General features: G+C 58.2%; 56 protein-coding genes, 1 pseudogene and 2 riboswitches (1 of these 59 running past the window's edge). Of the genes and pseudogenes, 21 read left to right on the top strand and 36 right to left on the bottom strand.

Features of this window, described 5'->3' with window-relative positions; translation table 11 throughout:
* Positions 1-500, bottom strand: partial view of a glutamine-hydrolyzing GMP synthase gene (gene guaA, locus ACOYW1_RS13645; RefSeq protein ID WP_482416036.1) — the beginning only. 1,033 nt of this gene lie to the left of the window's left edge; 500 of the gene's 1,533 nt are visible here — the first part of the coding sequence; its start codon is at positions 498-500; its stop codon lies beyond the left edge, outside the window.
* Positions 501-997: 497 nt separating this feature from the next.
* On the opposite strand from guaA, the gene efp reads away from it, so the two are divergent.
* Entirely contained in the window at positions 998-1,561 is a 564-nt protein-coding gene (gene efp, locus ACOYW1_RS13640; protein WP_482416037.1) for an elongation factor P, read from the top strand.
* A 90-nt stretch (positions 1,562-1,651) separates the two neighbouring features.
* On the opposite strand, the gene topA is transcribed toward efp, so the two are convergent.
* The 10 genes from topA to ACOYW1_RS13590 form a co-directional block, all read right to left on the bottom strand.
* Positions 1,652-3,406, bottom strand: coding sequence for a type I DNA topoisomerase (topA, locus tag ACOYW1_RS13635; protein ID WP_482423720.1), 1,755 nt, complete (start codon positions 3,404-3,406; stop codon positions 1,652-1,654).
* The gene (locus ACOYW1_RS13630; RefSeq protein WP_482423222.1) at positions 3,322-3,948 is read right to left on the bottom strand and encodes a toprim domain-containing protein; all 627 of its coding nucleotides are present in this window, start codon (positions 3,946-3,948) and stop codon (positions 3,322-3,324) included. The genes topA and ACOYW1_RS13630 overlap by 85 nt, the downstream gene beginning before the upstream one ends.
* Positions 3,945-5,090: a DNA-processing protein DprA gene (gene dprA, locus ACOYW1_RS13625; protein WP_482423221.1), complete on the bottom strand. Its 1,146-nt coding sequence runs from the start codon at positions 5,088-5,090 to the stop codon at positions 3,945-3,947. The genes ACOYW1_RS13630 and dprA overlap by 4 nt, the downstream gene beginning before the upstream one ends.
* A 167-nt stretch (positions 5,091-5,257) precedes the next feature.
* Complete coding sequence (gene ybgF, locus ACOYW1_RS13620; RefSeq protein ID WP_482423220.1) at positions 5,258-6,031, bottom strand: tol-pal system protein YbgF; 774 nt, start codon at positions 6,029-6,031, stop codon at positions 5,258-5,260.
* 241 nt (positions 6,032-6,272) lie between these two features.
* Positions 6,273-7,322, bottom strand: a complete 1,050-nt coding sequence (gene secF / locus ACOYW1_RS13615; RefSeq protein WP_482416041.1) for a protein translocase subunit SecF — start codon at positions 7,320-7,322, stop codon at positions 6,273-6,275.
* Positions 7,323-7,362: 40 nt separating this feature from the next.
* Positions 7,363-8,127, bottom strand: a complete 765-nt coding sequence (gene secD, locus ACOYW1_RS13610; protein WP_482423219.1) for a protein translocase subunit SecD — start codon at positions 8,125-8,127, stop codon at positions 7,363-7,365.
* Positions 8,099-8,515, bottom strand: a complete 417-nt coding sequence (locus ACOYW1_RS13605; RefSeq protein ID WP_482423218.1) for a hypothetical protein — start codon at positions 8,513-8,515, stop codon at positions 8,099-8,101. Before ACOYW1_RS13605 ends, secD begins: the two co-directional genes overlap by 29 nt.
* Positions 8,502-8,939 carry a hypothetical protein gene (locus ACOYW1_RS13600; RefSeq protein ID WP_482423217.1) on the bottom strand — a complete coding sequence of 146 codons (438 nt, stop codon included), beginning with the start codon at positions 8,937-8,939 and terminating at the stop codon, positions 8,502-8,504. The genes ACOYW1_RS13605 and ACOYW1_RS13600 overlap by 14 nt, the downstream gene beginning before the upstream one ends.
* Before the next feature lie 228 nt (positions 8,940-9,167).
* The gene (yajC, locus tag ACOYW1_RS13595; protein ID WP_180141616.1) at positions 9,168-9,476 is read right to left on the bottom strand and encodes a preprotein translocase subunit YajC; all 309 of its coding nucleotides are present in this window, start codon (positions 9,474-9,476) and stop codon (positions 9,168-9,170) included.
* Positions 9,477-9,820: 344 nt separating this feature from the next.
* Positions 9,821-11,281, bottom strand: coding sequence for an Rne/Rng family ribonuclease (locus ACOYW1_RS13590; protein WP_482416043.1), 1,461 nt, complete (start codon positions 11,279-11,281; stop codon positions 9,821-9,823).
* A gap of 869 nt (positions 11,282-12,150) precedes the next feature.
* Here ACOYW1_RS13590 and leuS point away from each other — a divergent pair.
* Both leuS and lptE read left to right on the top strand, forming a co-directional pair.
* Positions 12,151-14,739 carry a leucine--tRNA ligase gene (gene leuS / locus ACOYW1_RS13585; RefSeq protein ID WP_482423216.1) on the top strand — a complete coding sequence of 863 codons (2,589 nt, stop codon included), beginning with the start codon at positions 12,151-12,153 and terminating at the stop codon, positions 14,737-14,739.
* A 64-nt stretch (positions 14,740-14,803) separates the two neighbouring features.
* Positions 14,804-15,322, top strand: coding sequence for an LPS assembly lipoprotein LptE (lptE, locus tag ACOYW1_RS13580; RefSeq protein WP_482416045.1), 519 nt, complete (start codon positions 14,804-14,806; stop codon positions 15,320-15,322).
* A gap of 236 nt (positions 15,323-15,558) precedes the next feature.
* On the opposite strand, the gene rpsT is transcribed toward lptE, so the two are convergent.
* Positions 15,559-15,822 carry a 30S ribosomal protein S20 gene (rpsT, locus tag ACOYW1_RS13575; protein WP_482416046.1) on the bottom strand — a complete coding sequence of 88 codons (264 nt, stop codon included), beginning with the start codon at positions 15,820-15,822 and terminating at the stop codon, positions 15,559-15,561.
* 494 nt (positions 15,823-16,316) lie between these two features.
* On the opposite strand from rpsT, the gene murJ reads away from it, so the two are divergent.
* From murJ to ACOYW1_RS13550, 5 genes are read left to right on the top strand one after another with little or no spacing between them, the layout of a single operon-like run.
* Complete coding sequence (gene murJ / locus ACOYW1_RS13570) at positions 16,317-17,894, top strand: murein biosynthesis integral membrane protein MurJ (protein ID WP_482423215.1); 1,578 nt, start codon at positions 16,317-16,319, stop codon at positions 17,892-17,894.
* Entirely contained in the window at positions 17,894-18,190 is a 297-nt protein-coding gene (locus tag ACOYW1_RS13565) for an FtsB family cell division protein (RefSeq protein WP_482423214.1), read from the top strand. The genes murJ and ACOYW1_RS13565 overlap by 1 nt, the downstream gene beginning before the upstream one ends.
* A complete protein-coding gene (locus ACOYW1_RS13560) occupies positions 18,187-18,426 on the top strand; it encodes a tetratricopeptide repeat protein (RefSeq protein ID WP_482416049.1) in 240 nt (79 codons plus the stop codon). Before ACOYW1_RS13565 ends, ACOYW1_RS13560 begins: the two co-directional genes overlap by 4 nt.
* Complete coding sequence (locus ACOYW1_RS13555; RefSeq protein ID WP_482423213.1) at positions 18,423-18,908, top strand: rhodanese-like domain-containing protein; 486 nt, start codon at positions 18,423-18,425, stop codon at positions 18,906-18,908. Before ACOYW1_RS13560 ends, ACOYW1_RS13555 begins: the two co-directional genes overlap by 4 nt.
* Entirely contained in the window at positions 18,905-19,381 is a 477-nt protein-coding gene (locus tag ACOYW1_RS13550; protein WP_482423212.1) for a MauE/DoxX family redox-associated membrane protein, read from the top strand. Before ACOYW1_RS13555 ends, ACOYW1_RS13550 begins: the two co-directional genes overlap by 4 nt.
* A gap of 65 nt (positions 19,382-19,446) precedes the next feature.
* Here ACOYW1_RS13550 and ACOYW1_RS13545 read toward each other — a convergent pair whose 3' ends face one another.
* On the bottom strand, positions 19,447-19,647 hold the full coding sequence (locus tag ACOYW1_RS13545) for a cold-shock protein (RefSeq protein WP_180141596.1): 201 nt from the start codon (positions 19,645-19,647) through the stop codon (positions 19,447-19,449).
* A gap of 315 nt (positions 19,648-19,962) precedes the next feature.
* Positions 19,963-20,472 (bottom strand): ribosome biogenesis factor YjgA, encoded by a 510-nt coding sequence (gene yjgA, locus ACOYW1_RS13540; RefSeq protein WP_482423211.1) that lies wholly within the window; start codon positions 20,470-20,472, stop codon positions 19,963-19,965.
* Between the two features lie 255 nt (positions 20,473-20,727).
* Here yjgA and ACOYW1_RS13535 point away from each other — a divergent pair, with 255 nt between their 5' ends.
* The 9 genes from ACOYW1_RS13535 to ACOYW1_RS13495 all read left to right on the top strand — a co-directional run bounded on the left by ACOYW1_RS13535 (position 20,728) and on the right by ACOYW1_RS13495 (position 29,582).
* A complete protein-coding gene (locus ACOYW1_RS13535; RefSeq protein WP_482423210.1) occupies positions 20,728-21,510 on the top strand; it encodes a PP2C family protein-serine/threonine phosphatase in 783 nt (260 codons plus the stop codon).
* A gap of 60 nt (positions 21,511-21,570) precedes the next feature.
* Positions 21,571-23,196, top strand: a complete 1,626-nt coding sequence (locus ACOYW1_RS13530) for an SUMF1/EgtB/PvdO family nonheme iron enzyme (protein WP_482423209.1) — start codon at positions 21,571-21,573, stop codon at positions 23,194-23,196.
* Positions 23,196-23,369, top strand: a complete 174-nt coding sequence (locus ACOYW1_RS13525) for a hypothetical protein (protein WP_482423208.1) — start codon at positions 23,196-23,198, stop codon at positions 23,367-23,369. The genes ACOYW1_RS13530 and ACOYW1_RS13525 overlap by 1 nt, the downstream gene beginning before the upstream one ends.
* Before the next feature lie 228 nt (positions 23,370-23,597).
* Positions 23,598-23,975 carry a hypothetical protein gene (locus ACOYW1_RS13520; RefSeq protein WP_482423207.1) on the top strand — a complete coding sequence of 126 codons (378 nt, stop codon included), beginning with the start codon at positions 23,598-23,600 and terminating at the stop codon, positions 23,973-23,975.
* A complete protein-coding gene (locus ACOYW1_RS13515) occupies positions 23,926-26,730 on the top strand; it encodes a PAS domain-containing hybrid sensor histidine kinase/response regulator (protein WP_482423206.1) in 2,805 nt (934 codons plus the stop codon). Before ACOYW1_RS13520 ends, ACOYW1_RS13515 begins: the two co-directional genes overlap by 50 nt.
* A complete protein-coding gene (locus ACOYW1_RS13510) occupies positions 26,723-27,517 on the top strand; it encodes a response regulator (protein WP_482423205.1) in 795 nt (264 codons plus the stop codon). Before ACOYW1_RS13515 ends, ACOYW1_RS13510 begins: the two co-directional genes overlap by 8 nt.
* Positions 27,486-27,809 carry an HD-GYP domain-containing protein gene (locus tag ACOYW1_RS13505; protein WP_482423204.1) on the top strand — a complete coding sequence of 108 codons (324 nt, stop codon included), beginning with the start codon at positions 27,486-27,488 and terminating at the stop codon, positions 27,807-27,809. The genes ACOYW1_RS13510 and ACOYW1_RS13505 overlap by 32 nt, the downstream gene beginning before the upstream one ends.
* A gap of 352 nt (positions 27,810-28,161) precedes the next feature.
* The gene (locus ACOYW1_RS13500) at positions 28,162-28,770 is read left to right on the top strand and encodes an exodeoxyribonuclease I (protein ID WP_482423203.1); all 609 of its coding nucleotides are present in this window, start codon (positions 28,162-28,164) and stop codon (positions 28,768-28,770) included.
* The gene (locus ACOYW1_RS13495; protein ID WP_482423202.1) at positions 28,767-29,582 is read left to right on the top strand and encodes a hypothetical protein; all 816 of its coding nucleotides are present in this window, start codon (positions 28,767-28,769) and stop codon (positions 29,580-29,582) included. The genes ACOYW1_RS13500 and ACOYW1_RS13495 overlap by 4 nt, the downstream gene beginning before the upstream one ends.
* 232 nt (positions 29,583-29,814) lie before the next feature.
* Here the strand turns inward: ACOYW1_RS13495 and ACOYW1_RS13490 are convergent, their stop codons facing one another.
* The 13 genes and pseudogenes from ACOYW1_RS13490 to ACOYW1_RS13430 form a co-directional block, all read right to left on the bottom strand.
* Positions 29,815-31,212, bottom strand: coding sequence for an efflux RND transporter permease subunit (locus tag ACOYW1_RS13490; protein ID WP_482423201.1), 1,398 nt, complete (start codon positions 31,210-31,212; stop codon positions 29,815-29,817).
* 173 nt (positions 31,213-31,385) lie between these two features.
* Positions 31,386-32,699 (bottom strand): annotated as a pseudogene (locus ACOYW1_RS13485) (efflux RND transporter permease subunit); the annotation flags it as partial.
* A 140-nt stretch (positions 32,700-32,839) separates the two neighbouring features.
* Complete coding sequence (locus ACOYW1_RS13480; protein WP_482423200.1) at positions 32,840-33,049, bottom strand: hypothetical protein; 210 nt, start codon at positions 33,047-33,049, stop codon at positions 32,840-32,842.
* A complete protein-coding gene (locus ACOYW1_RS13475) occupies positions 33,046-33,369 on the bottom strand; it encodes an efflux RND transporter periplasmic adaptor subunit (RefSeq protein WP_482423199.1) in 324 nt (107 codons plus the stop codon). Before ACOYW1_RS13475 ends, ACOYW1_RS13480 begins: the two co-directional genes overlap by 4 nt.
* Positions 33,342-34,190 (bottom strand): efflux RND transporter periplasmic adaptor subunit, encoded by an 849-nt coding sequence (locus ACOYW1_RS13470; RefSeq protein WP_482423198.1) that lies wholly within the window; start codon positions 34,188-34,190, stop codon positions 33,342-33,344. Before ACOYW1_RS13470 ends, ACOYW1_RS13475 begins: the two co-directional genes overlap by 28 nt.
* Before the next feature lie 188 nt (positions 34,191-34,378).
* A complete protein-coding gene (locus ACOYW1_RS13465) occupies positions 34,379-35,737 on the bottom strand; it encodes a TolC family protein (protein ID WP_482423197.1) in 1,359 nt (452 codons plus the stop codon).
* A gap of 105 nt (positions 35,738-35,842) precedes the next feature.
* On the bottom strand, positions 35,843-37,435 hold the full coding sequence (locus tag ACOYW1_RS13460; protein ID WP_482423196.1) for an LVIVD repeat-containing protein: 1,593 nt from the start codon (positions 37,433-37,435) through the stop codon (positions 35,843-35,845).
* On the bottom strand, positions 37,378-38,121 hold the full coding sequence (locus ACOYW1_RS13455; protein WP_482423195.1) for a hypothetical protein: 744 nt from the start codon (positions 38,119-38,121) through the stop codon (positions 37,378-37,380). The genes ACOYW1_RS13460 and ACOYW1_RS13455 overlap by 58 nt, the downstream gene beginning before the upstream one ends.
* Positions 38,122-38,394: 273 nt before the next feature.
* Positions 38,395-38,841 carry a hypothetical protein gene (locus ACOYW1_RS13450; RefSeq protein ID WP_482423194.1) on the bottom strand — a complete coding sequence of 149 codons (447 nt, stop codon included), beginning with the start codon at positions 38,839-38,841 and terminating at the stop codon, positions 38,395-38,397.
* A 25-nt stretch (positions 38,842-38,866) separates the two neighbouring features.
* Positions 38,867-38,966: riboswitch (cyclic di-GMP riboswitch) on the bottom strand.
* Between the two features lie 71 nt (positions 38,967-39,037).
* Positions 39,038-39,116: riboswitch (cyclic di-GMP riboswitch) on the bottom strand.
* A gap of 334 nt (positions 39,117-39,450) precedes the next feature.
* Complete coding sequence (locus tag ACOYW1_RS13445; RefSeq protein ID WP_482423193.1) at positions 39,451-41,205, bottom strand: OmpP1/FadL family transporter; 1,755 nt, start codon at positions 41,203-41,205, stop codon at positions 39,451-39,453.
* A gap of 105 nt (positions 41,206-41,310) precedes the next feature.
* Positions 41,311-42,393, bottom strand: a complete 1,083-nt coding sequence (locus ACOYW1_RS13440) for a transporter (RefSeq protein WP_482423192.1) — start codon at positions 42,391-42,393, stop codon at positions 41,311-41,313.
* 94 nt (positions 42,394-42,487) lie between these two features.
* Positions 42,488-43,237: a C39 family peptidase gene (locus tag ACOYW1_RS13435; RefSeq protein ID WP_482416066.1), complete on the bottom strand. Its 750-nt coding sequence runs from the start codon at positions 43,235-43,237 to the stop codon at positions 42,488-42,490.
* 716 nt (positions 43,238-43,953) lie between these two features.
* Positions 43,954-44,547, bottom strand: coding sequence for a hypothetical protein (locus tag ACOYW1_RS13430; RefSeq protein WP_482423191.1), 594 nt, complete (start codon positions 44,545-44,547; stop codon positions 43,954-43,956).
* 378 nt (positions 44,548-44,925) lie between these two features.
* Between ACOYW1_RS13430 and ACOYW1_RS13425 the strand changes: the two genes are divergently transcribed.
* Positions 44,926-45,390 (top strand): DUF6160 family protein, encoded by a 465-nt coding sequence (locus tag ACOYW1_RS13425; protein WP_482423190.1) that lies wholly within the window; start codon positions 44,926-44,928, stop codon positions 45,388-45,390.
* Positions 45,391-45,826: 436 nt separating this feature from the next.
* On the opposite strand, the gene cuyB is transcribed toward ACOYW1_RS13425, so the two are convergent.
* Together cuyB and ACOYW1_RS13415 are read right to left on the bottom strand one after the other, a co-directional pair.
* Positions 45,827-46,525: a cysteate racemase gene (gene cuyB / locus ACOYW1_RS13420; protein WP_482423189.1), complete on the bottom strand. Its 699-nt coding sequence runs from the start codon at positions 46,523-46,525 to the stop codon at positions 45,827-45,829.
* A 428-nt stretch (positions 46,526-46,953) separates the two neighbouring features.
* Positions 46,954-47,391: a universal stress protein gene (locus tag ACOYW1_RS13415; protein WP_180141559.1), complete on the bottom strand. Its 438-nt coding sequence runs from the start codon at positions 47,389-47,391 to the stop codon at positions 46,954-46,956.
* 571 nt (positions 47,392-47,962) lie between these two features.
* Between ACOYW1_RS13415 and ACOYW1_RS13410 the strand changes: the two genes are divergently transcribed.
* Positions 47,963-48,163, top strand: coding sequence for a cold-shock protein (locus ACOYW1_RS13410; protein ID WP_180141557.1), 201 nt, complete (start codon positions 47,963-47,965; stop codon positions 48,161-48,163).
* A gap of 200 nt (positions 48,164-48,363) precedes the next feature.
* Positions 48,364-48,594 carry a hypothetical protein gene (locus tag ACOYW1_RS13405; protein WP_482416070.1) on the top strand — a complete coding sequence of 77 codons (231 nt, stop codon included), beginning with the start codon at positions 48,364-48,366 and terminating at the stop codon, positions 48,592-48,594.
* 38 nt (positions 48,595-48,632) lie between these two features.
* Here the strand turns inward: ACOYW1_RS13405 and ACOYW1_RS13400 are convergent, their stop codons facing one another.
* The 4 genes from ACOYW1_RS13400 to ACOYW1_RS13385 form a co-directional block, all read right to left on the bottom strand.
* Positions 48,633-49,151, bottom strand: a complete 519-nt coding sequence (locus ACOYW1_RS13400) for a hypothetical protein (RefSeq protein ID WP_482423188.1) — start codon at positions 49,149-49,151, stop codon at positions 48,633-48,635.
* A gap of 110 nt (positions 49,152-49,261) precedes the next feature.
* Positions 49,262-50,200 carry a DUF2156 domain-containing protein gene (locus ACOYW1_RS13395; RefSeq protein ID WP_482423187.1) on the bottom strand — a complete coding sequence of 313 codons (939 nt, stop codon included), beginning with the start codon at positions 50,198-50,200 and terminating at the stop codon, positions 49,262-49,264.
* Between the two features lie 115 nt (positions 50,201-50,315).
* The gene (locus ACOYW1_RS13390; protein ID WP_482423186.1) at positions 50,316-50,741 is read right to left on the bottom strand and encodes a GNAT family N-acetyltransferase; all 426 of its coding nucleotides are present in this window, start codon (positions 50,739-50,741) and stop codon (positions 50,316-50,318) included.
* A gap of 15 nt (positions 50,742-50,756) precedes the next feature.
* The gene (locus ACOYW1_RS13385; protein ID WP_482416074.1) at positions 50,757-51,671 is read right to left on the bottom strand and encodes a GGDEF domain-containing protein; all 915 of its coding nucleotides are present in this window, start codon (positions 51,669-51,671) and stop codon (positions 50,757-50,759) included.
* A 484-nt stretch (positions 51,672-52,155) separates the two neighbouring features.
* Here ACOYW1_RS13385 and lepA point away from each other — a divergent pair, with 484 nt between their 5' ends.
* On the top strand, positions 52,156-53,988 hold the full coding sequence (lepA, locus tag ACOYW1_RS13380; protein ID WP_482423185.1) for a translation elongation factor 4: 1,833 nt from the start codon (positions 52,156-52,158) through the stop codon (positions 53,986-53,988).
* Between the two features lie 260 nt (positions 53,989-54,248).
* Here the strand turns inward: lepA and ACOYW1_RS13375 are convergent, their stop codons facing one another.
* The 3 genes from ACOYW1_RS13375 to ACOYW1_RS13365 all read right to left on the bottom strand — a co-directional run bounded on the left by ACOYW1_RS13375 (position 54,249) and on the right by ACOYW1_RS13365 (position 55,517).
* Complete coding sequence (locus ACOYW1_RS13375; RefSeq protein ID WP_482423184.1) at positions 54,249-54,980, bottom strand: RNA methyltransferase; 732 nt, start codon at positions 54,978-54,980, stop codon at positions 54,249-54,251.
* A gap of 122 nt (positions 54,981-55,102) precedes the next feature.
* Positions 55,103-55,411: a nucleoside-diphosphate kinase gene (locus ACOYW1_RS13370; protein ID WP_482423183.1), complete on the bottom strand. Its 309-nt coding sequence runs from the start codon at positions 55,409-55,411 to the stop codon at positions 55,103-55,105.
* A gap of 16 nt (positions 55,412-55,427) precedes the next feature.
* On the bottom strand, positions 55,428-55,517 hold the full coding sequence (locus ACOYW1_RS13365; RefSeq protein WP_482423182.1) for a nucleoside-diphosphate kinase: 90 nt from the start codon (positions 55,515-55,517) through the stop codon (positions 55,428-55,430).
* Between the last annotated feature and the right edge of the window lie 118 nt (positions 55,518-55,635).

Here is a 55,635-nt window from a genome sequence, read left to right as displayed (position 1 = left end):
GGGTGGAACTGCAGGCCGTAGAATTTACGGGCCGGGTCGGCTGCCGCTGCAAAGGGGGTGTTGTCGGTGGTGCCGGTGGGCACAAAACCTTCGGGAAGCTGGGTGATGGAGTCTCCGTGGCTCATCCAGCACTGGGTCGGGGACTCGATCCCCTCGAAGATGCGGCAGGGCTCTTTGATGGAGAGCTCGGCAAAACCGTACTCGCGCTTGTCGGAGCGCTTGACCTCGCCGCCCAGGGTGCTGACCATGAACTGCATCCCGTAGCAGATGCCCAGGACCGGGATGCCCAGGTCGAAGATGGCGCTGTCTACCTGGGGGCTGTTTTCATCGTAGATGCTGCAGGGACCACCGGAAAGGATGATGCCCTCGGGCTTGAGTTCCTTGATGTAATCCAGGGTGGCGACGGTCGGGGCGTCCACCTGGCAGTACACGTTGAACTCACGGACGCGGCGTGCGATGAGCTGGTTGAATTGTGAGCCGAAATCGATGATTAATATCATGATATTCCTTTTATGTTTGGTCGCTTTGCAGATAAAGTGCGATGTTGCCTTTCTTCCAGGGGCGGCACCGCAGTTGTCGGATGCTTTTTTGTAGGGTTTACAGGGACATCGGACGTGGTGCCTTTTTTTGTGAAACCGATGGTCTTCACTTTAATCCGTGCATTTACCATATCAGGGAAAAAATGGAAAGGGGATCATCCCCCGTCCTCAGGGGCCCGGCGTTGCCAATGGGGGCTTCATGTGGTAAAAAAACGGTGAGCCGTCTGTGTTTCAAGCCAGGGGGCGTTGCAGTCGGTAAAAGGGACATGGAAGAGATCGGGCCGAATGCGTGGTTGCTCAGCCCCTGCACCTGAAGGGTGACGGGCCGTTGTCACGTCGTCGGGACGGCCCCACTGTGCGCGAGACGCGGCGATTCTCTCCTGTGATCCATCAGAACAGATGATATCAACGGGCCCGGACGATGCGGGCCATGAAAAAAAGACAAGGACAGGCAGACGATGATTGAATGTGGCGAACTGCGAAAAGGCCTCAAACTTGAGATTGACGGTGAACCCTATGTGATTGTTCAGTTTGAGTTCGTAAAGCCCGGTAAGGGCCAGGCGCTTTACAAGTGCAAACTCAAGAACATGATCAACGGCACTCAGTTTGACAGGACCTACCGCTCCGGTGAAAAATTTACCAAAGCAAGCCTGGAAGAGCGTGAGATGGAGTATCTCTATTTTGACGGGGATGCCTACAGCTTCATGGACACCCAGAACTACGAGCAGGAGTTTCTCTCCGCAGACCAGGTCGCAGACGTCATTCCCCTGCTCAAGGAGAACACCAAGTGCTCCGTACTCATGTTTGACGGGCGCGCCATCGGCGTGACCCTTCCCAACTTTGTGGAGCTGCTGATCACCAAGTGCGATCCCTGGGTCAAGGGCGATACCGCCACCAACAACTACAAGCCTGCCACCGTGGAAACCGGTTATGAGATCCAGGTGCCTCCCTTTGTGAACGAAGGCGAGGTTATCCGCATCGATACCCGTACCGGAGAGTACTCTGAGCGTGTGAAAAAATAAGCATCGGCGCCCATGGCGCTGTGTCACCGAACGAAAAAAGGGCCCATCCTTCCGGATGGGCCCTTTTTTATTTCCGGGCCATGCCGGGAATCAGGCTTCCTCTTTCTTTTCCACGGGCTCCTTGAAGCCGCAGCCCTCGGTGAGGCACTTCAGGAAGGTGCCGTCGCGCTTGGTGGTTTTTTCCACCAGGTAAGGGGCTCCGCAGAGGTCACAGGGGCGGGGAATGGGCTTGTCCCAGATGGCAAAGCTGCAGTCCGGGTACTTGTTGCACCCGTAAAACACCTTGCCCCGCTTGGAGCGCTTCTCCACGATGGTGCCGTCGCATCCCTTTTCAGGGCAGGGGACCCCGGTGTCTGCGCCGGATCCCGAGCCGCCGTCGCCGTTGACTCCCATGGTGTTCTTGCAGTCGGGGTAGCCGCTGCATGCCAGGAACTCGCCGTAGCGGCCCTGCTTGAGGAGCATGGGCTTGCCGCACTTGTCGCAGACCTTCCCTTCGGCCAGTTCAAAGGAGGGCTCGATGGGGTGGATGACGCCCTTGTCGTCCCGCTCGTAGTTTCGGGAGTAGTCGCACTCGGGATACCCGTTGCAGGCGATGAAGGTGCCGTTTCGGCCGATCTTGAGGTGAAGCTTCTCTTTGTTGCATTTGGGGCAGGTGAGCTCGGTCTCGATGCCTACGCCCTTGATGCTGATCATGTTGGCGGTGGCCTCTTCCAGCTCCTTGTCGAAGGAGGAGTAAAATTCACCTAAGAGGGTGAGGTAGTCGATCTCCGAGGCTTCCACCTTGTCCAGGTTGTTTTCGAAGCTGGCCGTGAACTCCACGTTGAAGACATCCGGGAAGTTGGCCACCAGCAGGTCGTTGACGATGAACCCGAGTTCGCTGGGGCGGAAGTAGCGGTTCACCAGCTCCACGTACCCTTTGTTCCGGATGGTGGAGAGGATGGTGGCGTAGGTACTCGGACGCCCGATGCCGTTCTCTTCCAGCTCCTTGACAAGGGAGGCTTCGGAGAAACGGGGGGGCGGGGAGGTGAAGTGCTGCTTGGGATCCAGGTTGAGCAGCGAAAGGGCCTCGCCTTCGGCCAGTTCGGGCAGGTGCTGCTTCTTGTCGTCCTCTTTTTTGCCTTCATCGTAGGTGTAGAGGGTCATGAAGCCGGGGAACCGGACCGTGGAGCCGGAGACGGACAGGGTAAACCGGCCCGAGGCAATGCCCACGCTGACCTGGTCGATGAGGGCCTGCTGCATCTGGGAGGCGATGAAGCGTTTCCAGATGAGGGTGTAGAGAAGGCGCTGATCCTCGTCCAGGTAGGCTGCGACCTTTTCCGGGGTGTTGAAGACGCTGGTGGGGCGGATGGCCTCGTGGGCGTCCTGGGCTTTGTTCTTGTTCTTGAAGAAGCGGGGTGCGTCGATGGCGTAATCGTTGCCGAATTTCCCCCGGATGAACTCTCCGGCTTCCACGGCCGCCTCGTTGGCGATACGCGTGGAGTCGGTACGCATGTAGGTGATGAGGCCGACGGGTTCGCCCGGGCCGAGTTCCACCCCTTCGTAGAGCTGCTGGGCCACGCTCATGGTTTTACGCGCAGAGAAGCGGAGGCGGTTGATGGCCTCCTGCTGGAGTTTACTGGTGGTGAAGGGGGGCAGGGGATTCCGCTTTTTGGTGCGGCGGGTGATTTTCTCTACCTTGTAGGGATTGTCCCGCAGTTCGTCCACCATGGCATGGGCGGCATCGCCGTTTTTGATCTCGGCTTTTTTGCCGTCCACCTTGGTCAGCTTGGCCACGAAGGAGCTGTCGGCCTGGCCTTTGAGTTCGGCGGCAATGCTCCAGTACTCTTCGGGCTCAAACCGGTGGATGGCATGCTCGCGTTCGCAGATGATGCGAACGGCAACGGAGAACAACGCCCTGCGCTGAGCCCACCCTGAACCTTTTTCCAGAGCAGGGGGGAGACCTGGTACCCCACGAGCCGGTCGAGGATACGCCGGGCCTGCTGGGCGTCGTAGCGGTTGTAGTTGAGCTCTGTGGGGTTATTTAAGGCCTCTTCGATGCCGCGCTTGGTCAGCTCGTGAAAGAGGACCCTTTTAAAGGTGCGATCCTTTCCCTTGAGGATGTCGGCCGTGTGGAAGGCAATGGCCTCTCCTTCGCGGTCGGGGTCAGGGGCGAGATAGATCTCGGTGGCATTTTCCGCGGCGGCCTTGAGTTCCTTGATGACCTTGGACTTGCCTTTGATCTGGAGATACTTGGCCTTAAACCCCTTTTCAATGTCAATGCCCATCTCCCGGGGGGGCAGGTCTTTGATGTGACCTGAGGTGGCCGCAACATTGTAGGTTTTTCCAATATATTTTTTGAGGGTCCGCACCTTGGTGGGGGACTCCACGATAACCAGGGGTTTGCTCACGATTTCTCCTCTTTCAGCGAAAAGAGTTTTCCGGGGGATCGTACCACCACGCCTTTTAATTCGAGGCTCAACAACACGGCGGAGAGGCGACCCGCCCCCATGGGAACATTTTGTAAAATATCGTCAATATGAGACGGATACAAGTCAAGGACCTTTAATACAGAGATCTCCTCATGATCAAGAGAAAATTTCGACAGGTCCGGTTTCTTCGGGTTTTGATTCGGCTTGGAATAGCTGAGATCACGGTGTGTTGACGTTGTTTTTTTGGCGGCGTGGATGTGGGCCGCGAATTCTTCCGTTATATCTGCCGACGACGCCACCAGTTTAGCCCCCTCCCGAATGAGGTGGTGGGTACCGGCGCTCTGGGAGGCGCGAATGTGGCCCGGAACGGCAAAGACTTCTCTGTTCTGGTCGGCCGCGCAGCGGGCGGTGATAAGGGAGCCGCTTTTCAGGGAGGCTTCCACCACCACGGTTCCCAGGCTGAGGCCGCTGATGATGCGGTTGCGCATGGGAAAATGGTGGGCCTCGGGTGAGCTGTCGTAATCAAATTCGGAGATCAGGGCACCGGAGCGGGCAATGGCATCGGCCAGCCGCCTGTTTTCCGGAGGGTAGATCCTGCCCAGGCCGCAGCCCAGAACGGCAACGGTGTGTCCCTGTGCTGCAAGGGCGCCTTTGTGGGCTGCCGTGTCGATGCCCCGTGCCAGGCCGCTGACCACGGTGAACCCGGAACCGGCGAGTTCTCCTGCCAGGTCCGAAGCATTGTTGAGGCCGTAGGAGGTGGCTTTTCGAGAGCCCACAAGGGCCACCATGGCCGACTCGGGGTCTAAATGGCCCGAGATCTGGAGCAGGGGTGGCGGATCGTGAATGGTCGCCAAAAGTCGCGGATAATCCCCGTGGGTCAGGGGCAGGAGGGTGATTCCTGCGTCACGGGCCCGGTCATGGCTGCGACGGGCACGGTCGCTGAGCCTGTGGGTGCGGATGGCCTCGGCAAGGCGATGGGAGATGCCATCCACTCGAACCAGGCTTTTCGCGTCGGCTTCAAAGACCGTTTCGGGGTTTCCAAAGGCCTGTATCAATCGTTTGAACAGCAGGTTCCCGACGCCGGGGACTTCCTTGAGGGCGAACCAGGGCAGAAGGTTCATCGGTATAAGATCCGAATCGTTCGAGATCGTGGGCTCAGCCACCAACAGGGCGTGACGCGACGGGGCCGGGGGGAGCGTCGGTGGCCCGGCTCGGGCGCTTTGAACCCAAAAAGGGCGGCGCCGTCGGGCCGGGTCACAAGGGGGCGTTGTGTTTGGTGCGTGAACCCTTAGTTATCGTCCAGGGAATTGAGCGCTTTTTCCGCTTTGGCGCCCGACGGGGTGAAGGGGTGCTCCATGACCACCCGCTTCAGGTATTTTCTTGCGGATTCCTTGTCATTTAAAGCAAGGAACGAGTACCCGGTTTTGAGCAGGGCATCGGGGACTTTACTGCCTTTGGGGTATTTTTTCAGGAGTGTCCGGAACGAGCTGATGGCGGCCGAATAATTTCTCTCAGTATAGTGGATTTCACCGGACCAGTAAATGGCGTTGTCGGCCAGGTTGTCATTGGGCCATTTTTCCGCAACTTCCCGGAAAAGCAGGAGCGCCTTGTCATGGTTTCCCTCTTTCATGGCGGCAAAGGCGTCGGTGTAGGTTCGGCTGGCAAGGTTGCCCTTATCGGACTTTTTAGTCTTGGCAGGCACCGGAGCTGCCACCATGGCAGGAGTGGAGGACTCCTCGGTGATGGCAGGTGCCTTGACGGCGGGCTCGGCCGGGGCGATGGGCACCATGGGGGGCTCTGCGGGCAGGGGCGACGTTCTTTCCAGATCGGCCAGGGCTCGTTCGTGGCTGTCCACCATGAACTGCATGACCGAGAGACGGTGATGCATCTCGTTCATCTTCTGGCGGGTCTCCTGCAGCTCGCGGGCCAGGGTGGCTGTTCCGGGGTCGCGCCTGTGCTGAACCGTTTTGCACCCTGGGGCGACAAGAAGGGCAATGATGACTGCCGCTGCGGCGGATTTTCCGGGGAATCTGTCTCGTCTCTTGGCCGTTGCCTTCATCATCCGTGTATAAACTCCTGTGCAAATAAAAGTGGGGGGGCGGGTCGGCGTGCGACAAAGCACCCGGCGCCGGATTGCTGCATCTCTTTGGCGGGGGGTGCCCCAGGGATGCAGGCGGACAAAATATGTCAGAAAAAGCTACCAGAATGGATCGTGGAATGCAAAGCAAAAAGCGCCGCAGGGGAAGGGGAGGTGCCGCCGGCTGGGTGGCCCAGCCGGCGGAAGAGATGCGAGGTGTCGGTGATCAGTTCTCGTCTGTTTTCCAGGCCAGGAGAATGGGGCTGGCCACATAGATGGAGGAGTACGTTCCCGTGACAACGCCGATGATCATGGCAAAGGCGAAATCATGGATGACCCCGCCGCCCAGGACATACAGGGCCACCACCACCACCAGGGTGGTCAGCGAGGTGAGGATGGTGCGGCTCAGGGTCTCGTTGACGCTGCGGTTGATGATGAAGTCCAGGGGCTTTTTGGTGTACTTCTTCCCGTTTTCACGGATTCGGTCAAAGACGATGATGGTGTCGTTGAGCGAGTAGCCGATGATGGTCAGGAGTGCCGCCACGATGGGCAGGGTGAACTCGACGTCGAGCAGCGAGAAGATCCCCACCGTGATGGTGATGTCGTGGACCAGGGCGATGATGGCCCCCATGGCGTACTTCAGCTCCAGGTACCAGCAGAAGATGATGCTGATCACAAGGGCAAGGACAATGAGAAAGGGCATGCTCGAGCTGACAAAGGCGATGGACTGAAGCTGGGTTACCCCGTAGACCACGCCACCCAGGATGGCGGCCAAGGCTCCGGAGAGGCCCCATTTCAGTTCAAATCGACCCGAGATATAGATGATGATGAACAAAAGGGCGTAGAACATGGCCAGAAGGGCTTTTTGGCGCAGGTCCTTGCTGACCTGGGGGCCCACCATATCGAGGCTCAGGTCCTTGACTTCCACGCCGGTACTTTCGCCCAGGGCCTGCTTGACCTTGGGAGCAAAGCTGCTGTCCGTCATGAACGCCTGCTTGGTCCGGATCTGGAACTCATGGTCGCTGTCGCTGCCGAAACGCTGAACCGAAGCGCCTTCGAGTCCGGCGGGCTTGAGGCCTTTTTTGACGGCTGCGATGTCCACAGTATCGGTGAATTTGACCTGCACGGCGCTGCCGCCGGAGAAGTCGACGCCGTAGCGCGGCCCTTTGTGGATAAACAGCGAGATGATGCTGACGGCGATCAGGGTCAGGGAGACGCAGAACGCGATCTTCTTGACGCCGGTGAAGTTGATGTTGGTCTCTTTGATGAACTGCATTTGGGATATCTCCTCACTAAGGGCTAAATGCTCAGGGTTTTCACGTTCGCCTTCTGCAAGATGGAATCAAACAGCAGTCTGGATACCACAGGGTGAGACTGGAGAGGATACCGATGCCGAGGGTGACGGCAAAGCCTTTCACCGGTCCGGAGCCGAACTGGAAGAGGACCATGGCGGCGATGAGCGTGGTGACGTTGGCGTCCAGAATGGTGAGGGTCGCCTTATCGAAGCCCGCCTCCACGGCAGCCATGGGACTCTGGCCGAGGTTCAGCTCTTCTCGTATCCTCTCAAAGATGAGCACGTTGGCGTCCACGGCCATGCCGATGGTCAGGATAATGCCCGCGATGCCCGGCAAGGTAAGGGTCGCCTGAAAGGCGGCCAGCCCCGCTGCAATGAGCAGGACGTTGAGGATCAGGGCCACGTCTGCGATGAGGCCGGAACCTTTGTAATAAACAACCATGAAGACGATGACGGCCAGGCCCCCGATGAGCATGGACCAGATCCCCTTGCGGATGGAGTCGGCGCCCAGGGTGGGACCGACGGTTCGCTCTTCAAGGATCTTGACGGGGGCGGGGAGGGCGCCTGCGCGCAGGGCGATGGAGAGGACGCGAGCCTCTTCCATGGTGAACCCGCCGGTAATCTGGGCGCGTCCGCCGGCAATTCGGTCCCTGATAACCGGGGCAGAGTAGACGGTGTCGTCCAGGACGATGGCCAGCCGCTTGTTGATGTTGGCGCCGGTGATCTTACCGAAGATACGTGCCCCTTTGCGGTCGAACTCAATGGAGACGTAGGGCTCGTTGGTCATGTTGTCGAAAAGGATCCGGGATGGTGGAGTCCCCGGTGAGGAGGACGCGCTTTTTGATCAGCATGGGAGTGGATGATTCCACACCGCTGACGGGATCCTTGTGGACCAGATTGAGCAGCTCGCTTCCTGCCGGTGCATGGGAGGCCAGGGCTGCCTGCACATCCGCGTTTTCATCCACCAGGCGGAATTCAAGGATGGCTGTCTTGCCGATGAGGTCCTTGGCCGCTTTTGTGTCGGTGACCCCGGGAAGCTGGATGAGGATGCGATCGTCACCCTGCTTGCGGATGTCGGGCTCGCTGACCCCGAATTCGTCAATACGGTTTCGGATGGTCTCAAGGGCCTGGTCCGCGGCGAATTTTCTGACGCGCTCGGCTTCATCGGCTTTCATGGACAGGGTCACCAGGGTGATGCTGCCGTTTTCGGAGGTGTCGCTTATGGTTCAGCACATCAAAATCGTCGGCAATGATACCCCTGAAGGCCGTCAGGTCATCTGCAGAGAGGAGTTTGACGTGGAGCTTTGTGCTCTGGGGCACCAGGGTGACGCCCCTGTTTTTCATGGTGTGTTTGCGAAGGGCCTGGCGAATGTCGGATATCTTCAGGGACATGGCGTTTTCAACGGCCTTTTCGGTCTGGACTTCCAGAACCAGGTGCATACCGCCCTGAAGGTCGAGGCCCAGGTTGATCTTTTTGTGGGGCCATATCTCGGGCTCACTCGTCCCTTTAATGTACATGGTTGCCGTGGGAAGGATGTACACGGCAGCCATGATGATAACCACAAGAACCGCTATCAGTCTCCAGGATAGATTCTTCAATGGTGCTTCCTCTCAGCCCGATGGGTGTTGGTGATCGCGTGAAAACATGCTCAAGGTCAGGGTCTGGTTTTAAGCGGATTTCAACGAAAGAGTCACTGTCCCCTGGGTGCTCACTCTGGTAAAAGCTGTTCGAACAAGAAAGAATATAAAAGCACACAAGGCGCTCAGGGCACCTTATGTGCTTTTTATTCGCTATGGGGGCAATCGTGGATCAACGCGGCGGGCGGATCAGAGCTTGACGCTGATGTTGGCCCGGATCACCTTGATGTTCACCTTTTCGGCAATTTCAAGGGTGACCGTTGCATCATCCACCTTGACGATGGTGCCGTGGATGCCGCCTGAAGTGACCACTTTGTCGCCTTTTTTAACGGCGTTGATCATCTCCTGGTGCGCTTTGGCTTTTTTCTGCTGGGGACGGATCAGGAGAAAATAAAAAATGACGAACATCAAAATAAGGGGAACAAAGGCGGCAAAGCCTCCCTGCTGCCCTCCGGCGGCGCCCTGGGTTCCCATGGCGTATGCGGTGCTGGTGAACATGATACTCCTTTATATGGATCAAAGGGGTTTGTGTATGACGGCTTTGTGAAAAAGCCCTGTGCATGTCTGCATCGTCAGGACATGCACTCAATTTCTTATCTAGAACGGTCGTTGTCTTCGGCGACCGAAAAGGGGGACACCGGGTGCGGCGGTATCAATAAATCTGCACGATAAACCGCGTGTCCGGCCCTGCGCAAACTGCCCAACAGATACAGTAAAAGAGCCTCGGGTGTCAACACAAATGGGCTGTGGGGCGGCCCGCGACGGCCCCTCGGTGTGAGCCGAAGGGGGCCGCGGTTGCTTCTTTTTCGGCCGGTGCTGCAACGGATCGCTTTCCTGCGGGGTTATTCGCAGATGATCCGGCTGTCTCCATGGACCATGGACGCGTTGCCCTCAATGGCGATGGAGATGCTGCGTTTGATCTCGATGTCGAGGATCTCCGCACGCTTTTTGTTGAGGAGGTAGACGGCCACGTCCGGGGGCACGTAGCCCTTGGCAGTGGTGATGCCGTCCTTCAGGGTCTCCAGGCTCAGCTTTCGCAGGAAGGCCAGGGCCACGGTCTCCGTGGAGAGGATCATGCCCTTTCCCTTGCAGTGCTGGCAGGGGACCATGCTCCCGAATTCAATGGAGGGGCGGATGCGCTGGCGGGACATCTCCAGGAGGCCGAACCGCGAAATGCGCCCCACCTTGGTGCGGGCCTTGTCCGACTTCAGGTTCTCCTTGAGCTTGGCTTCCACTGCGCCCCTGTTTTTAGGCTCCTTCATGTCGATGAAGTCGATGACGATGAGGCCGCCCAGGTCGCGCAGCCTGAGCTGGCGGGCCACCTCTTCGGCGGCTTCCAGGTTGGTCATCAGGGCGGTCTGCTCGATGTTCTTCTTCTGGGTGCCTTTGCCGGAGTTGACGTCGATGGCCACCAGGGCCTCGGTCTGGTCGATGACAATGGATCCGCCGGAGTTCAGGGAGACGCGGCTCTCGAAAATGGAGGCGATCTGGTTTTCAAGCTGGTGCTTGGTGAAGATGGGCTTGTCGCCGGTGTAAAGCCGGGTCAGCTTTACGTGCTTGGGGGCGATGAGGCGAATGAACTCCTTGATCTCCTTGAAAGCATCCGGGTTGTCCACCAGAATTTCGGACACATCGTCGGTGAGGTAGTCCCGGATGGCCCGCACGGCCAGGTTCTTCTCTTTGAAGAGCAGGGACGGGCCGGGGGTGTTGGCTGCCTGTTTGTTCAGGTCTTTCCATACCTTGGTGAGGTAGGTGACATCCTTGGAGATCATGGTCTTGTTGCAGTTTTCCCCGGCGGTGCGGACGATGAGTCCGTAGCCGTCGGCCAGCTTGAGCTTGCCGATGATCTCTTTTAAGCGGTTGCGCTCCTTTTCGTCTTCAATCTGGCGGGAGACGCCCCGGTTGCTGCTTCCGGGCATGAGTACTGCGTGGCGGCCGGGCAGGGAGATGAAGGTGGTGAGCATGGCCCCTTTGTTCATGATGGGGTTCTTGGTCACCTGGACGATGAGCTCCTGGCCGCGCTTGATGAGCCGGGTGAGGTTTTTTTCGTGTTCACCGGTCTGCTGGAAGTACGAGTTGTGGATCTCCTGCTTTTGGAGAAAACCGTTTTTTTCGCTGCCGAAATCAACGAAGACGGCCTGAAGGCTTGGTTCAACGCGTGTGACCACGGCCTTGTAGATGTTGCCCTGGATGCTCTCGCGCGAGGTGGTCTCCAGGTGAAACTCTTCAAGGCGCGAATTGGTGACTTTGGCGATCCGGCACTCTTCCGGGTCAACCGAGTTGATGAGGATTTTACTTGTCATAGTAATGTGTTGTCCTTAGCGAACGTGAGATAGGGATCTGAAGAAGGAGCGGTACCCGGCAGGGCTCTGCGATGGGAATGTGGGTGCGCGGCAAGTTTGCCAAGCATAGTGGCCCTTGAAGCAGCTGACAGCCTCCAACCCGTTATCGTCTCCTCCATTGCGCCTGGTGGTGGAATATGCGGGATGGGTCTGCAGCGGGTAGCAACATCGTGCCGGAGCTCGTTACCGCTGACTCGGGTGGGTTTTTGGTCGTATGCAAACCAAAAAACGAAACGGTGGGCAGCTGCCTCTCCGGGGATGCTTCTGATCCGGTGGTTGTGATTTGTATGATGGCCTGCGAAGCGGCTTTCTCGACCTCTCTCAGCACGGGTGCGTTGCCCGCGGTGTCGGGTCGTGACTCAAGACGGAGGCATCATGATTTTGTGAAAAGACGCGAAATTGGTGAATGGCCGGCTCCATGGCTTTGATGGGGGCCGCCCTGCAATAAGGGGCTTCGACCGTTTCGAAGCCCGGTGTTCTTTTCACTGCCATCGATCGCTGCACAGGGCCGGGGAGCTGTATGCACCATGGCCCTCGCCATGTGCCCGCCGGTTGGTTGTCCCATAAGCAGCGTTCATGTTTGTTCTCATTAAATAGGGGATTGTCGGAGGCAAGTCAATATTAAACCTCCCGGGGCACAGGGGGCGGGGGGCCCGGTTTTTCCCGGCTGGACGGGGGCCAACGGGCTGCGTGGCAGGCCTTTTGCTTGCCATTTATCTATGATTATGGCATTTAAATTTGTTTGGCGCATTTGCGTTTGTTGGGAACCTTGCGCCCACGACTCTGAATCCACTTGCAATATCACACGCACTCTGGAGGTTTGAAATATAATGGAAGATAAGTATCTCCCGGACTCGATTGAGTCCAAATGGCAGCAGCGCTGGGCCGACGAAGGCTCGTTTCGGGTGGTCGAGGATCCTGAAAAAGAAAAGTATTACCTGCTGGAGATGTTTCCATACCCGTCGGGCAATATCCACATGGGGCATGTCCGGAACTACACCATCGGCGACGTGGTGGCCCGGTACAAAAAAATGCGGGGCTTCAACGTGCTCCACCCCATGGGATGGGATGCCTTCGGCATGCCTGCGGAGAACGCCGCCATCGACAACAACACCCACCCCGCCGCGTGGACCTATGCCAACATCGACACCATGCGCAGCCAGCTGAAGCGCATCGGGCTCAGCTACGACTGGGACCGAGAGATCGCCACCTGCACCCCGGAGTATTACCGGTGGGAGCAGTGGCTCTTTATCAAAATGGTCGAAAAGGGGATGGCATACCGCAAGGAGTCGTACGTCAACTGGTGTGAGTCCTGCCACACGGTACTGGCCAATGAGCAGGTGGAAAACGACTGCTGCTGGCGCTGCGGGGAAAACGTGCAGCAGAAAAAGCTCTGGCAGTGGTTTTTCCGGATCACCGACTACGCAGAGGATCTCCTGGTTCACTGCGACAAGCTCGACGGCTGGCCGGACAGCGTCACCACCATGCAGAAGAACTGGATCGGCAAGAGCGTGGGCTCGGAGGTGACCTTCGAGGTGGAAGGGGGCAAAGAGCCTCTCTCGGTCTTTACCACGCGCCCGGATACCCTTTTCGGTGCCACCTTTATGTGTCTGGCGCCGGAGCATCCCATGGTGGCGGCTCTTTCCAGGGGCACGGAGCAGGAAGAGGCCGTGGCATCCTTTGTGGACCGCATCCTCAAGCAGGAGCGCTCCAGCAAGGCCCTTGAGAACTACGAGAAAGAGGGGGTCTTCACCGGTGCTTACTGCATCAACCCCCTTACCGGGTACAAGATGCCCATTTATGCCGCCAACTTCGCCCTGATGGAGTATGGCACCGGGGCGGTAATGTCGGTTCCGGCCCACGACCAGCGTGACTTCGACTTTGCCCGCAAATACGGCCTGGAGGTGAAGGTTGTGGTGAGCCCCGAAGGGGAGGCTCTTGACGGCGCCACCATGGAAGAGGCCTATGCGGGTGCCGGCGTGATGGTGAACTCCGGCGAGTTCGACGGCATGGCCAATGCAGAAGCCAAAGAGGCCATCACCAACTCCCTGGAGGAGCGGGGCATCGGGAAGAAGACTGTTTCGTTCCGCCTGAGGGACTGGGGTGTGTCCCGTCAGCGGTACTGGGGAACGCCCATTCCCATGATCCACTGCGACAGCTGCGGTGCGGTGCCGGTTCCTGAGTCGGACCTTCCCATTGTGCTGCCCGAGGACGCCCAGCTTCTGGAGTCTGGAGGCTCTCCCCTGGGGGCCCTCGACTATTTCAATAAGGTGACCTGCCCCAAATGCGGCAACACCGAAGCGCGACGCGACACCGACACCATGGATACCTTTGTGGAGTCCTCCTGGTACTTTGCCCGCTACTGCTGCCCCGAGTACACCGAGGGCATGGTGGACAAGGAGAAGGTGGCCTACTGGATGCCCGTGGATCAGTACATCGGCGGCGTGGAGCATGCCATCCTTCACCTGCTCTACTCCCGTTATTTCACCCGGGTGATGCGTGATCTCGGGCTCGTTGAGTTCTCCGAGCCCTTTACACGGCTCCTGACCCAGGGCATGGTGACCAAAGAGACCCTGTCGTGCCCCAACCACAAGTGGGTGTTCCCCACGGATACCGAGAAGGCCGAAGACGGAAGTGTCGTGTGTAAACTCTGCGGGTCTCCCGTGGAGGTGGGGCGGGTCATCAAGATGTCCAAGTCCAAGAAAAACGTCATCGACCCCAATGTGCTCCTCAATCGCTACGGCGCGGACACAACGCGCCTCTTCTGTCTTTTTGCTGCTCCCCCTGAAAAGGACCTGGAGTGGAATGACGAGAGCGTCGAGGGATGCTTTAAGTTCATCGGGCGCGTGTGGCGCATCATTACGGGCAAGCAGGAGGCCTTTGCCGGTGTTGAGGCCTATCATGGTCCTGCGGCCGATCTTTCCGGCAAGAGCCGGGAGCTTTACACCAAGATCAACGCCACCATCAAGAAGGTGACGGATGACGTGGAAGGCAAGTTCCACTTCAACACCGCCATCAGCGCGGTGATGGAGCTTGTGAACAGCATGTATGCCGTGGACGGCGACGCGTCCCTGAGGCAGGATGTGATGAAGCGGGCGGCGGAGACCGTTATTCTTCTTCTCAACCCCGTGTCGCCCCATGTCACCGAAGAGCTCTGGACGAAACTGTCCGGCCAGGGGCTCCTCATGGATCAGCCCTGGCCCGAATACCGCGAGGATGCCCTTGTCTCCGACGAGGTGCTCATCGTGGTGCAGGTCAACGGCAAGCTGAGGAGTAAGTTCCAGGTGCCCGCAGGTGCCTCAAAGGACGAGGTCCAGGAGATGGCCCTTTCTGATGCGGCGGTGAAAAAGTTCATCGAGGGCAAAGAGGTCCGCAAGGTGATCGTGGTTCCGGGCAAGCTTGTCAACATTGTGGTTTAATCCTTGGCGGCCGTCCTTTCCCTGTGGGGACGGGCGGCCGCATCAGAAGTAGAAGGGAGTGTCCATGAAACGGGTTTTTGCATGGAAAACGGTGGCTGTGGCTCTGCTGGCGGCTGTTGCTGTGACGGGGTGCGGCTATCAACTTACCGGGAGGGGGACCCTTCCGGGCGGGGTGAGCGGCCTGTGCGTGGCGGTTCCGGAGAACCGGTCGGCCGATGTTCGCCTTGGTCCCATGGTGGCAAGCGCCGTGGTCTCCGAGGCCATTTCCGCAGGGGCGGATGCTGCTGTGGGGTGTACCGGGCGATCCGGCTCCCTCACCGGGGAGATTCGAACGGTCTCCACATCCACCATCACCCGAAACAGCGACGGGGACGGCACTGAAGAGCGCGTGACGATCACGGCGTCCTTCAGGCTTGCCGATGAGGACGGCGCGGTGATCTGGCAGCGGGCGTCGGTGACGGGGACGGAAACGTACAGCGTCACCCCCGGGTCGGACTCCACATCCTCCCGCAACGCGGCCCTTGACGAGGCGGCGGAAGATCTTGCGGAGAATGTCTGGGCAGGATTGACCCAGAGGTTCTAAGGGATGGCGATGCGCTGAAACAAAAAAACGGTCTCCGGCAGCCATGCCGGAGGCTTTTTTTGTGGCTTGTTGTGGTGAGAAGGCTTTTGGGAAGAGGGTGACCCGCAGGGACGGATCGAGCAGGCTGCTTTAGAAAATAAAAAAGGCCTTCCGGTATCTCGCGAGTGCTACCGGAGGGCCTTTTTATGTAAAGCGTGAAGACTTTGGTTCGCAACCGAAGCGGCTGCTGGCCTGTCTTAAGCTTGAGCGCCGTTGATGAGCTTGGTCAGGCGGGAGATCTTGCGTGCGGCAGTGTTGTTATGAATGACGCCTTTCTTGGCGGCGACATCAATCACTGATTTTGCCTTGTTCAGGACGTCCGTCATGTTCTCTGCCTTTTCGGCTTCTGCGGAACGAACGGCCTTAATGGCGTTCTTCATGCGGGTTTTGACCGCCATGTTGCGGATGCGCTTTTTTTCGTTCTGGATAGCTCGTTTTTTTGCCGATTTGTGATTAGCCAAGGACTTAACTCCTTTTATCGTCGAAAATTTTTTTACGGTGATGTTTCATTCCGTACCGGTTTGCCGCGTGCCTACCCTTTGTCCGGTGTGCCTGCAACGCATGTTGCCGGCCCGGCGGTAAGCGCACCGTGGATTGAAATGCCACCTGAAAAGATTGTGTGTTTTATACGGTACCGCGACAAATCAGGCGATTATTGGGAGAACGCCTCGCAAAAACGCCTCCGCAAACCTGTTCGTCACCATGTGCGCACGGGGTGGAAAGGGAGGAATGTCCTTTCCTGTCCATGGGTTACGGAACCGACAGTGATTTAACTTGGTAAAATTATAGTGTTTGATGGGGGGTGTCAAGGGAAAAAGTGGCTGACGGGCGGCTTACGGGCGCTTTATAGGGGTTGCCATGGCAAGGGGGTTTGGACTAAATGATAGGTCAGGGTCCCCGCGACCTGTCACAGGATGTTTCTCTCTTACGCTTATTTCAAACCGGATCGGAACGTATGTCGGAAAAAGGAAAGGTTACCCGGGCTGCGGGTATTGTCGGGAGCGCCACCCTGGTCAGCCGGGTTTTCGGGTATGTCAGGGATATGGTGACCGCTTACTATTTCGGGGCGGGTCCTCTGGCCGATGCTTTCATCGCCGCGTTTCGCATACCCAATATGCTGAGGCGCCTGTTTGCCGAGGGCTCGTTGAGCATCTCCTTTGTCCCGGTGTTTACCGAGACCCTGAGCCGGGACGGTCGCCAGGAGGCCTATCGCATGGCCGGGGCCGCCCTGCGCCTGCTCTCCCTGATTCTGGCGGTGGTGGCGGTGATCGGCGTGCTGGCGTCCCCCTGGATCGTCTCGGCCATTGCCGCAGGCTTTAAAGGAGACCCCGCCAAGTTCGAACTCACCGTGCTTCTGTCCCGGATCATGTTCCCTTATGTGGTGTTTATCTGCCTTGTGGCCCTGTGTATGGGGATCCTCAACGTGCTGGGCCATTTTGCGGCTCCGGCCCTGGCTCCGGTGGCCCTGAACCTTGCCATGATCGCCTCCCTTGTGGTGGGCGGGGTGGTGACTTCGGACGGAGAGACGCGCGTGATCTTTTTGGCCTGGGGGGTACTCCTTGGAGGGCTTCTCCAGCTGGGGATGCAGGTGCCGGTCCTGTGGCGACGGGGCTTTCAAGTGTTTAAACCGGGGCCCGTGTGGCATCCGGCCCTGGCCACGGTGGGGCGCCTGATGCTGCCTGCGGTCTTCGGGGCTGCGGTGTATCAGGTGAACATGTTCATCGGCACCATGCTGGCCTCCCTTCTGGATACGGGGAGCATCACCGGCCTGTATTATGCGGATCGCCTGGTGCAGTTTCCCCTGGGAGTCTTTGCCATCTCCATCGGCACGGCCGTGCTTCCGTCTCTCTCCCGCCAGATGGCAGACAAGGATCTTGCCGGGGTGGCCGAGACCTTCAGCTTCGGGTTGCGTTTCACCCTGTTTATAACCCTTCCCGCCACGGCGGGGCTGGTGGTGCTGAGGCATCCCCTCATCGCCCTTCTCTTCGGTCGGGGGGCCTTTGACGCTGCGGCTGTTGCCCTGACGGCCGATGCCCTGCTCTATTATGCGGTGGGGCTCTGGGCCATCTCCTGCGTGCGGGTGACGGTTCCCCTTTACTATGCATTCAAAGATACCCGCACCCCGGTTCAGGTAGCTGTTGCGGCCATTGCCATGAATATCGCCCTGAGCTGCCTGCTCATGGGGCCCATGGCCCATCGCGGTCTGGCCCTTGCCGTCTCTCTGTCATCCATGGCCAATTTTCTCCTTCTGGTGTTTCTGCTGGTCAAACGGGGAATGGTTCAATTAGACTATGGATCCATCCTGGTATCGGTGGCCCGGAGCGGCGTGGCCTCCCTGATCATGGGCGGTGTTGTGTGGCAGGGGCTCGTGTGGCTGGCGCCCGACGGGGGCTACACCTTTGTTTCGGCGGCTGTCTCAACGGCCTTCGGGGTTGTAGCCGGGGTTGGCGTCTACTTCGGGGCGGCCCGTTTGCTCAAGAGTCCGGAGCTGCTGACGGTTCAACAGATCATCAACAGGAAAAGGGGGCGTTAGTGGGAGGCAGGGAAAAGATTGTCTGCGGTGGGCTTGCGCTGGCGCTGATCGCGCTGCTGGTTCCCCTGGTGTTTATGCAGTGGGGCTTTCTCGATCTCAACGAGAGGCAGAAGGAGCTTGCGGACCGGCGGGCCGAGAACCGGAGCATCGCCGAAGAGAACCGCAACTTGGAAAAGGAGATCAGGCGCCTGAACCATGACCCGGCGTACCTGGAGTTCATCGCACGAAAAGAGCTGGGCATGGTGGCGGAAGATGAAATTGTCGTGAAATTTCACGGAAAGGATGCTGCAGAGTGAGCGAACCTGTGATGACGCGGACCCTGGCCGATCTCTACCTGGCACAGGGGCATGTGACGGAAGCGCGCGATGCCTACGCGCTTCTTCTCTGTCGATTCCCCGATGACGAGGAGGTGGCGCGCGGACTGAAAACGGCCCAGGCCCGCGTGACCGAAGCCAAGAAGGCCCGGCTCTTCCGGTTGAAGGATGAGTGGGTGGGGCTGGCCCAAGCCGCCCGGGGAGGCGAGACACCATGAAGTACCTGATTCGAATGGTGGTGCTGCTGGTTGCTTCAACCGGCGTTGCCCTGGTGTGGAACGCCTTTTCCCCTGACGGTATTCCCCTTGTGGGGCAGTGGAACGCCGAGGAGGGGGTGGTGACCCCCGCACCGGAATCAGACGAAGAGGATCTTATTGTCCAGACCGTGGATGAAGCCCGCGGGCTCTGGGACGATGGGGTTGTCTTTGTAGATGCCCGGAACACGGAGAGTTACCTGGAGGGACATATCAAGGGCGCGGTCACCCTGTCCGTGTATGAGTTCGATGCCCTGTTGTTTGATTTTATCGATGCGTATCCCTTCGAGACCCGGCTTGTTACCTACTGCTCGGGGCGGCTGTGTGATGAGAGCCACCGGCTGGCAACGATGTTGAGGGAGCTGGGCTACACGGATGTGCGCATATTTGCCGACGGGCTGCCGGCCTGGTCGGCGGCCGGTTTGCCGGTGGAGGAGGGGCGATGACGGGCATGACTGAAACCTCGGGGCGGAGAGCCGCCTTTCTGGCGATGGCAGAGCTTCTGTGCCGGTGGGTGCTTGGGGGGCTGTTTATTTACGCCGGGGCGCAGAAGATTGCGGACCCTTACGGATTTGCCAAGACCGTTTTCGGCTACGGGATCCTTCCGGGAGAGCTGGTGAACATCACGGCCATCGTGTTGCCCTGGATTGAGGTGCTGGCGGGGGGCACGCTCCTTGCCGGGGTGTGGCCCGTCTCATCGGCCGGGGTGATTTCAGGGCTGCTCCTGCTGTTCCTGGTGGCCCTTGTGGCCAACATTGCCCGGGGCTATACCTTTGATTGCGGGTGTTTCGGCTCCGGCGGGGAGGAAACCACGGGTTGGGGGACGGTCTTTCGTGATCTGGCCATGCTGGTGCCCGCAGCTGGCGTGGTTTTTTTTAAGGGGCAAAGGCGCTTCTGCCTGTTCGGCGGGGGGGGCTGATGACGGTGCGGCGTCGGAAGCCTGATGCCTGGCTGGTTGGGTGATTTTTTCAGAAGGGGGGAGTGTCAGGCTTTGACCACATTGCGGGCACTCGGGCCCTTGTCGGTCTCTATGATTTCAAAATTGACGAGGTCTCCCTCGGTCAGTGTTTTGAAGCCTTCCATGGTGATCTCGGTGAAGTGAACAAAGACGTCTGAGCCGCCGTCTAATTCAATGAATCCAAATCCTTTCTTGTCGCTGAACCATTTTACTTTTCCAGTAACCAAAACCAAATCTCCTTTTAAAAATCTACATCATTCAAGGGTCACACGTTGGGGTGAGTATGGTGGTCAGGGTTGTGAAGAATGCCTATGTCTTGTGATGCATAGGTAATAAAATAATTACTCTTAAATAACCACGAAGACAAGATGTTTACAACAGATTTTTTAAGAGTGGCGTTGTTTTCGCTATGGGAGCAATTTGAAGAGAGGAATTGACATGTGAGCATATGGTTCAGGATATGCTCACATATTAAGTTATTAGGGGGCGGCTGCGGGGTGGTGTTCTCTTAAGGAAAACGCGCGGTGTTTGACGGGTCAGGCTCAGGATGCCGAGAGGGTGTCACGGATACATGCCGCCAGGGCCTTGAACTCTTTTCCCCGGGGTGCGCTGCCCTGCTTTTTGATGGCATTTCTCCTCAGCATTCGGAGACGCTGGCGGTCGGCCGAGGGGAATTTTTCCAGGAAGTCCTCGATGGCGCCGTCGCTTTCAAGGATGGCCTCCACCCAGGGCGTCTCTTTCGAGGGCTCAGGGGCGGTGTTTCCTGAGAGCGTGAGGCCTGTCTCCAGCTTGTCCAGTGCTTCCCGGACTGGCTCGGGGTCGCACTCACGCATGAGGGCTCCGATGAACTGGCGGTTGCGGTGGGCCGCTTTGCGTGCGGAGATGTGTCGCGCATCTTCAACGGCTTTCCTCAGCTCGTCGGGAATGTCGACGTGTTTCAGCTGGCCAGGAGTGAGTTTGATGAGGCGTTCTCCGAGTTTCTGAAGCTCCTCGGACTCCTTCTTTATCTGGGTCCGGCTTTTGTAGATATCGGCTGTGTTTTCTTCGTTCATAATAGTTCTTGCCACATTTCCCATGTTGATCTTATATATAAAGCCAACCTGCAATTCTCGGGGTGTCGCCTTGCTCGCAAACCCGTCGCGTGAGTCCTGGCTGGTTGCTGTCCGTTTGGCGCCATAGTGGCATATCTCCGTTTAAAATTCCATCAAAAACGGTGGGGGTTGAGCATCCCGGTATTTCAAGGCGGGAAGGGTAAAAACCAACCGATCCAGCGGGGCTTGGACCGGGCTGAAGGAAAGGACCTTTGGATGAGTCGGGAGGGCCGATTGAACAACCGGGTGAAGATGGAGGTCCGAACCGTGATGGACATCGGCCCCAGGGGCAACCAGGAAGATGCGGTGCTCGTGGGAACCCGTGTGTATCAGCAGCCCAGCCTCGACCTTGAGACCGAGGAGGAGGGTGCCTATGTGAGCCTCTGCGTCTGCGACGGCATGGGAGGCCATGCGGCCGGAGATGTCTGCAGCCGGTTTGTCCTGGATGAGTTCAACCGGTCACTGAGCCACGACACCCTGTCGGCAGAGGGGCTCGATGTTCTGTTGAACATGATCCAGACCGCCGCCGAAGGGGAACTTCCCATCAACAGCGGCACCACCATCGCAGGGGTGATACTCACCCCGGAGCAGGCCGTGGTATTCAATGCAGGGGACAGCAGGGTCTACCTGATGCGGGACGGTGAACTTCGGCGATGCTCCCACGATCACTCTTACGTGCAGAGCCTCGTTGATAAAGGTGCTGTTACGGAAGCCGAGGCTTTTTCGCATCCTTATCGCAATGTCGTCAGTTTTGGTGTAGGGTCGGCCTTCAGCGAACTCTGGGGCCATACTAAGGTGCATTACACGGCGCTGGATGTCAGGCCGGACGACACCTATATCCTCTGCAGCGACGGGGTCACCGATTTGATTGAAGACCCGGCCATGGAGACGGTCCTGGGGCCCAGCCCCATCACCGGTGTCGCAAGGCTGAGCGTGGAACTCAAGCGCAAGACGTTAAAGGACAACACCACCTTTATTATCGCCCGGGTGGTTGAATGATGTCGTTTCGGGGCGGAGTCAGGGAGACAGGACCATTGAGGATGAACCGGCGGGGGCGCCATGATCGATAACATGAAGGAGGTGATAGAAAAATGCCTCCCTACCTATGAGATTGTCGGCGAATTGGGGCAGGGCATCCACGGTTCCGTTTACCATGCAAGGGACAGGTTCAAGGAGCGGGCCGTCAAGGTGGTTCCCATCCACGTGGAGCGCTCCATCCTGTTCCGGAACGATACCGATCTCGATTCCAAGGTTTCCCGCGATTTTCATGCCGTTTGCAGCTACTACGAAAAAGTCAAGGGCCCGGACGTGGTGACCATCCACGACTTTCACCTTGTGGACAAGCGTATCGCAAGCGGTTATGCCCAGGCCTTTCTGGTGATTCTCATGACCCTGTGCCGGGAGAACCTCCAGGACCTTGTGCTGCGTGAGCACCCCCTGTCTGGGGAGGCCGTCTCGGATTATGCCGAAGCCCTTGCCTCCATGATGGATCGGTTGAGCCGCGCCAGCGGAGAGACTTTTCTCCTCACCGATTTCAAACCCTCCAATATTCTTGTGGACGACACCGGGCGATTGCTCATGGGCGACCTGGGAGGCCTCAAGCGTGTCAGCTCCGTCTCTTCTGCCCTTGGCGGTGCCCAGTTTACCCCCAATTGGTCGGCCCCCGAGTTGATCCTGCGGGGGGAGAAACCGGATGTGCTTTCCGGGGTCTACTCCCTGGGCCTGGTGATTTATTACCTTTGCGAGGGGCACCTCCCCTTTGAAGAGGCGGATTTCATCGACCGGGTGGGCAAGGTGCAGGAGGAGGGCGTGACCTTTTCCAGAAAAGACCTTCCCCAGATCCTGATGGATACCGTCATGCGATGCCTTGCCTTTGAGCGGGACGATCGGCCCGCATCCTTTGCCGAGGTGGGGGAACTGCTGAAGGGCGCACCCCAGGGGCACCATACGCCGGAGGCCGTGAAGCCCGAGGCGCCGGAGAAGAGACAGACTTCACCTTCGGTGCCCTCGGTTACCCCCGTGGTCCCCGAGGTGTGGGTGGAGCAGGCCACGTCCCTGACCATGAACTGGATCCCGAGCGGCACCCTGGCCCTCCGGGACACCAGGCACCACTGGTCCGAAGAGATCCCAGGCTTTTACCTGGGGATTCATCCGGTGACCCAGGCCCAGTGGCGCCGGGTCATGGGCACGGACCCTTCCCATTTTCCGCGGCGGCCCGATCAGCCCGTTGAGATGGTCTCCTGGAAGGACGTGGACGCATTTTGCAAGCGCCTCACCGATGCTTACAGGGGGGAACGCCATTTTTTCATCCCCACCGAAGGGGAGTGGCTTTTTGCCGCCCGGGGAGGCGATGACCATGCCCGGTACGCGGGGGGCGATTCCATGGACAGCCTGGGCTGGCATCTGGGAAACAGTGAATTCACCACCCACCCTGTGGCGGAGAAGAGCCCCAACGCCAATGGGCTTTACGACATGTGCGGCAATGTTCAGGAGTGGTGCCGTGATGCGGTGGGCTGTTTCAAGGACAGAGACATGGGGGCGCGAGGAAAGGTGATTCGTGGCGGCAGCTGGAACCAGGGGCCGGATAAATGCACCCTGGATTATCGGCGGATCGTTCAGGAGGGCCTTCGGTACAGCAACCTGGGGTTTCGGGTTGCCATGCGGCCGGGGGACGCCGTTTTCTGATGGCGGTGCGTCCGCAAGTGTTCGACATGACGGAAAAAGAAAAGGTAGATATGGCATGTTTTGACTCAAGCGATATGCTTTTCCTGGGTAAGGGATATGTTCCGCTTTTGGGGTATTGTCGTTTTGACAACGGGGAGAAACTGGATAATGCCGAGTTTTTTTTGAAAATTTGACTATTTTTGTGTTAGTATGGGTAAACAATGTTAACGGGCCGTATCGGCCCAAATCCGGGGCCCGGCTGACGGCATGCATAGAAAACACAACGACCTCGACCCTTCCGTGACCCAATGGGGGCGCAAAAGACCCGTTCCGGTGCTCCAGTATGTCATTCGTGGCTCTCTCCTGCTTTTCTGGGCCGTATACGGGGTTGTGGTTTCTCCCCCGGCCTTGATCTCTCCTCGATGGTCGCCCTGGGCTATGTGGCCGTCCAGGGCTTTTTGTTTGTTCTGCTGCGCCGTCGACGGGCCGACTGGTCGCTGATTCGCGCCACCATGGTTGCGGACCTGGGGCTGGCCTGGGTCGTCTGGCTCTACGATCCTACCCTGCCGCCGCCTTTGATGCTCTATGCGGTTATTGTCATCGTGGGCAACGCCATTCAATACGGCATTCGGGCCTTCAAACTCCTGGCGGCCTCCACCCTGGTCATGGCCCCGTTGACCATGGGGCTTCGGTTTGCCCTGGGTCGGTTCCATCCCACCGAACCGTTTCTCCTGCTGTTCTGCATGGCCATTGTCTGGTACGTTCAGGACGATCTTCCGCATCGAAATTTTCCGCCGTGAGACCATTCGCCGCACCGAGGCCCTGGCCCAGAGTGAGCACAAATACCGGAGCATTTTTGAAAACACCGGGGGTGGGGCCATCATTGTTGAGGACCTGCGATTCTCCCAGGCCAACGCGCGGTTTGAAAAGATCACGGGGTTCAAGCGCCATGAGATTGAAGGGAAGGTGCGGTGGATCGAGTTTGTGGAATCCGGGGACCTGGAACGCATGCGCAGCGAGCACAAGCAACGGGTGCAAAACGGCCAGGAGCCGCCGCGTGAATATGAGTTCCGACTTGTCCGAAAAGACGGTGAGGTCATCGACGTTTTTTCGGAGGTGAACTACGATCCCCTGTCCGGTCGGAGCGTGGCCTCTGTCATCGACATCTCCCTTCGGAAGCAGGCGGAACGGGCTCTGAAGGACGCCCATGATCAGCTGGAACGACGGGTGGAGGAGCGAACCGCTGAACTGATGGAGGCCAACAGGCAGCTCAAGATCGCCAAGGAGGCTGCCGACGCATCGGGCCACGCCAAAAGCCAGTTCCTGGCCAACATGAGCCATGAGATACGGACGCCCATGAACGCCATCATCGGCATGTGCGACCTTGTCCTCGGCACCGAGCTTTCGTCTAAGCAGAAGGAGTACATCAATATCGTCCGGTCTTCCTCACGGTCCCTTCTGGAGCTGATCAACGACATCCTGGACTTTTCCAAGATCGATGCGGGAAAGCTCGACCTGGAGACCATTCCCATGTCCCTTCGGGACGTCGTTGAAGAGGTGGCGGACATGTTCCTTGAAAAGACCATGGACAAGGACCTGGAGCTGATCATCGATATTGCCGATGACGTCCCCAGAAAAGTGATCTCCGATCCCTTGCGCCTCCGCCAGGTCCTGGCCAACCTCACCGCCAACGCCTTCAAGTTCACCAACCGCGGAGAGATCTGCCTGGCCGTTCGAACCCAGTACATCGACGCCAAGGCCACCAAGCTCCAGTTTTCGGTGCGGGATACGGGGATCGGCATTGATGCCGATAAAACCGGGACCCTCTTCGACGCCTTTGCCCAGGCGGACGGTTCCACCACGCGTAAATACGGGGGCACCGGCCTGGGCCTTGCCATCTGCCGGAAAATCGTCAACATGCTGGGCGGCGACATCTGGGTGGAGAGCGAGCCCGGAAAGGGGAGCACCTTTTGCTTCACCATGGAGGCCAGGCTTCTGCCCGATGCATGCAAAGGCCCGGAGATGGCCCTTCCCCCGAACCTTCAGGGCAACAAGGTCCTGGTGGTGGACGACAACCCTTCCACCCTTATGATCCTCAAACGATACATGGCGACCTTCGGGTGCCGCACGGAGATCGCCGCGTCCGCAGAGTCGGCCTTGACCCTCTACCGGCGCAGCCGAGACAAGGATCCCTTTGCCCTGATTATCATGGACATCCACCTTACGGCCATGGACGGGATTGAGGCCGTGGCCCGCATCAAAGAGGAGTCAGCAGAGAATACCCCGTCGGTGATCTGTATCAGCGCGTACGGAAGGGACCGGGAATCGGACCGGGCCAGGGAGGCCGGGGCCGACGGGTTTTTGATGAAGCCCATCAAACAGTCCATTCTCTTTGACACCATCATGGAGCTGTTCGGGTTCAAGGCCGTACGGCAATCCCATGTGGGACGGGGGCTCCTTACGGACAACGAGTTTTCCGAGCTGAGCGTGCTTCTTGTGGAGGACAACGCCATCAACCAGATGGTGGCCATGGAGATTTTGAAGTCCGCCGGTATTTCCGTCACAACGGCGGAAAACGGTCTGGAGGCCGTGAACCTCCTCCGGGCGAACAGCGATTTCGACGCGGTGCTCATGGATGTTCAGATGCCGGAGATGGACGGCCTGGAGGCCTCCCGGCAGATACGCAAAAAGCTGCACAAAGAGGACCTGCCCATCATTGCCATGACCGCCCATGCCATGTACGGAGACCGTGAACGCTGCCTGGCCGCGGGGATGAACGATTACGTACCCAAGCCCATCGACCGCAATGAACTGTTTGCGGCCATCCGGCGAAATATCAACCGCTTCGGAGGGACCTTCCCCCTTGCCGACGGTCGCCATGACACCGTCTCCGAATCCGTGGAAACCCAGTATATGCTCTCGGGCATCAACGTCTCCCGGGGCCTGGAGCAGACCGAGGGGCAGTGGGGACGCTACGGCGACATGCTGGCCGGATTCCTTGAAACCCATGGGGAGACAGGCGCCCTGTTGAAGCAGTACCTTGAGGCCCATGCCTTCGATGAGATGGCGGCCGGATTGCAGGGGCTCATGGAAGATGCCGGAAGGGTCAGCGCCGTTCACGTGGCCACCTGGGCGGAGTCCATGAAAGAGGCCGTCGCGGATCGCGATACGGAGCGATGTGGAGAGCTTCTCTTCTTCCTTGAGGAGTCGCTGCGTGAGGCAGCCGAGTCCTCCCACGATCTCCTGACCGGCCTGGAGGCCGGGGAAGAACCGTGGGACCCCATGCATCAGGTTTCTGGCCCGGAAAAAATGTTCACGTTGCTGGGTAAACTTGGTAAAAGCCTTGAAGAGCTGGACCCCGTGACGTCGGGCCGGCTGTTTGATGAAATTCGGGAGCGGTTCTACCTCCATGGGGTGGGGCCTGAGAGCGAACACCTGGCCCGGAACCTGGAGCAGGAAGTCCGGGAGTACAGTTTTGAAAAGGCGGGCGGGACCTTAAAGCAGCTCGGAAACCAGTTGAAAAGGGACATGGCGGCAGGTACCAACGATGGCTGAGTCTTTGAAACAGTGCAGGGTGCTTTTGGTGGACGACACCAGGGCCAACCTCGACATCCTCATCGACGCTCTGAAGGACTCCTTCAAGCTCGGCGTGGCCATGAGCGGTGTGCGGGCCCTTGAGTATGTCCGGCAGCACCCGGTGGATTTGATCCTCCTGGATGTCCTGATGCCCGAGCTCGACGGGTTCGAGGTGTGCAAGCGTCTCAAAGCGGCCCCGGAGACGGCGGGGATTCCTGTTATCTTCATCACCGCCCTGGACAGGCCGGAAGACAAGACCCGGGGGTTTGAGTTCGGGGCGGTGGATTACATCACCAAGCCTTTTGACATGGCTGAGGTGACGGCCCGGGTGCGCACGCACCTCACCCTGGTGACGGCCCAGGAGGCCCTGAGGCAGCAGAACATCGCCCTGGAGGCCATGGTGCGGGAACGGACCCGGGAGCTGGAGGAGACCCAGCTTGAGATCATCAACCGCCTGGGGCTTGCCTGCGAGTACAGCGACGAGTGCACGGGCCGCCATGTGAATCGTATCTCCGAATACTGTCGCCTTTTAGGGCGCGCAGCAGGGCTCCCCCAGGACGAGGTGGAGCTCGTGGCCCTGGCCAGCACCATGCACGATGCCGGTAAGATCGGGATTTCCGATGCCATCCTCCTGAAACCCGGGGCCCTTACCGACGACGAAGTGCTGGTGGACCGAACGGCACGCCGAAATCGGTGGCGAGCTTCTCTCCGGGAGCCGGTCGCGGCTGCTGTGCATGGCCGAGGAGATCGCCCTGACACACCATGAGAGATGGGACGGCACGGGCTACCCCAAGGGGTTGAAGGGGCCGGAGATTCCGCTGTACGGGCGTATCGTCTGTATCTGTGATGTGTTCGACGCCCTGGTCTTTGAGCGGCCCTACAAAAAGGCCTGGTCCGTTCCAGACTCCCTGGCCGAGATCTCCCAGTGGGCCGGGCGGCAGTTTGACCCCTGGCTGGCCGAACTGTTCCTGGGCCTTGAGCCGGAGCTGACCCGGATTGTCAACACGGCCCGTGAAACGGGGCAGGGAGAAGAAGACCTTGCCAAAGAGGCCGGTTAAGGTGGTGGATTACATTTCTATTCAGCCCTAAGCCGCCTCCGGCGGCCCTGCCGGGGGCCAAACGTTTGACAAACAGGTTTTGTTTTTTAAGGGCGCGCCGCAACCGTCCATACCCCCTCTTGTTTTTTTGTTCTACCGTAACGTTTTTGCGGAGCTTTTTTCAAAAAGCGACCCGCCGGAGGCAACTGAATTTATAAATGCGTTGGCCCGGTAAGGAGCGTCGATACCGGTTTACATCGGGGGCCTCCCGGTGTATGAAAAAATATCGCAGCCGATTCGAAAGGGGAGCAGGCACAACCGGCGGTCCCTTTTCGTTCATTACCGCATGACCACTCATCCCAAGGGGCGTTCCATGAAGAGCTATCTATTCTACGATCTTGAAACAAGCGGCCTGAACAAATCCTTTGACCAGATCCTTCAGTTTGCTGCCATTCGCACGGATATGCACCTCAAGGAACTGGAGCGTTACAACATCGTGGTGTCCCTTCGCCCCGACGTGGTGCCTTCGCCCATGGCCACCATCACCCATCGTATCGGCATTGAGAAATGCATGGAGGGAATCTGCGAATACGAAGCGGTGAGGCATATTCACGCCCTGATGAACCGTGAGGGAACCATTTCCCTGGGCTACAACACCCTGGGCTTTGACGACGAATTCCTGCGTTTCGCCTTTCACCGCAACCTGCTTCCCCCGTACACCCATCAGTGGGCCAACGGGTGTTCCCGCATGGACCTTTTGCCCATTACCGTATTGTACCACCTCTACAAGCCCGAGGGTCTGACCTGGCCCCGCCTGGAAGACGGACGGTCCACCCTGAAGCTTGAAAAACTCAGCCAGGCCAATGCCCTGGCCGAGGGTCAGGCCCATGACGCCCTGGTGGACGTGGAGGCGACCCTGGCCCTGGCCCGGCGCTTCATGGCTGAAGGGAAGATGTGGGAGGCTATGCCGGCGGTTTGTTGAACAAAAAGGAGGACGCCCTTCGCCTGGCCAAGCTGCCGGTAAGGCATGAGTCCTCGGCGGGCCAGCACGCCTGGGGGATCATGACCGGAAGCCGGTTCGGGGCCGAGGCGGCGTACCAGGCACCGGTTTTGGCCATCGGGGAGTCCGTGCCGTACAAAAACCAGACCCTCTGGCTCCGGCTGGACGACGAGGCCCTCATCAACGGAGAGGGGGCGGTGGAAGAGCGCCTCTGGGTTATCCGGAAACGAATGGGAGAGCCCAATGTGATCCTGCCGCCCCTGGATCGCTTTGTATCACGGCTCACCCCCGAGCGCCTGGCCCGGGTGGAAGAGAACCTCTCCTGGCTCAAAGCGCACCCCGATGAGTTTGCCCGGATCATCCGGCACCACCGGGAGTTCCGGTACCCAGAGATTCCCAACCTGGATGCGGACACCTGCCTGTACCAGAACGGGTTCCTCTCCAAGGCCGAAGAGGCCTTGTGCGCCAAGTTTCACAGGGCCGGGCCCGATGCCATGGCCGAGGCCATGCAGGCCATGGCCCCTGGCCATGTGCGTGAGCTTGCCACCCGTATCCTGTTTCGCAATTACCCTGAGTTTTCCGATGAAGAGGTGTTCGAGGCCTTTGAAACCTTCATGGCGCGGGTCCATCCGCAAGGGGAGGAACCCCCCATGGTGGACTTCAGGGGCGATGCCCGCCTGACACCGGCCTCCGCCATGGAAGAGATTGCCCGGGTGCGGTCCGAGGTCTCCCTGGACGAGGAGCAGGGCCAGCTGCTGGATGAGCTGGAAGGGTATCTGTCCAGCAATTTTTAAAAAGCTGCCTCCGGCGGCGAGGTGAGCCACCTCGAAAGCTTATTGCCATTGCGCTTTGCCCTTCGTGCCTCAGGGCAAAGCGCAATGGCCTTCGGCTCGGGCTTCGCCCGACAAAAACGCGACCGGAACGTTTTTGCGGAGCTTTTTGCAAAAAGCGACCCGCCGGAGGTATTTTTTGAATGGTTCCGTTTTTTATGGGCCGCGGCGTGTTGCCGCGGCCTTTTTTTGTTGTTTAAACCGATTGCTCGTCGTCCCGCCGGGTGGCCAGGAGGCTGTAGAGGGTGGGGACCACCACCAGGGTGAGGGCCGTTGCGATGACCAGGCCGAAGATAACCACAACGGACATGGATTTCCAGTACTGGGAGGTCTCGCTCAAGGTGGAGATGGTGCGCTCCCGAAAGTTGATGGAGATGCCCGTTACCATGGGGATCAGGCCCAGGACCGTGGTGACGGCGGTGAGCATGACAGGCCTTAAGCGTGTGGCGCCGGCGGCGATGATGGCCTCGGTGGTCTCCATGCCGCTTTCCCGGAGTTTGTTGGTGTAGTCGATGAGGACGATGGCGTTGTTGACCACCACCCCGGCCAGGGAGATGACGCCCACCCCGCTCATGATGATGCCGAAGGGGTAGCCCATGACGGTGAGCCCCAGAAACACCCCTCCGAAGGAGAGGATCACCGAGGTGAGGATGATAACGGGTTGTGCCACGGAGTTGAAGAGGGTGACGAGGATCAGGAAGATCAGGAGGATGGCCAGCATAAAGGCCCGGGAGAGGAAGGCTTTTGCCTTTTGCTCTTCTTCGTTTTCCCCCGTGAAGGTGAGGGTGTAGCCCTCGGGCAGGGGAAAGGTGCGGAGAAGGGCTTCGGCTTCGCTGCGCAGGACGGTCCCCGGCTTGATCTGTTCATCGACGTTGGCTTTGACCGTCACCACCCGGTTGTGGTTGATGCGGGTGATATCCCCCAGGCTCCCGGTGTAGTGCATGTGGGAGAGGGCGGACAGGGGGATGAGGGTGCCGTCTTCGGCGGGGATGAGCAGGGTGTGCAGGGTCTCCGGGGCGTTTCGGAAGTGCTCGGGCATGCGCACGGTGATGTCGTACTCATCACCGGCCTCCCGGTAGGTGGAGACCTTGGTGCCGTTGTAGGCGGTTTTAAGAGCTGCTCCCACGGCGCCGGTGGAGAGGCCGAAGAGGGCCGCCCGCTTTCGGTCGATGCGGATGCGAATGGTGGGGATGTTGTAGCTGTAGTCGTCCCGGACATCTTCGATGCCCGGGATGGTGGCGATGATGTTCTGGACCTCGGATGCGAGGCGGCCCAGGGTGGCAAAGTCATCCCCTGCGATTTCGATGTTCACCGGGGCACCGGTGGGGGGACCTCCCTCCTCTTTTTTGACGGTGACGCGGGCTCCGGCGATGTGTTTGACGCGCTCCCGGAACCGGGGGATGGCGTCTTTGGACGGCCGGGTACGGTTCTCGTAGTCCACGAACTGGATACCCAGGTGGTTGGGGGAGTTCTGGGCAAACAGGTTGCTGCCGAACCTGCGGACACTGTTGGCATAGATGTATTCGATGTTGTTGAAGTCGCTGGGGGCCGAGAAGGTGCGGCCCTTTCGGTCCGTGTGCTGCCGAAGGGACATGGCCTCCCGGTATGCGTCGTCCGTTGGGCGCGCGCCGCATGCCGAGGCGATGCACATCTCCACTTCACGCACGATGCCGTCGCAGTAGTCCAGGTAGCCCCTCCAGGAGATGATGTCAACAAGACGTTCTGCGGATCCACGGACGGGAAGAACTCCATGGGCTTTTCAATGCCCACGGCCAGGAGCCAGAGATAAAAGAGGATGAACAGGGTGAGAAAAGCCCCGGTGATCACCTTGGCCCGGTGTTTTAAGGCCACATGGAGGGTGGCGGCATAGGTCACCAGGAGCCTTCCCCGGATTTCCACCGGGGTCTCCATCGGGGTCTCCATCGGGGTCTGTCCGGGCGGTGAAAACCGGTCTTCACCGGTGGGGACTGGGGGCGTTTTGACACGCATGATAAAGGCGGCCAGGGCCGGATTGATGACCAGGGCCACAAAGAGGCTGGCCGTGAGGGTGACGATGAGGGTCAGGGGCAGGTAGCGCATGAACTCACCCATGATCCCTGGCCAGTAGAGCATGGGGAAAAAGGCGGCCAGGGTGGTGAGGGTGGAGCCGATGACCGGGTAGGCCACCTCTGATGAGGCCATCATGGCGGCCTGGGTGCGCGAGGCGCCCTGTTCCATGAATCGGTAGATGTTCTCCACAATGACGATGGCGTTGTCCACCAGCATGCCCAGGGCCAGGGTCAGGGAGAAGAGCACCACCATGTTCAGGGTGATACCCAGCACATGGAGAACGGTGAAGCTGATGAGCATGGAAAGGGGGATGGCCAGGCCCACGATGATGGCGTTGCGGAACCCCAGGACAAACAGGAGGACCCCCACCACGAGAATGAGGCCGGAGAGGATGTTGTTTTCCAGGTCCGCCACCATAAGACGAATGTTCTTCTCCTTGTTCATCAGCTTGGTGATGCGGGTTGTTTCGGACCACCCCGTGCGGTGATGGGCCACGATGCGGTCCAGCTCCGCGCAGATGGCAAGGACGTTTTCTCCGCTGCGCTTTTTCACGGAGATGTTGACGGCCTCGTGGCCGTTGAGCCGGGCCCTGCTCTCCTCCTCCTTGAAGGTATCCAGGGCCCGGGCCAGCTCCTTCAGGTACACGGGCCTGCCGTCGTGATCCTTGACCACGATGCCCATGATTTCTTCCGGCGAATCGAACTCACCGGGGACCCTCAGCTGGTATCGTCCGTCACCCATGTTGACGGCACCTCCCGAGGTATTGGTGTTCTCCCGGGTGACGGCCAGGGAGAAATCAGAGATGGGGATGTGGTACCAGGCGAGTTTTTCCGGGTCCACCTCAATGAGGATCTCCCGTTCCTGACCGCCGGTGACCGTGACCTCCAGAACCCCTGCCACCGATTCCATGTCCTCCTGGAGGTCGTCTGCCAGCCGTTTGAGAGCTGTGCTGCCCTGGGGGCCGCTCAAAGAATAGACCACGATGGGCAATTCCGAGATATTGACTTCGAACACAGACGGGTCCTCTTCCATGTAGAGGGGCGGGTCCGCTTCGGCTCGTCCACCTTGTTGTCCTGACCTTGCGAGACTCCGTGCATGAATGTCGGTCTAAAGCTCAATTGTTGGTTTGGCTAGGGCCACTGAAGCTGACCGAGCTCAATTTTTTCACCCCTTCAAGGCCTTAATTTTTTGATGGGGATGGTGGAGATTAGATGACGAGGCGATTGCTTTGTAGCACGTGCTGAGTAGACATAGGGGATGGTGATGTCCGGTTCGTCTTCCCGTGGAAGCACCGAGTAGGCATAGCAGCCCACCAGCACGATGATTACCGACAGCACCAGCACACTGATGCGGTTTTTGACGGCGGTATCCGGGATGATCATGGCTGCAGCTCCCCGGCCTTGTTGGCTCGGCGGACCACGTTGACCTTTCGGCCCTCGCTCACCGACCGCTGCCCCACCACGATGACCTTGTCTCCCGACGTCAGGCCGGAGGTCACCTCCACCATCCATCCTTCCTGGATCCCTGTGGTCACCTCCCGGGCCGTGGCAATGCCCTCCTGTTCCAGAAAGACCACCTGGGTGTCTTTTCGGGTGATGAGGGCGTACAGGGGAACCACAAGGGCCTTTTCCCGAATCTTTTTGACCAGGTCCACCCGGGCGAACATGTCGGGGATCAACAGCCCTTCGTCATTGGGAAACAACGAGTTCCAGTCGTAGAGGCGGGCCGCCCGCAGACCTGGCCAGGCGGCGGGACAGTTCCCCTTGAAATGGTGGCGCCTAACGTTTCGTTTAGGATGGAAACGGAAAAAGAGGCCATGGTGCGGGAGTGTGGCGGGACATCGGACTCAGGAATGCCCACGCGGATTTTCACGGGGTTGAGATCCACCAGTTTGCAGATGGGGCTCCCTGCGGTTACAAAGGCGCCCTTGTCGATGAGGTAGGCGTCGAGGTACCCGGAAAAAGGGGCCTTGACCCGGCATTTGTCCAGGTCCAGGCGGGTGGCGGTCAAGACGCTTCGGGCCTCCTCCAGGGCCGCTTCGGCCTGGTCCAGGTCCGATTGGGTAGCAAGGTTGGTGCGGTTAAGGTTGGTCAGGCGCCTTGCCGTTGCCCGGGCCGATTCAAAAGAGGCCGTGGCTGCCTGGTGGCGTGCTGCAAACCGGGAGGTGTCGAGCTGCGCCAGAATGTCCCCCGCCTTGACGGCCTCACCTTCTTCACGTGTTTTTTTTACAAGGACGGCCGAGACTTCCGAGGGCACCAGGAGCTCCTGGTTGGCACGGACCTCACCGGGGAGGGTGACGCGGTCTCTGATGACGGTGGGCGCAAGGGTCAGGGTCACCACATTGACGGGTGGCTGGCCCTCTTTTCGTTGGTCCCGGCGTGCCTTGGCCACGGCTTCCGCCTTGATGGCCACCGTGATGTAGAGTCCCAGGAGAACCACAAACAAAAGGAACACAGGCCACCAGGCCGCACAGGCCGTCAGGGCTTTTTTTGCAAAGGGTGGGTGGGGTGGTTTGAGCGTCATTCCACGTCTCTTTCATTGCTGTGTCTGCATGGAAAATAAAAAAGCGAAAGGGTTACTTTCCGCAGTGCCTTTAGATGATCAAAGCCAGGTTAAAAAGCAGGCCTTTGGCGGATCTTAAGACCTGTTTGTCAAAATTTTCAATCGTTTGGTTCCCGGAAAGACCGCCGGAGGCCTCTTTGCCCTTACGATCAGCCATTGGGGGCGCTTTGGGATGCCGGGACGGGGAGCATGGGCACCCCCGAGGTGTACCGGAGGCGGATGGCGGCCAGCTGCAGGGCAAACCGGGCGTCGGCCAGCTGATTTTCTGCCTCCACGAACCGTGTGTTGGCGTCGATGAGGTCCAGGCTCTCGGCCAGGCCTTCGTCAAACCGCCGGGTGACGGAATCCAGGAACTGCCGGGCGAAGGTGAGGCTCTCTTCCAGGGCCCGGACCCTGAGTGACTCGGTGTTGTGATCGTACCAGGCCCGCTCCACGGCCAGGCGGATCTCTTTGGTTTTCCGGGCCAGCCTGTAGTCTACGGATCGCTTGTCCGAGAGGCTTTTTCGGACGTCGGCCCTGCGCAGTCCGCCGTCCACCAGAGGAAGGGAGAGGGTAAGGCTTGCCGTGTACCGGGTGGTGTCCAGGTCGAAATCCACCTCCAGGTCGTCGTAGCTGCCGTCCACACGGCTATCCGTTCGTCCGGCCGACCCTTCGAGGGTGAGTTTGGGCCAGTACGTGCTTTTGGCCACGGCCACTTCCTTGTCGGCCACGCTGGACGCGATGACCAGGGATTTGAGCTCGGGGCGGTTTTGGGTGGCCAGGGTCACGCACTCCTCAAGGCTGAGGTCCGACGGGGCCGGGATCTTCTCCGGCGGCTCAAGTTGAAAATCGTCCGGCAGGGGAACCAGTCGCTGGAGAGCCCGTCTGTTTACGATGCGCTGGTTCAGGGCCTCCTTGAGTTCTGCCCGCCCGCCGGCGACTTCGGCGTCGGAACGAAATTGCTCGGTGCGGGTGAGGAGCCCGGCCTGGATGCGACGCACGACCGCGTCCCTGTTGGAGATGAGCCGGGTCAGGTTTGCATCGGCGATGGCAACGCCTTTTTCGCTGCGGATAACGCCCACAAAGGTGACAGCCACCTGGAGGATGTAGTCGTGGCGTGCGGCGGTGAGGTCCATGGTGGCTTTTTCTACGAGTTCGCCCGAGGTTTTGTAGACAATGAGTTCCCGCCCGTTGAGGTAAAAGCTGTACTGGAACCCCAGCCCGGCAAAGGTACCGTACCGAGTCTCATCGATCTGGTTGGGCGGGGCGTAGGCCCCTTGGATCTCAGTGTCGCTTCCGTCCAGTCGGCCGGTGAGCTCCACAGTGGGGATCAGCACGGACCGGGCACGAAGGCGGTCCTGCTCCGCCGCATAGAGGGACTCTTCGGCCAGCCTGATGTCCTCGGCATAGGGCAGCGCTTTTTCGATACACGCCCGCAGGGTGATGGGCCCGGGTTCTGCCATGGGCGACGTGGGGCTGATCCATGCGCAAAGGAGAAGCAGGGGCACTGTCATAAGAGATCGGTTCATGGTCACCTGTCGTGCATGGTGTCGGTGATGCGATCGCAAGGGTGCGCACATCATAGCCAGAGTCAAAACATGCTTTCATTATTGCGGAAGGGCCGGAATACTTCGTCAGTTCAGGGTACGGATGAAGCAGCCGGAGGAGTCGTCGTGCCAGACCTGCTCCTGGGAGTTGTCGTTTTCGGTGGTCTGGCGAACGGTGAGGCCGCCCTGGCCGTCGGCGATGTAGGCTGCGCGAAGGGCCGGGCTGTCAGAACTGAGTCCCCCGGTGGTGGCGGCGACGACGGCCCTGGGGGTGCCCGGTGAGGTCTCCCGGGACAGCAGCCCCGGGGCTGCGGGGTCGGACAGGTCCAGGATGAGGAGGTTGTCCGTGGCCTGGTCTGTGACGGCATACAGGTTGTTGTTGTCCGTATAGAAGAGGTCGATGACGTGGCCTGTACCCATGGAGTAGCCACCCTCTTTTGCCGGGGTGATCAGGGCCGGGGTGTTTTGATTGGAGAACAGGTCCAGGGAGACAATCCCTGCGGCATCATCGGCAACACAGACATATCGGCTGCCGTCCGACGACACGCTGACGGTGTTGGCGAGGCCCTGGGTGTAAGATGCCTCGATGCCATGGGACAGCTTTTCCGGATCATCCGGGTCCGAGAAGAGGTCCACAATCTGGAACCCCTGGGGGCCGCATGCCACAAGGAGGTAATCCGTTCCAAAGGGCTCCATGGCTGTCGGGGTGCCGGGAAGCCCCGTAAAAAGAATTTTATCTTCTATGGCGATTTTGTGGACCGTGGGGACACTTGGAAGAAGGGGCAGAGGAAAGGAGAAGAGGTTGCCCGTGTCGGTGAGGACGTGGAGGAAGTCGATGTTTTCCTGATTGATGTTTTTGGTGGAGACGGCAACGGCCAGGGGGCTCTCTCCGTCGAGATGTTCCATGGCAAGGGGTTCAAGCTCAAGGGGCGCTTTGGACGACGGCGCTTCGGGGTTGGTCAGGTCGTCCGGTGAAGAGATATAAGTGCTGTTCATGGAGTAGCAGCAGACCCCCACGCTTTTGTCGGCGATGAAGAGGCGGTAGAAGTCGTTATCCACGGCAAGGTCGCAGGCCTGGCCGTCCGTGGGGCCGAAAAAAAGACAGGTGGGCTGGGTGGCATTGTTGATATCCATGACGCGGAATCCGGCTGAGGCGCTGTCCAGACCATCCACGAAAAGCAGGGTGTCATTTCTGATCAAGATCCTGTCCACGGCAAAGGGGGTGTCCACATGGTCGCCCTGGCTGGGGTTTGTCGGGTCGGAGAGGTCGATTTGGGACAGGCCGCTTCGGATGTCCATGAGAAACAGCGTGTTGGGGGAACTCTGATGCAGGGCCCCTGCTCCTTCCTGGGCAAGGGTACCCACCACGGCTTTGTCGGAGAGCCTCATCACCTGGACACCGGGCGGGTTGCTGTTTTCGGCCGCAAGGGTGGTGATGCATCCATAGGCCCCTTCTATGGACAGGTCCATGGGGTAGCCTAGGGTCACTCCGTCCGAGCCGGAGGGCGGGTAGGTCTGAAACAGGTAAGGGGGGGCATCTTGTATGTGGAATGAGAGGTAATTTCCCATGGAGTTTTCGATGACATGGGCCGTGTCGCCTGAAACCCGAAGGGTGAGGGTGCTCATGTAAAGTAGCGTGTTGGAAGGAAGATTCGGGATGTCAAAGACCAGTTTCCCCAACCCTTTGATCTCCACTGCTCGTGGAGGCCTTTCTCCATGTCGATAAGACCCATTTCTCTGCCTTGGGTCACGGTGAGGATGCAGTCGTGGCCGGTGCTTTTGTTCCACCGTGCCATGTCCACCAGCATGGTGTATTCCGCAAGGGAGAGTTCCTGACGAGCCACCTCTTCCAGGGCCAGGCTGCCTTTAAACTGAAAGACACGGTAGCCGAAGTTGGCGTCCATGGTGGCGATGAGGTGGGCATTGTAAGCCTGGAAACCCACGGCCCCCTTGATATTGAGGGCTACCGGTCCGGTGGTGTTTTTTCGGGGGAAGTCCGATTCGGTGACCACGGAATTTTCATGCAGGGAGAAAGCGCCGTCAAAGGCCACGACCTGCAATCCACCGGTGCCGCAGGCGGCGATGATGTATTTTTTTTCTCCTACCTCCAGGTAATCAATGGTGACGATGCCCTCAGGCGCGTTGAGGCGAATGGAGACGGGGTCTGTGGTGGCTTCAAAGTTTGTCTTTGGATACGCCGCCAGGGTATCCCCGTTGGCACCAAAGAGGATGGAGTCATTGCCGACAAGTGTTTTTTTTACTCCTGCCGGCCACCGCGTGCCCATGGGGGAGAATTGATCGGCCAGGGAGAGGACCGGGAGAAGGAGAATCGCCAGCAACAGGGTGAGTGTTTGTCGGTTTATCATGTGACCTCCTGAAAGGTTTGATGTCTTTCATTGCTAACAATGTTTACGACAATGTAGTGCAGTTTCCGGTCAGTGTCAACATGGTGAGTTTTGAAAGAATGGGCCTGGAAAGGGTTGTTTGGTGGGGCAAAGGGGGCTTTGTGAGGCGGGCTTTAGATAGCGGGTGTGTTCTCTCGGTGGTTTGAGGCCCCCTTGCTTCCTTACGTGGGAGGTAACGGCGGCGTAAGGCAGGCAGGGGGGCGCTCTCGTTGGTCTGGGCTTCAGCCCCTGCGGTCAGCGGACGGTGACGCGGACCGTTCCGCGGGTGGTGACCCGGATGTACTCCATGGAGACCGTGCCCAGGCTGTTGCCGGTTCCCGTGGGGTTCGCGAGAAGAAGGCTGGTCTTGTAATTCTGGGCGGTGAACCCCGGGTTTTGAATGTCAAAGGAGTAGGATGAACCATCATCGGCAACCCGGATGGCGCTGAGGTTGCCGGTGTGCTCTTCAATGGCTGCTTGAAAGAGGCCGGCTGTGGCTGCGCTCGCTCCGAGGTGAAGGCTGTTGGAGAACAGGTCCTGTTGAAAGCCCGCATAGTTGCCTATGGTTGCAAAGCCCGCCTGACCGGTGATTTCGGCCAGTTCCGAGTCGCTCATGGCAACGACTCGGGCGTGGGCGGTTGATCCGAGGGCCAAAACAACAAGCACGCAAAGCAGGGCAGGGATAAGGGTGATCTTTTTCATGGTGTTCTCCTTTGCCGCCTGTGCGGCTGGTAACCCGGCTTCCCGGGATGCGGCAGGGTGTGACCTGTCGTCCCGGGCCCGTGGCTTTCCGTCCCAGAGTCGCCCCTGGTTTGGCGTGTTCGGAGGCAGCCCGGCTGTCCGTTGTTCGGTTAAGCGACGTCGCGTACGCTGCTTAACCCGTTCGGGAGCCTTTCCGCTTGGCAAATGGGCTTCCCATATGGCTCGGATCCGTGGCTTTCCGCCCCGGGGTTTCCCCCGGTTTGGCGTGGGGGCCGCACGGATGTGCGGCTGGTTGGTCTGTGGGTATGAAGTATCAAGAAGCGTGCCAGGGAAAGGCACCCGCGAGGTGTGATCGGGCAGAGGCGGGCGGTGCAAGGGGGGCGCATGTTTCAGGTGTCAGGATCCTGACGAAAGCAAGACAGAATCGACAAATAGGGAGACAACAAAGGGGATGGGGGCTTCAGTATTGTGAACGGATGAACCGGATTGCGTATGGTCACGGGAGGTTGCTGTGGTGGGTGGGTGCCGGGGCGTTTCGTGGTGGAGGGTTTTTGCAGGGCGGCATGCTACCGCTTATGCCCGGCAAGGGCGTATAGGGGTGCCGGAGCGCTATTCGTCGTCAAAGGGGTTGAGGAAATGGTACGCACTTTTGACCATTTCCGCCTGATGATGCATGTGTTCCTTCATGACGGTGATAGGCATGCTGACATTGACGGAGACGATGTAGGCTTCCATCTCCTGCTTAAAATCGAGGCCCGCGTAGGGGTTGTATACGGGGCGGTTGAAGTCCGTGGAGTTCATGTTGATGCTGCCGTTGTTGGGGATTTCCACGGTATCTCCCAACAGGTAGGCAAAGGAGACATCAATGACCACGTCATTCTTGGTTTTGATACCAAAGCCCGTGCCGAAGTTGTGGATGTCCGGAACCGCGTACATGGCATCGTAGAGGTCCTCCTGCACCGAGGTGGGGCGCCATTCGTAGCCGAACCGCCATGTGAACCAGTCCGTGGGAAAGAGCTCGATTCCGGCGGCCCAGCTGATGGTGTCTTCGAAATCCCTTCGGATGATCAGGGCGTCCGGGCCGCCTGTGTAGCCCATGAGGGTTGCAAACCTCAGGAAATCGGCCTGCCGGTCAAAGGTGAAGGTATCCTTGTTCATGACGGACCAGTCCACCCAGTTGACGTCGAAGAGGAACTGGAAATACCGTGAAGGCTTCAAGGCCACCCCTGCCTGGATGCGTTGCGGGATGGTCATGTTGCTGGTGACATAGCCGCTCTGGTTCTTTCCGTCCGTGGGAAGGTTGAGCATGGCCGCGGTAACGGGCAGGATGTTGCCCTCACCGAGCCAGTCGATCATGGCCTTGAACTGCTGGGAGTACTGAACATTCCAGTTGCCCACCTGTTCCACCTTGATTTCGCTTTGGTAGGTGATGCCCAGGGAGAGCCAGCTTAGTGGTTCATAAAGAATGCCCACGTTGTAGTTTGGCGAAAAATCGTCCCGCAGGCTCATGTCGAGCTCGGCCACCTTGTCGTACGGGGCCACACCCCCGCCGAACCAGGGTGGGGGCAGGGTCATCTGGCTGATGATGGGGATGTTGAGGTCTTTGGTGGCATCCCCCAGGACCCTGGTGAGGGCTGTCATCTCGTTTGGCATGCGCATGTCGAGCTCGGCGTAGGTTGCGGTCTGGCCCAAGCCCACGGTAAACCCGACGGAGAATTTGTCGTTGACCTTGTAGCTCAGGGCCGGGGCGGCATAAATAAGGTGCTGTTGGCCCAGGGCCTTGGCCTGGTAGCGGATGGGGTTGTCGTCGTCGTCAAAGGTGAGCCCCACGGCGTAAGGGGAGTAGTTTGCATAGGCAAAGGTCCACTTGGAGTCTTTTTTCCGTGAGGAGATCCCCAGGGACGGTCCCGCCAGAAAGGGGATTGTGTCGTTGTACAGGGGAACATACATGGAGGGGCCGCTGCTTCCCGTGGTGCCGGCAAGGGGGTCGACCTTGGATTCCTCCGAAGCCCCGTTGGGGTGTCCTACGGGGTTGGGGCTGGACCCGTCCATGAACGGCTGCATGTCGGGGTCCGCGGTCAGGCTGATATCGATACAGATAAAGGGGAGGGTCAGGCCCTGGCTGAAGGCCTGGTCGGGCAGCTTAGTGAGGCCCGCTGGGTTGTAGTGAACACTCATGATACCGGGGGGATCCGCCGTGCAGGCGTTTCCCAGGGCAATGGCACGGGTGGAGACGGCCATCTGTTCCACAAACATGGCCCTGGCATGTGGTGGGACACAGATCAGCAGGCAGAGCACCGCAAGAGTTGAAACAGCCGATATGTGCCATCGCATGCGCAAGGTGTTCACAGCTCTTCTCATCATGGTTTCCTTAAAGGCTCTGGGGCCGGGTTCGTTTTAAGCTGATAGCTTCTTCATGGGACCCTGAAGAAGGAACCGGGACATTGTCTGCCGGCGCGTCTCTGGCGTTTACAGGTCGTAGTTGAAGGGCATGGAGAACGACAGCGTGAAATCGGAGGTGGCATCGGTGAGGCCGACGCCCACGGTGATGTTCATGGAGCTTTCCGGGGAGAGTTTCCAGCCGGTACCGATGTTCAGGGAGGCTGCCGTGGATGTGCCTGACTTGTTTTGTTCTCCGCCATGCCACTCAAATTCGTAGCTTGTGGTGTGAGAGTACTGGCAACTCAGGTGCAGGGTCACCTGGTAGGAGAGGGCATAGGCGATACCCAGGGAGCCGCCGAAGGTATCGCCAGGAGAGACCTCTTTAAGGGCCGTAGCCCCGTTGGGGCCGTTGCGGGTCTGGTTGAGGTCTGTCACGTCATGGGCGTAGCGGTAGGAGAGGCTGCCGAAGGCCATGATGGGGTCGATGGGTTTGCTGATGGAGAGCTCCGCAAGAACGGAGTAATATCCCGAGCCGGTGGACAGAGCGTTGTCCACATCGATTTCGTAGGGGCTGGTGCCGGAGGGCACGATGAGGGAGGTGTTGAGAATGTATGAAGCGCGGCCTGTGGATGTGGGCAGGGGCTGCCACTGGAGCCCGAAGCTGATGTCTCCGATGTCGGTGGCGTTGCGTTCCGATGCGGTGGATTGCTGGTCCCATTTGTAGACAAAAGGAATGGCTCCGTTGACGGTGAGGTTGTTTTTCAGGCCGTACTGCACGCTCACGCTGCTGTAAAGGGTGTGGTTGCTGGTGGTAGGGGTGATTGTTGTTGGTCTGCGACATTCGAGGATATCCGTGGAGTTGAAGGCGTAGCTGGCCCCGTAAGTGACCCCCAGGGAGCCCTCCCGGCGAAGGATATACTCCAGGCCGATGGCCGTGAGGATCCGTTCGGTCTCTTCGGCCTTCTCCTCTGTGGTGGCTTCGAGTTGTTCGCGGACCTGAGCCGCCTGCTTCATGGCAGCCATCTCTTTTTTCAGCTGTTCAAGCTCGGTGGCAATGGATTCGAGGGCTGCCTGATCCGTACCTGCTGCCTCCTCCGCCCAGGTCAACGCCGGGAGAATAAGGATACCCATGGCCACGATCCATGTAAGCAGTATGCCGGCTCTTCTCATCAAAACCGCCTCCTTCATCAGGGGTGAACACGCTGGGGTCGTTGGGGGAAACAAACCTGCCTGCCGTTCTGGGTTAATATCACATTGGAATCGATTAATTTTTGAAGTAGAGCGTGTCTCCACTGGACTGGTTGAGCTCCCGCTGGATATCGAGCTGTCGTTCCACCTTGTCCTGTTCGAACAGTGCAAAGCGGGTGATCTCTTCATCGATGAACCGCAGGTCATCCCGGATCAGGGCCAGGTTGCCCAGTGGCCGGGAGTCTTTGTCCGATACGATGAACATGACGTTCTTGAACCAGATGTTTTTGAACTGGGGGACGGTGTAGCTGCTGTGACCGCGCCAGGGATCCGCAACAAAGACGTGGCCCCTGTGGATTCCCTTGACCACCACGAAGTGGCGGTACCCGAAGAATTTGATGGGCACGATACAGGGCCAGTATTCGGCGGAAGCCAAATCCTCGATGGATGCCGTGTAGCCGTTTGCCTCATAGCCCAGCACCGTGACGAATTTTTTCATGTCCAGAAGGGAAAAAGCCCGGCGTTCCTTGATGCGTTTGACATCTCCGTATTTCAACAGGCCCCAGATGACCTGTTGCTCGGTAAACTGCTCGCCGAAGTGAAATTTCAGCAGGGTCGCAAGGGCTGCGGATCCACAACTGTAATCGTAATTCTGTTTGACAATCCGTCGTTTTTCGATCTCCGTAATGGACTCCACGGGGTGGCTGATACCGAACTGGGGTCTCTCCAGATCGAGAACCGTCACCTGGTTTTCCGGGGTCTTGGCCAGGGGATGGTAGATGGTGAAAAAACCGACACCGATAAGAAAAGCAGCAAGAATATGCATGCGTCCATCCTTGGGAATTTAAATTTGCAGTGGGGGGCGAGCCTGGCCTGATTCCATTATCGTAACGGAGTCTGTTGTTCTGAATGGCTGCATTCCACCCCATCGGACTGTTTTGCGATATGAGTATTCAGTTTTTAAGACTCATGATTAAATAGATAAACAATGTTTCTATCAAGCGGAAAAAAAACTGTAAAGCATTATTTACAGTGTTCTGAGCCCGGTTGTGGGTAGATGAATAGTCCGCGGCACAGTCGTCAAAAGGATTTCGATATCACAAACGGGCAGGCTCAGTGATGTCCGTGGCTGGGAGAGGTTCTGTAGTTGCGTCTCCCCGTGGTCAATATCAAAGTGCTATCCTGTTTGTGGGCCTCCGCCGGTATGGTTTGCCCAGGAGTTTCAGGGTTACTGGGTCGTGGTGATGACAACGGTTCCACCTTCAACCAGCGTTTCCCCTGAGAAATAAAGGGTCCCCAAGGTCCCCGAGTAATCCCCGGGTGCTCCTCCGATATCCCCTGCGTTGAGACCGGCCGAATTATTGGACAGCTTAACGGTGTAAGCACCACTGTTTCGTGTAATAAGGCGGTTGATGTCAACCTGTATAAAGCTCGTATCTGCGGGGATGGTTGTAAACACGCGCCATTGGGTCGTATCGCCTTCTCCGTGGGGGATCATGAGATGCAGGGGCCGTTCGCCGGTTCGGGCAACCGTCTGGGCCGTTATCCCGGATAGGCACGGAATGAGGTTTCTGTGGTGATATCGCTTTCCGTATAGGTATTCCCCTGGTAGCTGAGAAGGGTGTCTCCGTTGGAGGGGGGGGCTTCCATATGTGCTTTTGATACACGGATGGTTTTGTAGCGTGAGCCGTCCTCAAACGTGGAGGGGACGATAAACTGACCGAAAAAGGTGCCGTGGAGGTGGACATAGGTTCCGGTGTCTTCCTCAAGGTAGAAGATGTTTCCCACCTCAACATCCCCGTTGAAATCTTCGGCTTCGATGCCGAGGCGCTCATTTGCCTCAACACCCAAAAAGTCGAGAATAACGGTGTTTGTGTTGTCGCCGTTCAGGGTGGACGGGGTAAGGGTGGGTTTGGGCTGGAGGGGGTGAAGGGTATCGTCTTCGGGGTAAACCTCCGTGGCAACGGTGTAGGCTGTTTCACGTGCTTCGTTGGATTGCTGAGCGGTTGCCTGGCCTGTGATACTCTCCATGGCATGGTTGGTTAGGGTCTCCATGGCAGACGGTACGGAGGCGCCCGTCAGGGCAACGGTGGCCCATAAAAATATAAAAAAGATCCGCAGAACTCGATATGCCATGCATCTCCCCCCGTGATGTGCATACGATACGTGGTGCTGGGTTTGTTGGTGTCTATAAACAACGTTTATAATATGAAAGAAACGTTACCAGATGCCTAAATGCGGGTCAAGGGAAACTTGAATCAGCCCATTTGACAGGTAGCTATCTATAAACACTGAAAAAATGTGTTGACAGTCAGGGTGGGGTGGAGGATAACTGTTTTACGTAGGTGAACGTTGTTTATTTTAAAGTACGTCGAAATATCAAGGTGTTTATGGCCTGTGTCCGGCAGATTCCCTGTCGGGCTCTTATGTGCAGGAGCCGGGCCACACGGGAATCCGTCACAGCTGATGGGCGGATTTTTGGCAACTAACCTAAATTTTGAGGAGGGTGATTGAATGAAGAAGATTCTTTTGGTGGCTGTGTTGGTACTGCTTCCCCTGTCTGCCTTCGCAGAACTGAAGACTATGGATGCCGAGGCCTTGGATGAGATCACGGCACAGGAAGGGGTGAAAATTGAGATTGGCGGAGCTTCAGACTCTGGCTTTGCAGGTGTTGATGCTGCCATGAAAATTACCAAGTCAAATGCTTCTTCGGCATCGCAGAACGGTGATGCAGGTGACGCTACCGCAGGTGCCATTCTGATGGTTGAGGGATTGTCCCAGGAAATTTTAGTTCAAGGTGAAATCAGTATCCTTGCCAAAACAATGCGACAGATAACAGTTACGTTCAGATTCAGATCGGTAAAGAAAATACCGCTTCAGGGAGTGACCCCTCGAATGAAGACGCCCTTGATATCGTTCAAACGGCCAAGGCTACGAAAATATACATTCAAAATCAAGCCATTACAGGCGGTAAGATAGTCGGGGAAGCCGGGCATTGCCTTGGTACCAGTTATGCTGCCGGTGGGTTGACGACGGTCCTTGGAAACATCAAGATTTCTGCACTTCCGTAAATATCCTTCCTGAGTGTATTGATTGCGATAAAGCCCTGCCGATTGGCGGGGCTTTTTTCGTCCTTTTGATAAAGAAATGATTCGTTCGTCTTATAGTAGGAGGTTTTTCCGTTAAACCTGATGACTCACAATGCACGGTAACGTCATCCAAATGCTTCGAAGCCTGTGAATCATTCTCAAGTGGAGCCTGGTCCTGATACAGGGTGTTGTTCCTTGCCTTCAATATTTTGCACGGGTGAAGCTGGTCAGCAAATGCGTCGGGCGAGGAACGAGCCCGGAGCATTTGCGAACCTGGGGTGCAGGGGCTGAAGCCCCTGCCCGGGGCGAACTGAGTTTTTGATGATTTAAATCGTGTGCTTTCCAGCAAAGCGGATGGCGGCCTCTGCGATGACGGTCAATGGGTCCACAAAAGGGCCGGAGAATCCGTAGAGTTTCTGTGCCACGGAGAGTTCGGTGCAGCCCAGGACAAAGCAGGTGGCGCCTTGGGCTTTGAGGGCGGCAACAGCCTCCATGAATCCGTCGATGGGAACGGTCTCCCCAGCCTTGATGCCGTAGATAAGGTCGGTGACGTGCTGTTGCATGGCGGGGTCGGGCATCAGGGGAGTGAGGCCGTTGGCGGAAAGGGCTTTGGTGTAGACCCCGGCCTTGCAGGTGCCCTCGGTGGCAAGGACGCCCACGTGTCGGGTGTCGGGGTAGTGGGTGCCGATGTAGGCGGCGGTTTCGTTGACCATATGGAGAAAGGGAATGGAGAGCCCTTTGGTGATGTCCTCGTAGAAGTAGTGGGCGGTGTTGCAGGGCATGATGAGGAAGTCGGCGCCCATGGCTTCCAGGTGGGTCGCGGTGGCGGTTAATTCCGGGCGCGGGTCTTCGCCGCCTGCCACGATGTGGGCGGTTCGGTCCGGGATCCCGGGGTTGCTGTCGATGAGGACACGGATGTGGTCCTGATCCTTGGATACGTGGGTGAGGGTGGCGACTTTCTCAAAGAGCATGGCGGTGGCCAGCGGGCCCATGCCGCCGACAATTCCTAACGTTTTCGAAGACATCTGTTGCTGCAACTCCTGTAATCGGTTTTGTATAAACAAAAAAGCCTTTGCCGACGAGGGTGGAAACACCACTGCCTGCCTGAGGGCCTATGTCGGCAATCTTCTTTTTGGAATCTTATACACCAGATGTGGTGAGGTTGCATGGAAAATTGTCATTCATGGGGAAGGCCCTTGGGGGGCGCGGGGGGTGTGTTGTCTTTTCTGAACGGGTTTGGGGGATCGGCGGGCGCACGGGAATGGGCGGCGCAAAAGGCAATCGCGCCGTTGTTTACAACCATACCTCTGGGGGGGACCCGGGGCACCTGGCTTTGTTCGTGATGGCACACCCTGCCGCGCACCCCTCCCGGGCGAAGCCCGGGAGGAAAATGTGGGCCTTCACGTCATGGCACACCGCTGATGATGGGTCCTAAATCGGTACGCCCCCTGTTTCAGGTGGAGATGACCTCCACGGGTACGGACGCCATGCGCTTTACTTTTTCCAGGGTGGGCTCACCGATATCCGGGATATGGGGCTCGTGGCCTGCCATGACCACCATGTCCATGCCCTCTTTGTCGATGAGCTTCAGGATCTCGTCTGCGGGTTCACCCACGGCGGTGTGCCGGGTGAACAGGGCGCATCCGTCCAGGTATTTGGAGCAGAGCTGGTTGAGCCGCTTGGCTGCGGACTCCTCCTCCCGTTTGGTGAGGCGCTTGACGTGCTGTTCATCGTACTCACCGTACCAGGGCTCATGCCGGGCGATGTCCGGAATGACATAAAGAATGTGGACATCGGCTTTTTTTTCACGGATCAGGTTGGCGATATAGGGGAGAGCTTTTTCTGCACGCCGTGAAAAGTCTGTGGGCCAGAGAACTTTGGGGTTGTTCATATGTTACCTTCCTCGGGCAGATGCGACGGCACCGCCCTTGTCTGTGAAAGGGTGTGGTTTTGGTGGGGTTGCACGGGGTGCGGATCGTGGTGGGGTGGGGAGGGCATGGGGATGAATGAAGGGTGCAACCGGATTATCAAGATTATACCACAATGTGGTATGGACGTGCTCTTTTTTTCCCGTTTTGTGCAGGGACAGGCGGTGGGGATGCGAAGACCGGCCGGTGGCGCCTGTTTGCCTTGCCTGCATGGGGTGCGGTACCCGGTGGTACCCCTATGGGGGAGGAAATAGGTACAGCAAGTCGAATGATTTCTATGGCGCACAGACTTTCCGGTGATTGCGGGATGTTTTTAGATTGATTTGCAGGCAAGAGTATGAGAGAGTTTCAGTAAGATGTGTGTGTGTAGCACGGATCAAATCTTTTAAGACTTCCCGTTTTAAGTGGGCAACGTGGCCTGCGCAAGGGGGGAGTTGTTGCGCTCTCAGGAAAAAGAAAAACGTGTCATCGTGACATCTACCTTAGGAATGAGAATGCATGAAAACACTAGAACAATGATGAGGAGATCGTCACATGGCAAACGGTATTGTAAAATGGTTCAATGAGCAGAAGGGTTATGGCTTTATCGAGCAGGAAAACGGACCCGATGTTTTCGTTCACCATTCAGGTATCAATGCAACCGGCTTCAAAACCCTCAACGAAGGCGACCGAGTGACCTTCGATGTTGAGCAGGGTCAGAAAGGTCCTGCAGCTGTGAACGTTACCGTTCAGTAGCACCAGCTTTTCATACGGCTTTTACAGAGCGCGGCTTCCCGACCCAGGGAGGCCGCGCTTTTTTTTGCTTTTTTCCTTCTGGCATGTTGCTTGCGGTGTTTGCTATATATAGACATCATGGGCACGGATGGGGTCATCCTCTCGGATTCCCCCGGACGCTGTCTGCGGATTTGCCAGCGTACCCGACGACGGAGGACACCATGCTGATTTCCGAACCGACGTTTGTCCAGATTGCCGATGCCATCGAAAACGGGGTACGTATCGAACTGGGAACCACGGCACATGACAACTCCCTTGCGCGGGCATACCACGAAACCGAGCTTATTGCCGAGTGCAAGGGCTCCTACACGGACCTCAACGAGGTGTTAACCGAGCTGGACAACCTGCTTTACGATTGGAACGCAGCCATCCAGGCGGACAGGATCGATTAGGACGCATTCATGGGGTGTGTCAGGGGGGGGGCGGAGCCTTACCACCGCTCTGCGTGACGTTTGTCCTGCTCGGTGGGTTGGGGGGGATGGGAGGTGGGGCGGATATCGGTCCAGGCGACCATCACGTACTCCTTTTCCGCCCGATAGAGCCTCTGGAAGAGCTGGTCCAGAAAGGTGGCCATATCGCGGGGGGAGATCCTGGGGCCTGAAAGGGTAAAGTGGTCGTGTCGCTTCCAGTGGGTGAGGACGAACCCGTCCGGGAGGTGGATCCCGATGGTCTTCAGGCGTTCTGCCGGAGAGAAGGGCGGGCTGTAACGAACCATGAGGTGGGTTGTGGTGTCGCCCGGGACAAGGCGAACAAAGGGGCCCTGGACATGCTCCAAGGAAAAGCAGGCCGCAAGATCAATATGGTGCCGGTAGCTCATGAGGATCCAGGTCACCAGGGAGACGGGATCCGGAAACTCCGGCGTTGAACTGACCCCGGAGAGGAGGTCCTCCCGGTGTTCACGGGCGAAGAGTCTTCTCAGCCAGCGTTTGATTGTGGGGACGATGGGCATGGTTCCAACTCTCCAAAGTGGCGGAGACGATGTGTTTGTCCGGCATCCGTTCGGGATGCCGGGGTCCTTTTCTTATGTATACCAGAGCCTTGCCCGTCGGTCGCCCATTTTTATGGGTTGAGCTCCAACGTATAGGATTTAAACCGAAGATGGGGGTGGTAGGAACGCTTGGCATGGCGCAGGCCGGGGTCATCCATATCGCACTCCTTGTTGATGAGGGGGGTGTCCGGGAAGAGCATGCGGGCGCATTGCCGGTCGAAGAATTGATACAGCCCTTTGATCCCCGGGTCCGCCTTCTCAAAGTTGAAGTCGGCCATGTCACTGGTGAGGTCCGTTGCCATGCCGAAGGCTTTGACTTCCCCGTCCACCCTTAGGAGGATGCCCCGGAGCCCCTGGAGAGAGCCCATGAGATCCAGTCCATGGGTACATGCCACCTTTTCGCCCAGGCCATCCTCATCGGTGTGAGCTTCCGGGGGCTTAAGGCTCCACCAGTAGGCCAGGAAGGCCTTGCACTCGTCCCGGTTTTCTTCGGTGATGGCCTCCACCTTCACCCGTCCTTTTTCCACATACTCCCGTAAAAACTGGTTGATGAGGTTTCTTTTCTTGCTGAATTTGTTGCCCTTGAGTTCGGCGAGGTCCTCTTTTTTATAGACGTAATCCTCGTAGTCGGTCTGCTCTTTGACGGTGAAGAGCCGTTCCACGGCATCCCGGCCCCAGGTTTCCAGGTACGCTTCATGGACAAAGCTGATGCGGGGGATTCCATGGGTACGGCAAAGGGCTGCGAGCCGTTCCGGACCCCAGTCGATGCCGTTTGGGACCGGCAGGATCAGATAGTCCTGATCGGGCTTTGCGGGAAAGAGGCGGGCGACGATGACGTCGCTTTTATCCACGGCAAAGGCCGGGTAATAGACGTGGGTCTTCCAGATGATGAGGGCGCCAAGGGAGTACCCGCACAGGGGATTGGACTGACCGTTGAAGTAGGGAAAGAGGTCGGCGTGGTGTTCGGGAAGAAGCGGCGCCATGCCGCACTGGTCGTGTCGTTTTGTCATGATTGAGTCTTGCCGTGTGATGGGAGGTGGTGGGTTAAAGGGCGCGGTCCATGCTGAGACGGAGCGGCGTCCGGCGGCCAAAGGTCCGAGGGACTGTTTCCATGAACTGTCCGGGTCAGGTGCAGGGTGTATCGAACCGGTACATGGGAACCGCCCCTTCAAGGGCGGCAAAGCCGAATTTTCGGTAGAGGGGCGGGGAGCCGTTTTCCCCGATGAGCCCGATCCATGTGATGCCGTCCTGCTCAAGGCGCGTGAGGATCATTTGAACGATGCGCCGCGCGATTCCCCGGAGTCTGTGGCTCTCCACCACGGTGATGTCGTGGAGGTAGGCGTCCCCCACGCCGTCGCTCAGGGCCCTTCCGATGCCGATGATGTGCCCGTCGTCCCAGGCTGCAACGTAGCAGTGGCTTCCCTGGATTACCCGGTCGATTCGCGCGGGGTCGGAGACAGACTCCGGCCACCAGTTCTGGCGATGGTAGATGCCTAAAATTCGGTTTTTTTCCTCGGAAGTGGGGTGCGTGAGAAAGTCGACGGTAATCATCCTGATCCAGCGTGTCTATTCGGTGTTGTCTTTGTTTAAAAGGGAGATGAGATCTTTTCCCCGTGCCTTGGAAAGGTACATGGCCCGGTCTGTCCTGCGGACAAACTCTTTCAGGGGTTCCCCCGAGGCGTATTCGGTGAGGCCGATGCTGAGCGTCGTAATGACGGGTTCAGGGGCCGACACCGGAGAAAAAGAGCTGTCCCGCATGGCTTTCTGGATCCGTTCTGCGACCACCAGCCCTTCGTTGACAGTGGTCTCCGGTAAAATGATGGTGAACTCCTCCCCGCCGAAACGGTAGCCGGAGTCCATGGTTCGCAGGCATTCCCGGATCACTTTGCCCAGGTTGACCAGAATGCGGTCTCCCTCAAGGTGTCCATAGGTATCGTTGAAAATTTTGAAATTGTCAATATCGAGGAGCATCAGGGACAGGGGCCGGTTGTACCGGTTGAAGCGATCGATCTCTTTTTCGAGCTGGTTGTAGAAATAACGCAGGTTGAAGAGCCGCGTAAGGGGGTCTGTGACGGCCATGCGCTTGAGCCGGTTGAGCATCTCGTTGCGCTCACAGGTCAGGCGCCGTTCGTGGAGCACCCGCTTGATGCGCAGGAGAAGCTCCTCAAAGCGGACCGGTTTGAAGACAAAATCACTGGCCCCCTTGTTGATGGCCTCCTCATAGGAGTAGCCAGTGCTGTACCCGGTGAGGATGATGACGTCGGTGGCAAAATTTTTCTTGATGGTATCGGTGAGTTCAAACCCGTTGGTCCCCTTGAGAGGGATATCGGTGATGACGATGTCCAGGGGAGATATTTCAAGGTGGGTCAGGGCTTCGCTTGCCGAGGCAAAGGCGATGACATCAAAGCCTGCAAGGGTAAGGTAATCGGCAACGGAGTCCCGAACGCTTTTGTCCTCATCGACGATGGCTATAGAACTCATGGCAACCCTTGTTGTCGGGGTGAGTGGTTGGCATCATCTGCAGCTCTGATGCCTTGAATTATGGGTGCACTCGACGCGTGAAATATCCGGGTTCGGTTCACAGGGGCCGTCCGGGCCTGACTGGCCGGGACACCATGGACGACGTGTGATGTAATAGATTATGCATATCCCCCGGTGCGTTGAAAATGATCCGGGGGAGGAACCATGGAAAGGTCCGGTTTGCAGGCCTTTGGGTGACGCGACCTTGCGGGGGGGTGACCCATGGCTTGACAGGGCAAAAGCCGATTTGATAGATAATGATGTTTTTATTTGAAAACTATAGCGGTTCGGTTTGCTTATGTCAACCGTATACACCGTCGCTTTTCTTTTATATATCTGAAATTTCACAGTATTCACGCGGCGGGCTTGGTGGCTTTTCCCCATGGGGAGATAGCCGGGCGAGCCTGTCTGTGAAGAATCGCTCAGGAGCATCAGTCGAAACGGCATGAAACATATTCGTAACTTCAGCATCATCGCCCACATTGACCATGGAAAATCCACGTTGTCGGATCGCCTGATTCAGGAGACCGGCATCATTTCCGATCGCGACTTCAAAGATCAGATCCTGGATACCATGGACATCGAACGGGAGAGGGGAATTACCATCAAGAGCCAGACCGTTTCCCTTCCCTACACCGCCAAGGACGGGAAGGAGTACGTGCTGAACCTCATCGACACCCCCGGGCACGTGGATTTCACCTATGAGGTTTCTCGCGCCCTGGCTTCCTGCGAAGGTGCCCTGCTCATTGTGGACGCCAGCCAGGGCGTGGAGGCCCAGACCCTGGCCAACCTCTACCTCGCACTGGAACATGACCTGGAGATCATTCCCATCATCAACAAGATCGACCTGCCCAGTGCGGAGATCGAGTGGGTCAAAGGGCAGATCGAAGAGGACCTCGGCCTGGACTCCGAGACAGCCATTCTAACCTCGGCCAAGAACGGTATCGGCATTGCCGACGTGCTTGAAGGGGCCGTGGAGATGCTCCCGGCGCCGGAAGGGGATCCGGACGCCCCCTTGAAGGCCCTGATCTTCGACTCGCATTACGATCCCTACCGGGGCACCATTGTGCATTTTCGCGTCATCGACGGCAAAATCAAGGCCGGTGACAACATCAAGTTCATGAGCAACGATGCCTCCTATAAGGTGGAAGAAGTGGGCGTGTTCCAGATCGTGCGGGTGCCCAGAAAAGAGCTCTCCGCAGGGGAGGTGGGGTACCTTATCGCCGGGATCAAGACCGTGAGCGACACCCGCTGCGGTGACACCATCACCCACGTCAAGGGTGGCTGCCCGGAACCGGTGGCAGGCTTCAAGGACCCCACACCCGTGGTGTTCTCCTCCATCTACCCCGTGGCCTCCGACGACTACGAAGAGCTCACCGTGGCCATGGAGAAACTCCAGCTCAACGACGCGTCCCTGATTTACGAGAAAGATTCGTCCGCGGCCCTCGGCTTCGGGTTCCGTTGCGGGTTTCTGGGCCTGTTGCACCTGGAGGTGGTTCAGGAGCGCCTGGAGCGCGAGTACGGCCTCTCCCTTATCCTGACGGCCCCTTCGGTTCAGTACGAAGTGGAGTTCAACACCGGTGAGGTGGAGATCATCGACAACCCTGCCCTCTACCCGGACCCCACCACCATCAGCCGCACCAGTGAGCCCTTCATCAAAGCGTCCATCATTGTGCCGGAACGGTACATGGGGGCGGTGATGAAGCTGTGCCTGGATCGTCGCGGCATCAGTGTCAACTATCAGTACCTCACCAACGGCCGCATGGATATGATCTTCGAGCTGCCCCTGGCCGAGGTGGTCTACGACTTTTACGACAAGCTCAAGAGCATTACCCAGGGTTACGGGTCCTTTGACTACGAGATCATCGGGTACAAGGAGACCGACCTGGTGAAGCTTGATTTCCTCATCAACGGTGAGAGGGTGGACGCCCTTTCCCAGTTGGTCCACAAGGACATCCCGCAGGGCCGGGTGGCCTGTGAAAAGCTGAAGGAGGAGATCCCCCGCCAGATGTTCAAGGTGGCCATACAGGGGGCCATCGGCGCCAAGATCGTCTCCCGGGAGACCATCTCCGCCTACCGCAAAGACGTCACCGCCAAGTGCTACGGCGGGGACATCAGCCGAAAACGAAAGCTTCTGGAAAAGCAGAAAAAGGGCAAGAAGCGCATGAAGATCGTTGACAGGTGCGTCCGCTTGTTGCCGTGCTCAAGTCCGACGATTAAAAGCGATGCCTCCTGGTTCGCAAATGCTCCGGGGCTAAAGCCCCTGCACATTTGCTGACGGGCTTCGCCCGTAAGTAACAGCTTTTCTCTTGTAAAAGGCGACGCATAACGACAAAGGGCCATGATTCCGCAAAGAATCATGGCCCTTTTTTTTGATCAATAGTGTGCGCAAGCAGCTTGCTTTCCGGGCAAGGCCATGCAATCCAGCCCTTAGCCCTTAGCCCTTAGCCCTTAGCCCTTAGCCCTTAGCCCTTAGCCCTTAGCCCTTAGCCCTTAGCCCTTAGCCCTTAGCCCTTAGCCCTTAGCCCTTAAGCCCTTTTAGCCTCTCAATTTTTTCAGGGTTTTCCCGATGAAATCCAGAACCAGGGCGGTGTCGCCCGCCCGGAGCCCGGCCCTGGACAAGAGGTTGCGGAATCGGGCGGGCCAGTGATCCGGGTTTTCCGGGTTGTGGAGCTCAATGGCCATGAGGAGCTCTTCAATGGCCTCATGCACCTTGCCGACCTCCTGTTTGTTGGCCAGGCGCAGAGCGCTTTTTTCTCCTGTGGGCTGTCTTCTGGAGAGCTCGTAGCAGAGGATCATGACGGACTGGGCCAGGTTGATGGAGGAAAAGTCCATGGTGGGGATGGAGACGAGGGCATCAGCCAGGCGGAGTTCATCGTTGGTCAGGCCCTTGTCTTCGGAGCCGAAGAGGATGGCCACCTTGTCGTCCGGAGAGAGGCCGCCCACACGTTCCACCAGGCTCTGGGGGGTGATGAGGCCCTGGCGTTTTTTTCCCTTCCGCGTGGTGGTGGCGGCCACGAAGGTAAAGGGCTTGAGGGCATCATCCAGGTTATCGTGGACGGTGAGGGTGTCGATGATGCCCGCCGCGTGGTGGGTGGCGGTCTTCCGCATGCGCTCCTGGTCCGGCTCCAGGGGATTAACAAGGATCAGCTCGGAAAAGCCCATGTTCATCATGGCTCGGGCAGCAGATCCGATGTTTTCCGGGTAGCGGGGCCGCACCAGGACGATCGGGACTACTTCAAGCCGGGTTGGGATGGGGGCGTTGCTCATGGTCGTGTCTGACATCTCCTGACTGGGTCGGAAAATAAGGGCTATGCCCTAAAAAAACGAGAGCACCGGAATCGTCGGTGCTCTCGAAGGTTTTTTTGTCGGCGGGGGAAAATATGCTTTAATCAAGCCATGATGTCAAGGGATGAGAAGAAGTAGGCGATTTCCGTTTTTGCCGTCTCCGGCGCGTCGGAGCCGTGGACCACGTTGCTTTCGATGGATGATGCAAAATCTTTTCGGATGGTTCCCTCTTCGGCCTCTTCATAATTGGTAGCCCCCATGATCTTTCGGTTCAGGGCGATGGCATCTGGCCCCTCAAGAACCATCACCACCACGGGGCCGGAGCACATGAAGTCGGTGAGGCTGTCGAAGAAGGGGCGTTCCTGCTCGACGTGGCAGAATCCCTGGGCCTCCTGCTCCGTCATCTGCAGCATGTGCATCGACTAACGGTCAAGCCCAGGATTCAAAGCGCCGGATCACGTCTCCTATGATGTTTTTTCTGACACCGTCGGGTTTGATGATGGATAGCGTCTGTTCCATTGGGATGAATGCTCCTTGGGTTGTGTGGTTGGTGAGGGAATATGACAATGCCGGAGGCCTGTCTTGTCTCCGCCCGTTTTATCCTGTTGATATCTATGGCCTCGGGATGACAACCTGA

This window comes from Desulfoluna sp. CYM3A, assembly GCF_056829965.1.
Note: the sequence above shows the minus strand (reverse complement) of the source record. Positions and strands in the feature narration are given on the sequence as shown.

What these genes read in the sequence shown, in the direction of transcription:
- ACOYW1_RS13370 (WP_482423183.1), bottom strand. Translation starts at nt 55,411, where the DNA reads ATGCTGCAGATGACGGAGCAGGAGGCCCAGGGATTCTGCCACGTCGAG.
- ACOYW1_RS13450 (WP_482423194.1), bottom strand. Translation starts at nt 38,841, where the DNA reads ATGAAAAAGATCACCCTTATCCCTGCCCTGCTTTGCGTGCTTGTTGTT.
- ACOYW1_RS13525 (WP_482423208.1), top strand. Translation starts at nt 23,196, where the DNA reads ATGGCGGTGCGTCCGCAAGTGTTCGACATGACGGAAAAAGAAAAGGTA.
- ACOYW1_RS13430 (WP_482423191.1), bottom strand. Translation starts at nt 44,547, where the DNA reads ATGGCATATCGAGTTCTGCGGATCTTTTTTATATTTTTATGGGCCACC.
- ACOYW1_RS13400 (WP_482423188.1), bottom strand. Translation starts at nt 49,151, where the DNA reads ATGCCCATCGTCCCCACAATCAAACGCTGGCTGAGAAGACTCTTCGCC.
- ACOYW1_RS13455 (WP_482423195.1), bottom strand. Translation starts at nt 38,121, where the DNA reads ATGATAAACCGACAAACACTCACCCTGTTGCTGGCGATTCTCCTTCTC.
- ACOYW1_RS13445 (WP_482423193.1), bottom strand. Translation starts at nt 41,205, where the DNA reads ATGATGAGAAGAGCTGTGAACACCTTGCGCATGCGATGGCACATATCG.
- secD (WP_482423219.1), bottom strand. Translation starts at nt 8,127, where the DNA reads ATGACCAACGAGCCCTACGTCTCCATTGAGTTCGACCGCAAAGGGGCA.
- dprA (WP_482423221.1), bottom strand. Translation starts at nt 5,090, where the DNA reads ATGAACCTTCTGCCCTGGTTCGCCCTCAAGGAAGTCCCCGGCGTCGGG.
- ACOYW1_RS13550 (WP_482423212.1), top strand. Translation starts at nt 18,905, where the DNA reads ATGACGGGCATGACTGAAACCTCGGGGCGGAGAGCCGCCTTTCTGGCG.
- ACOYW1_RS13490 (WP_482423201.1), bottom strand. Translation starts at nt 31,212, where the DNA reads ATGTCCCTTCGGCAGCACACGGACCGAAAGGGCCGCACCTTCTCGGCC.
- ACOYW1_RS13385 (WP_482416074.1), bottom strand. Translation starts at nt 51,671, where the DNA reads ATGAGTTCTATAGCCATCGTCGATGAGGACAAAAGCGTTCGGGACTCC.
- leuS (WP_482423216.1), top strand. Translation starts at nt 12,151, where the DNA reads ATGGAAGATAAGTATCTCCCGGACTCGATTGAGTCCAAATGGCAGCAG.
- ACOYW1_RS13410 (WP_180141557.1), top strand. Translation starts at nt 47,963, where the DNA reads ATGGCAAACGGTATTGTAAAATGGTTCAATGAGCAGAAGGGTTATGGC.
- secF (WP_482416041.1), bottom strand. Translation starts at nt 7,322, where the DNA reads ATGCAGTTCATCAAAGAGACCAACATCAACTTCACCGGCGTCAAGAAG.
- ACOYW1_RS13390 (WP_482423186.1), bottom strand. Translation starts at nt 50,741, where the DNA reads ATGATTACCGTCGACTTTCTCACGCACCCCACTTCCGAGGAAAAAAAC.
- ACOYW1_RS13590 (WP_482416043.1), bottom strand. Translation starts at nt 11,281, where the DNA reads ATGACAAGTAAAATCCTCATCAACTCGGTTGACCCGGAAGAGTGCCGG.
- ACOYW1_RS13365 (WP_482423182.1), bottom strand. Translation starts at nt 55,517, where the DNA reads ATGGAACAGACGCTATCCATCATCAAACCCGACGGTGTCAGAAAAAAC.
- ACOYW1_RS13520 (WP_482423207.1), top strand. Translation starts at nt 23,598, where the DNA reads ATGGTCGCCCTGGGCTATGTGGCCGTCCAGGGCTTTTTGTTTGTTCTG.
- ACOYW1_RS13415 (WP_180141559.1), bottom strand. Translation starts at nt 47,391, where the DNA reads ATGAACAACCCCAAAGTTCTCTGGCCCACAGACTTTTCACGGCGTGCA.
- ACOYW1_RS13425 (WP_482423190.1), top strand. Translation starts at nt 44,926, where the DNA reads ATGAAGAAGATTCTTTTGGTGGCTGTGTTGGTACTGCTTCCCCTGTCT.
- ACOYW1_RS13470 (WP_482423198.1), bottom strand. Translation starts at nt 34,190, where the DNA reads ATGACGCTCAAACCACCCCACCCACCCTTTGCAAAAAAAGCCCTGACG.
- ACOYW1_RS13555 (WP_482423213.1), top strand. Translation starts at nt 18,423, where the DNA reads ATGAAGTACCTGATTCGAATGGTGGTGCTGCTGGTTGCTTCAACCGGC.
- ACOYW1_RS13510 (WP_482423205.1), top strand. Translation starts at nt 26,723, where the DNA reads ATGGCTGAGTCTTTGAAACAGTGCAGGGTGCTTTTGGTGGACGACACC.
- cuyB (WP_482423189.1), bottom strand. Translation starts at nt 46,525, where the DNA reads ATGTCTTCGAAAACGTTAGGAATTGTCGGCGGCATGGGCCCGCTGGCC.
- ACOYW1_RS13435 (WP_482416066.1), bottom strand. Translation starts at nt 43,237, where the DNA reads ATGCATATTCTTGCTGCTTTTCTTATCGGTGTCGGTTTTTTCACCATC.
- ACOYW1_RS13505 (WP_482423204.1), top strand. Translation starts at nt 27,486, where the DNA reads ATGGCCGAGGAGATCGCCCTGACACACCATGAGAGATGGGACGGCACG.
- yajC (WP_180141616.1), bottom strand. Translation starts at nt 9,476, where the DNA reads ATGTTCACCAGCACCGCATACGCCATGGGAACCCAGGGCGCCGCCGGA.
- ACOYW1_RS13535 (WP_482423210.1), top strand. Translation starts at nt 20,728, where the DNA reads ATGAGTCGGGAGGGCCGATTGAACAACCGGGTGAAGATGGAGGTCCGA.
- lepA (WP_482423185.1), top strand. Translation starts at nt 52,156, where the DNA reads ATGAAACATATTCGTAACTTCAGCATCATCGCCCACATTGACCATGGA.
- ACOYW1_RS13440 (WP_482423192.1), bottom strand. Translation starts at nt 42,393, where the DNA reads ATGAGAAGAGCCGGCATACTGCTTACATGGATCGTGGCCATGGGTATC.
- ACOYW1_RS13530 (WP_482423209.1), top strand. Translation starts at nt 21,571, where the DNA reads ATGATCGATAACATGAAGGAGGTGATAGAAAAATGCCTCCCTACCTAT.
- ACOYW1_RS13405 (WP_482416070.1), top strand. Translation starts at nt 48,364, where the DNA reads ATGCTGATTTCCGAACCGACGTTTGTCCAGATTGCCGATGCCATCGAA.
- ybgF (WP_482423220.1), bottom strand. Translation starts at nt 6,031, where the DNA reads ATGATGAAGGCAACGGCCAAGAGACGAGACAGATTCCCCGGAAAATCC.
- lptE (WP_482416045.1), top strand. Translation starts at nt 14,804, where the DNA reads ATGAAACGGGTTTTTGCATGGAAAACGGTGGCTGTGGCTCTGCTGGCG.
- ACOYW1_RS13375 (WP_482423184.1), bottom strand. Translation starts at nt 54,980, where the DNA reads ATGAGCAACGCCCCCATCCCAACCCGGCTTGAAGTAGTCCCGATCGTC.
- ACOYW1_RS13465 (WP_482423197.1), bottom strand. Translation starts at nt 35,737, where the DNA reads ATGAACCGATCTCTTATGACAGTGCCCCTGCTTCTCCTTTGCGCATGG.
- ACOYW1_RS13605 (WP_482423218.1), bottom strand. Translation starts at nt 8,515, where the DNA reads ATGAAAGCCGATGAAGCCGAGCGCGTCAGAAAATTCGCCGCGGACCAG.
- efp (WP_482416037.1), top strand. Translation starts at nt 998, where the DNA reads ATGATTGAATGTGGCGAACTGCGAAAAGGCCTCAAACTTGAGATTGAC.
- ACOYW1_RS13395 (WP_482423187.1), bottom strand. Translation starts at nt 50,200, where the DNA reads ATGACAAAACGACACGACCAGTGCGGCATGGCGCCGCTTCTTCCCGAA.
- ACOYW1_RS13480 (WP_482423200.1), bottom strand. Translation starts at nt 33,049, where the DNA reads ATGATCATCCCGGATACCGCCGTCAAAAACCGCATCAGTGTGCTGGTG.
- yjgA (WP_482423211.1), bottom strand. Translation starts at nt 20,472, where the DNA reads ATGAACGAAGAAAACACAGCCGATATCTACAAAAGCCGGACCCAGATA.
- murJ (WP_482423215.1), top strand. Translation starts at nt 16,317, where the DNA reads ATGTCGGAAAAAGGAAAGGTTACCCGGGCTGCGGGTATTGTCGGGAGC.
- ACOYW1_RS13500 (WP_482423203.1), top strand. Translation starts at nt 28,162, where the DNA reads ATGAAGAGCTATCTATTCTACGATCTTGAAACAAGCGGCCTGAACAAA.